This window comes from Streptococcus sp. SCPM-O-B-15277 (M60) (assembly GCF_058200335.1).
In genome coordinates, this window is record NZ_JBYQGR010000003.1 from 173014 (window position 1) to 229918 (window position 56905).

61 protein-coding genes and 3 pseudogenes (1 of these 64 cut by a window edge) are annotated in these 56905 nt (G+C 40.5%); 9 read left to right on the forward strand and 55 right to left on the reverse strand.

Going from position 1 to position 56905, the window contains the following annotated elements; translation table 11 throughout:
- From pcp to AC3E9F_RS06025, 16 genes and pseudogenes are all read right to left on the reverse strand, one after another.
- Positions 1-324, reverse strand: partial view of a pyroglutamyl-peptidase I gene (pcp, locus tag AC3E9F_RS05950; RefSeq protein WP_490672927.1) — the 5' portion only. The gene continues 321 nt to the left of window position 1, outside the view; 324 of the gene's 645 nt are visible here — the first part of the coding sequence; its start codon is at positions 322-324; its stop codon lies off the left edge, out of view.
- 13 nt (positions 325-337) lie between these two features.
- Positions 338-1261: a DUF979 domain-containing protein gene (locus tag AC3E9F_RS05955; protein ID WP_263393459.1), complete on the reverse strand. Its 924-nt coding sequence runs from the start codon at positions 1259-1261 to the stop codon at positions 338-340.
- Entirely contained in the window at positions 1258-1947 is a 690-nt protein-coding gene (locus AC3E9F_RS05960) for a DUF969 domain-containing protein (protein ID WP_263393458.1), read from the reverse strand. Before AC3E9F_RS05960 ends, AC3E9F_RS05955 begins: the two co-directional genes overlap by 4 nt.
- Positions 1948-1981: 34 nt before the next feature.
- Positions 1982-3949 carry a peptide ABC transporter substrate-binding protein gene (locus AC3E9F_RS05965; RefSeq protein ID WP_004253218.1) on the reverse strand — a complete coding sequence of 656 codons (1968 nt, stop codon included), beginning with the start codon at positions 3947-3949 and terminating at the stop codon, positions 1982-1984.
- 21 nt (positions 3950-3970) lie between these two features.
- Positions 3971-4993 carry a branched-chain amino acid aminotransferase gene (locus AC3E9F_RS05970; protein ID WP_263393457.1) on the reverse strand — a complete coding sequence of 341 codons (1023 nt, stop codon included), beginning with the start codon at positions 4991-4993 and terminating at the stop codon, positions 3971-3973.
- Between the two features lie 125 nt (positions 4994-5118).
- On the reverse strand, positions 5119-7596 hold the full coding sequence (gene parC, locus AC3E9F_RS05975) for a DNA topoisomerase IV subunit A (protein WP_263394527.1): 2478 nt from the start codon (positions 7594-7596) through the stop codon (positions 5119-5121).
- 216 nt (positions 7597-7812) lie between these two features.
- Positions 7813-8634, reverse strand: coding sequence for an aminoglycoside 6-adenylyltransferase (locus tag AC3E9F_RS05980; RefSeq protein ID WP_263393456.1), 822 nt, complete (start codon positions 8632-8634; stop codon positions 7813-7815).
- Between the two features lie 16 nt (positions 8635-8650).
- Positions 8651-8869 (reverse strand): annotated as a pseudogene (locus tag AC3E9F_RS05985) (GNAT family N-acetyltransferase); the annotation flags it as partial.
- Positions 8870-8935: 66 nt separating this feature from the next.
- A complete protein-coding gene (locus tag AC3E9F_RS05990) occupies positions 8936-9310 on the reverse strand; it encodes a GNAT family N-acetyltransferase (protein ID WP_263393455.1) in 375 nt (124 codons plus the stop codon).
- Between the two features lie 91 nt (positions 9311-9401).
- Positions 9402-9924: pseudogene (locus AC3E9F_RS05995) on the reverse strand (aminoglycoside 6-adenylyltransferase); the annotation flags it as partial.
- Positions 9914-10456, reverse strand: a complete 543-nt coding sequence (locus AC3E9F_RS06000) for a hypothetical protein (protein ID WP_263393454.1) — start codon at positions 10454-10456, stop codon at positions 9914-9916. The pseudogene AC3E9F_RS05995 and the gene AC3E9F_RS06000, both read right to left, overlap by 11 nt.
- A gap of 118 nt (positions 10457-10574) precedes the next feature.
- Positions 10575-10673: pseudogene (locus AC3E9F_RS06005) on the reverse strand (YkvA family protein); the annotation flags it as partial.
- A 273-nt stretch (positions 10674-10946) separates the two neighbouring features.
- Complete coding sequence (gene parE, locus AC3E9F_RS06010) at positions 10947-12890, reverse strand: DNA topoisomerase IV subunit B (protein WP_045615111.1); 1944 nt, start codon at positions 12888-12890, stop codon at positions 10947-10949.
- Positions 12891-13036: 146 nt separating this feature from the next.
- Entirely contained in the window at positions 13037-13879 is an 843-nt protein-coding gene (locus tag AC3E9F_RS06015; protein WP_263393452.1) for an amino acid ABC transporter substrate-binding protein, read from the reverse strand.
- 9 nt (positions 13880-13888) lie between these two features.
- Complete coding sequence (locus AC3E9F_RS06020; RefSeq protein ID WP_263393451.1) at positions 13889-14518, reverse strand: amino acid ABC transporter ATP-binding protein; 630 nt, start codon at positions 14516-14518, stop codon at positions 13889-13891.
- Positions 14519-14528: 10 nt separating this feature from the next.
- A complete protein-coding gene (locus AC3E9F_RS06025) occupies positions 14529-15170 on the reverse strand; it encodes an amino acid ABC transporter permease (RefSeq protein WP_263393450.1) in 642 nt (213 codons plus the stop codon).
- Positions 15171-15386: 216 nt separating this feature from the next.
- On the opposite strand from AC3E9F_RS06025, the gene plsY reads away from it, so the two are divergent.
- Positions 15387-16028 carry a glycerol-3-phosphate 1-O-acyltransferase PlsY gene (gene plsY / locus AC3E9F_RS06030; protein ID WP_263393449.1) on the forward strand — a complete coding sequence of 214 codons (642 nt, stop codon included), beginning with the start codon at positions 15387-15389 and terminating at the stop codon, positions 16026-16028.
- Positions 16029-16058: 30 nt separating this feature from the next.
- On the opposite strand, the gene AC3E9F_RS06035 is transcribed toward plsY, so the two are convergent.
- The 9 genes from AC3E9F_RS06035 to AC3E9F_RS06075 all read right to left on the reverse strand — a co-directional run bounded on the left by AC3E9F_RS06035 (position 16059) and on the right by AC3E9F_RS06075 (position 24153).
- Entirely contained in the window at positions 16059-17015 is a 957-nt protein-coding gene (locus tag AC3E9F_RS06035; RefSeq protein WP_263393448.1) for an ABC transporter permease, read from the reverse strand.
- 2 nt (positions 17016-17017) lie between these two features.
- Positions 17018-18076: an ABC transporter permease gene (locus AC3E9F_RS06040; RefSeq protein WP_214261756.1), complete on the reverse strand. Its 1059-nt coding sequence runs from the start codon at positions 18074-18076 to the stop codon at positions 17018-17020.
- Positions 18069-19604, reverse strand: a complete 1536-nt coding sequence (locus AC3E9F_RS06045; RefSeq protein WP_006148713.1) for an ABC transporter ATP-binding protein — start codon at positions 19602-19604, stop codon at positions 18069-18071. The genes AC3E9F_RS06040 and AC3E9F_RS06045 overlap by 8 nt, the downstream gene beginning before the upstream one ends.
- 140 nt (positions 19605-19744) lie before the next feature.
- On the reverse strand, positions 19745-20800 hold the full coding sequence (locus AC3E9F_RS06050) for a BMP family lipoprotein (RefSeq protein WP_214261754.1): 1056 nt from the start codon (positions 20798-20800) through the stop codon (positions 19745-19747).
- Between the two features lie 90 nt (positions 20801-20890).
- A complete protein-coding gene (locus AC3E9F_RS06055; RefSeq protein ID WP_263393446.1) occupies positions 20891-21280 on the reverse strand; it encodes a cytidine deaminase in 390 nt (129 codons plus the stop codon).
- A complete protein-coding gene (deoC, locus tag AC3E9F_RS06060; protein WP_263393445.1) occupies positions 21267-21929 on the reverse strand; it encodes a deoxyribose-phosphate aldolase in 663 nt (220 codons plus the stop codon). Before deoC ends, AC3E9F_RS06055 begins: the two co-directional genes overlap by 14 nt.
- 17 nt (positions 21930-21946) lie before the next feature.
- Positions 21947-23230, reverse strand: coding sequence for a pyrimidine-nucleoside phosphorylase (locus AC3E9F_RS06065; RefSeq protein ID WP_263393444.1), 1284 nt, complete (start codon positions 23228-23230; stop codon positions 21947-21949).
- Positions 23227-23817 (reverse strand): class I SAM-dependent methyltransferase, encoded by a 591-nt coding sequence (locus AC3E9F_RS06070; protein WP_263393443.1) that lies wholly within the window; start codon positions 23815-23817, stop codon positions 23227-23229. The genes AC3E9F_RS06065 and AC3E9F_RS06070 overlap by 4 nt, the downstream gene beginning before the upstream one ends.
- Positions 23818-23874: 57 nt before the next feature.
- On the reverse strand, positions 23875-24153 hold the full coding sequence (locus tag AC3E9F_RS06075; RefSeq protein ID WP_263393442.1) for a 1,4-dihydroxy-2-naphthoate prenyltransferase: 279 nt from the start codon (positions 24151-24153) through the stop codon (positions 23875-23877).
- A 123-nt stretch (positions 24154-24276) separates the two neighbouring features.
- Here AC3E9F_RS06075 and coaA point away from each other — a divergent pair, with 123 nt between their 5' ends.
- From coaA to AC3E9F_RS06090, 3 genes are all read left to right on the forward strand, one after another.
- Complete coding sequence (gene coaA / locus AC3E9F_RS06080; RefSeq protein WP_006148720.1) at positions 24277-25197, forward strand: type I pantothenate kinase; 921 nt, start codon at positions 24277-24279, stop codon at positions 25195-25197.
- A gap of 52 nt (positions 25198-25249) precedes the next feature.
- Positions 25250-25498, forward strand: a complete 249-nt coding sequence (gene rpsT / locus AC3E9F_RS06085; protein ID WP_029689628.1) for a 30S ribosomal protein S20 — start codon at positions 25250-25252, stop codon at positions 25496-25498.
- Between the two features lie 64 nt (positions 25499-25562).
- Entirely contained in the window at positions 25563-26081 is a 519-nt protein-coding gene (locus AC3E9F_RS06090) for a DNA topology modulation protein (RefSeq protein WP_263393440.1), read from the forward strand.
- A gap of 85 nt (positions 26082-26166) precedes the next feature.
- On the opposite strand, the gene deoD is transcribed toward AC3E9F_RS06090, so the two are convergent.
- The 8 genes from deoD to AC3E9F_RS06130 form a co-directional block, all read right to left on the reverse strand.
- Positions 26167-26877, reverse strand: coding sequence for a purine-nucleoside phosphorylase (gene deoD / locus AC3E9F_RS06095; protein WP_000022080.1), 711 nt, complete (start codon positions 26875-26877; stop codon positions 26167-26169).
- Between the two features lie 211 nt (positions 26878-27088).
- Complete coding sequence (locus tag AC3E9F_RS06100; RefSeq protein ID WP_263393439.1) at positions 27089-27799, reverse strand: glutamine amidotransferase-related protein; 711 nt, start codon at positions 27797-27799, stop codon at positions 27089-27091.
- Complete coding sequence (locus AC3E9F_RS06105; protein WP_263394526.1) at positions 27796-29031, reverse strand: chloride channel protein; 1236 nt, start codon at positions 29029-29031, stop codon at positions 27796-27798. Before AC3E9F_RS06105 ends, AC3E9F_RS06100 begins: the two co-directional genes overlap by 4 nt.
- 4 nt (positions 29032-29035) lie before the next feature.
- The gene (locus tag AC3E9F_RS06110) at positions 29036-29845 is read right to left on the reverse strand and encodes a purine-nucleoside phosphorylase (RefSeq protein ID WP_214261744.1); all 810 of its coding nucleotides are present in this window, start codon (positions 29843-29845) and stop codon (positions 29036-29038) included.
- The gene (locus AC3E9F_RS06115; protein ID WP_263393438.1) at positions 29845-30402 is read right to left on the reverse strand and encodes a DUF1697 domain-containing protein; all 558 of its coding nucleotides are present in this window, start codon (positions 30400-30402) and stop codon (positions 29845-29847) included. The genes AC3E9F_RS06110 and AC3E9F_RS06115 overlap by 1 nt, the downstream gene beginning before the upstream one ends.
- A gap of 1 nt (position 30403) precedes the next feature.
- Entirely contained in the window at positions 30404-31615 is a 1212-nt protein-coding gene (locus AC3E9F_RS06120) for a phosphopentomutase (protein ID WP_214261742.1), read from the reverse strand.
- Positions 31616-31634: 19 nt separating this feature from the next.
- The gene (rpiA, locus tag AC3E9F_RS06125) at positions 31635-32318 is read right to left on the reverse strand and encodes a ribose-5-phosphate isomerase RpiA (RefSeq protein ID WP_263393437.1); all 684 of its coding nucleotides are present in this window, start codon (positions 32316-32318) and stop codon (positions 31635-31637) included.
- A gap of 103 nt (positions 32319-32421) precedes the next feature.
- Positions 32422-33351: a peptidase U32 family protein gene (locus AC3E9F_RS06130; RefSeq protein WP_049495927.1), complete on the reverse strand. Its 930-nt coding sequence runs from the start codon at positions 33349-33351 to the stop codon at positions 32422-32424.
- Positions 33352-33681: 330 nt separating this feature from the next.
- Here AC3E9F_RS06130 and AC3E9F_RS06135 point away from each other — a divergent pair, with 330 nt between their 5' ends.
- Positions 33682-33957 carry a DUF3270 domain-containing protein gene (locus AC3E9F_RS06135; protein WP_263393436.1) on the forward strand — a complete coding sequence of 92 codons (276 nt, stop codon included), beginning with the start codon at positions 33682-33684 and terminating at the stop codon, positions 33955-33957.
- Positions 33958-33983: 26 nt separating this feature from the next.
- On the opposite strand, the gene AC3E9F_RS06140 is transcribed toward AC3E9F_RS06135, so the two are convergent.
- From AC3E9F_RS06140 to AC3E9F_RS06150, 3 genes are all read right to left on the reverse strand, one after another.
- Positions 33984-35318 (reverse strand): sensor histidine kinase, encoded by a 1335-nt coding sequence (locus AC3E9F_RS06140; protein WP_490672928.1) that lies wholly within the window; start codon positions 35316-35318, stop codon positions 33984-33986.
- A complete protein-coding gene (locus tag AC3E9F_RS06145; RefSeq protein WP_263393434.1) occupies positions 35311-35982 on the reverse strand; it encodes a response regulator transcription factor in 672 nt (223 codons plus the stop codon). Before AC3E9F_RS06145 ends, AC3E9F_RS06140 begins: the two co-directional genes overlap by 8 nt.
- 115 nt (positions 35983-36097) lie before the next feature.
- A complete protein-coding gene (locus tag AC3E9F_RS06150) occupies positions 36098-38644 on the reverse strand; it encodes a M1 family metallopeptidase (protein WP_490672929.1) in 2547 nt (848 codons plus the stop codon).
- Between the two features lie 234 nt (positions 38645-38878).
- Between AC3E9F_RS06150 and AC3E9F_RS06155 the strand changes: the two genes are divergently transcribed.
- Positions 38879-40651: an Ig-like domain-containing protein gene (locus AC3E9F_RS06155; protein WP_490672930.1), complete on the forward strand. Its 1773-nt coding sequence runs from the start codon at positions 38879-38881 to the stop codon at positions 40649-40651.
- A 192-nt stretch (positions 40652-40843) separates the two neighbouring features.
- Here the strand turns inward: AC3E9F_RS06155 and AC3E9F_RS06160 are convergent, their stop codons facing one another.
- The 15 genes from AC3E9F_RS06160 to AC3E9F_RS06230 form a co-directional block, all read right to left on the reverse strand.
- Entirely contained in the window at positions 40844-41284 is a 441-nt protein-coding gene (locus tag AC3E9F_RS06160; RefSeq protein WP_263393432.1) for an ASCH domain-containing protein, read from the reverse strand.
- Complete coding sequence (locus AC3E9F_RS06165) at positions 41226-42128, reverse strand: putative PEP-binding protein (RefSeq protein ID WP_263393431.1); 903 nt, start codon at positions 42126-42128, stop codon at positions 41226-41228. The genes AC3E9F_RS06160 and AC3E9F_RS06165 overlap by 59 nt, the downstream gene beginning before the upstream one ends.
- Positions 42106-42606: an NUDIX hydrolase gene (locus tag AC3E9F_RS06170; protein ID WP_263393430.1), complete on the reverse strand. Its 501-nt coding sequence runs from the start codon at positions 42604-42606 to the stop codon at positions 42106-42108. Before AC3E9F_RS06170 ends, AC3E9F_RS06165 begins: the two co-directional genes overlap by 23 nt.
- 145 nt (positions 42607-42751) lie before the next feature.
- Positions 42752-43357: a DUF6707 family protein gene (locus tag AC3E9F_RS06175; protein ID WP_490672931.1), complete on the reverse strand. Its 606-nt coding sequence runs from the start codon at positions 43355-43357 to the stop codon at positions 42752-42754.
- Positions 43358-43408: 51 nt separating this feature from the next.
- Positions 43409-43780 carry an Imm51 family immunity protein gene (locus AC3E9F_RS06180; RefSeq protein WP_053092422.1) on the reverse strand — a complete coding sequence of 124 codons (372 nt, stop codon included), beginning with the start codon at positions 43778-43780 and terminating at the stop codon, positions 43409-43411.
- 61 nt (positions 43781-43841) lie between these two features.
- Positions 43842-44180, reverse strand: a complete 339-nt coding sequence (locus AC3E9F_RS06185; protein ID WP_263393427.1) for a DUF7716 domain-containing protein — start codon at positions 44178-44180, stop codon at positions 43842-43844.
- 18 nt (positions 44181-44198) lie between these two features.
- Positions 44199-44618: an SMI1/KNR4 family protein gene (locus AC3E9F_RS06190; protein WP_263393426.1), complete on the reverse strand. Its 420-nt coding sequence runs from the start codon at positions 44616-44618 to the stop codon at positions 44199-44201.
- Between the two features lie 19 nt (positions 44619-44637).
- Entirely contained in the window at positions 44638-44973 is a 336-nt protein-coding gene (locus tag AC3E9F_RS06195; protein WP_263393425.1) for a hypothetical protein, read from the reverse strand.
- Between the two features lie 36 nt (positions 44974-45009).
- Positions 45010-45708: a 3-oxoacyl-ACP reductase gene (locus tag AC3E9F_RS06200; protein WP_263393424.1), complete on the reverse strand. Its 699-nt coding sequence runs from the start codon at positions 45706-45708 to the stop codon at positions 45010-45012.
- Positions 45701-45937 carry a DUF2829 domain-containing protein gene (locus tag AC3E9F_RS06205; protein ID WP_000141913.1) on the reverse strand — a complete coding sequence of 79 codons (237 nt, stop codon included), beginning with the start codon at positions 45935-45937 and terminating at the stop codon, positions 45701-45703. Before AC3E9F_RS06205 ends, AC3E9F_RS06200 begins: the two co-directional genes overlap by 8 nt.
- Before the next feature lie 98 nt (positions 45938-46035).
- On the reverse strand, positions 46036-46962 hold the full coding sequence (locus tag AC3E9F_RS06210; protein ID WP_263393423.1) for an aldo/keto reductase: 927 nt from the start codon (positions 46960-46962) through the stop codon (positions 46036-46038).
- A gap of 102 nt (positions 46963-47064) precedes the next feature.
- Positions 47065-49062, reverse strand: a complete 1998-nt coding sequence (metG, locus tag AC3E9F_RS06215; RefSeq protein WP_490672932.1) for a methionine--tRNA ligase — start codon at positions 49060-49062, stop codon at positions 47065-47067.
- 133 nt (positions 49063-49195) lie between these two features.
- The gene (locus tag AC3E9F_RS06220) at positions 49196-50455 is read right to left on the reverse strand and encodes an ABC transporter permease (RefSeq protein ID WP_490672933.1); all 1260 of its coding nucleotides are present in this window, start codon (positions 50453-50455) and stop codon (positions 49196-49198) included.
- A gap of 1 nt (position 50456) precedes the next feature.
- Positions 50457-51158, reverse strand: a complete 702-nt coding sequence (locus AC3E9F_RS06225) for an ABC transporter ATP-binding protein (protein ID WP_006151258.1) — start codon at positions 51156-51158, stop codon at positions 50457-50459.
- Entirely contained in the window at positions 51142-52329 is a 1188-nt protein-coding gene (locus AC3E9F_RS06230) for an efflux RND transporter periplasmic adaptor subunit (protein WP_490672934.1), read from the reverse strand. The genes AC3E9F_RS06225 and AC3E9F_RS06230 overlap by 17 nt, the downstream gene beginning before the upstream one ends.
- Before the next feature lie 238 nt (positions 52330-52567).
- On the opposite strand from AC3E9F_RS06230, the gene gor reads away from it, so the two are divergent.
- Together gor and AC3E9F_RS06240 are read left to right on the forward strand one after the other, a co-directional pair.
- The gene (gene gor / locus AC3E9F_RS06235; RefSeq protein WP_490672935.1) at positions 52568-53914 is read left to right on the forward strand and encodes a glutathione-disulfide reductase; all 1347 of its coding nucleotides are present in this window, start codon (positions 52568-52570) and stop codon (positions 53912-53914) included.
- Between the two features lie 140 nt (positions 53915-54054).
- A complete protein-coding gene (locus AC3E9F_RS06240) occupies positions 54055-54594 on the forward strand; it encodes a biotin transporter BioY (RefSeq protein ID WP_263393418.1) in 540 nt (179 codons plus the stop codon).
- Between the two features lie 51 nt (positions 54595-54645).
- Here AC3E9F_RS06240 and AC3E9F_RS06245 read toward each other — a convergent pair whose 3' ends face one another.
- Positions 54646-54861 (reverse strand): YdbC family protein, encoded by a 216-nt coding sequence (locus AC3E9F_RS06245; protein WP_006145796.1) that lies wholly within the window; start codon positions 54859-54861, stop codon positions 54646-54648.
- Positions 54862-54953: 92 nt separating this feature from the next.
- Between AC3E9F_RS06245 and AC3E9F_RS06250 the strand changes: the two genes are divergently transcribed.
- Complete coding sequence (locus tag AC3E9F_RS06250) at positions 54954-55274, forward strand: hypothetical protein (RefSeq protein ID WP_006153680.1); 321 nt, start codon at positions 54954-54956, stop codon at positions 55272-55274.
- Between the two features lie 29 nt (positions 55275-55303).
- Here AC3E9F_RS06250 and AC3E9F_RS06255 read toward each other — a convergent pair whose 3' ends face one another.
- From AC3E9F_RS06255 to rimM, 3 genes are read right to left on the reverse strand one after another with little or no spacing between them, the layout of a single operon-like run.
- The gene (locus AC3E9F_RS06255; protein WP_004253071.1) at positions 55304-55642 is read right to left on the reverse strand and encodes an ATP cone domain-containing protein; all 339 of its coding nucleotides are present in this window, start codon (positions 55640-55642) and stop codon (positions 55304-55306) included.
- A 12-nt stretch (positions 55643-55654) separates the two neighbouring features.
- Complete coding sequence (gene trmD / locus AC3E9F_RS06260) at positions 55655-56374, reverse strand: tRNA (guanosine(37)-N1)-methyltransferase TrmD (RefSeq protein WP_490672936.1); 720 nt, start codon at positions 56372-56374, stop codon at positions 55655-55657.
- On the reverse strand, positions 56364-56882 hold the full coding sequence (rimM, locus tag AC3E9F_RS06265; protein ID WP_006151226.1) for a ribosome maturation factor RimM: 519 nt from the start codon (positions 56880-56882) through the stop codon (positions 56364-56366). The genes trmD and rimM overlap by 11 nt, the downstream gene beginning before the upstream one ends.
- Positions 56883-56905: the final 23 nt, after the last annotated feature.

A 56905-nucleotide genomic window follows, 5' to 3' on the forward strand; every position in this document is an offset into this window, starting at 1 on the left:
AGCTTCTCCATCTAGGCGAATGGGAGTGTCAATCGGTTGATTTCCTTGGTTATCTGGAATTCTAGCATCATCTTGATTGATAGCAACTCTCTCAGGAGTTAAACTCGCTCTTCCTCCTGCTTGTCCGATACAAAGCACCACATCTGGCTGGTATCGATTTATTTCTGCTTCTAAAACCTCTGCTGATTTATAAAAGACTGTTGGAATCTCTACCCAGCGTATCTCAGCGCCATGAATTATAGAAGGTAGTGATTTAACTGCTTCTAGAGCTGGATTGACCTTTTCACCACCAAAAGGATCAAATCCTGTAACTAATATTTTCATTTTATTTCCTTTACTAAAATGCCAAAAAGTACATCAGAAATACATGTATGATAATCATGACAATAGCTACTCCTACTTGTGCTTTGATAACGCCATTTGGATCTTTCATATCCAAAAGGGCTACAGGTAGAGTATTGAAATTGGCAGCCATTGGGGTTAATAGAGTCCCACAACAACCTGCTGTCATAGCAAGAGCACCCGCCACGATTGGATCTGCTCCCAAGGAAAATACAAAGGGAACACCAATTCCAGCAGTAATGACAGTAAAGGCCGCAAAGGCATTTCCCATAATCATTGAAAATAGAACCATTCCCAACACATAAGCCACTACACCCATCAACCGACTCCCCGAAGGCACAAAACCACTTATCAGATGTGACATTAAATCTCCAACTCCAGCTACAGTAAAAATAGCCCCCAAAGCTCCTAAAAGTTGGGGAACAATCCCACTAGTTGAAACTTGCTGAACCATGCGATTGTTTTCTGATAATAAGCTTTTAGGAGAACTCTTAGTAATCAATAAAAGAGAAATGGTTGCAAAAAATGCTGCAAGGCTGATAGCAATCTTACTAAATTCTGGAATTACTTTTGCTAATACTAAAGCGATCAGTGCCATCAACATGACTGGAATAAAGATTTTATTCTTTAGTCGTTTAGCTTCAAAGTTTGCCTTGACTTCATCCAGAGAGGGTAAGGTTCCGATTCGGACCTGTTTAAAAAGAGTTAATAGCGCTAATAGCACTACGATGATTCCGATACAGATAGAAGGTAGATAGGAACCACCCATAAAACTGATGCCCAACAAAGCCCAAAACCCAGCTGTTCCATATCGAACTGGGTTTGTTTTATCTTTATAGCTACAATAGGCCGTGTGAAGAAATTGACAACCAATCACAATATAGGTTAACTCTAATAACTGTCTTGCTAGATTGGTCATTCTTCTTTTCCTTTACTAAGCTTATTTGCTAGCAATTTTCTATCAAATAAGTAATTGTAAAGCCCTACCACAAGTAAGGCAACTCCTGCAACAATAAGAGAAGCCGAAGCGATCCCTGCATAATTACTTTCGTAACCTAATTGGTCCAGAGTGCCCCCAACTAAGAGGACACCACCTGCACCAACGAAAGTGTTCTGAGCAAAGAAATTTGCAAAATTATCATTTGCTGCTGCACGCGCTTTTAGCGCTTCGCTCTCCTGCTCCGTTAATTTTCTACCTAATTGTGATTCTGCTGCTGCTTGTCCCATGGGTTGAACCAGAGGCCTTACAAACTGAGGCTGCCCTCCTAGACGAATGGCAAAGAACCCGTCGAGTTCCCGAAAAAAGAAATAAATTGTATAAAAACTTCCTACTGTCAGTCCTTTAATCTTTTGAATCAAGTCAATTGAACGTTGCTTGAGGCCAAAAGTTTCAGATAAACCAACCAAGGGCAAGGTTACCATAAAAATCGTAAGAACTCGTTGATTGCTAAATTCTTTTCCTAAAATTTCCAAGAACTCAACAAGAGAAACTCCAGAAACTAGAGCTGTAACTAAACTAGCTAAGACTACCGTTGCGATGGTATCTAATTTATAGATAAAACCAACCACAATGATAACTATCCCTATTAGTTTAATCCATTCCATATAGGCCCCTTTATTCCAAAAATACTAGTCTGTTTTATTTGACATGACTTTCTAGTTCTTTTTGATATTTACTGTTTGATTCCAATTTTTCTTTTTGCCATTTTTCAAGAGCTGCTTGATATTCTTTAGCAGATACAATTTCTTTTTGCAATTTCATTCCCTTGAAGATATATGGATCACCCTTAATACCTACTTGTGAGTATGGTTTAGAGAATGGAACGACGTTGCTGACAACTGGCGAACCACCTGATGAAGCGGTTGGCATCAAGAGAGAGCTATCAGTGAGCCATGCTTGCGCTTTAGCATATTTTTCATATCTCTTGTCCAAATCGTTTGTTTCAGAAACTGCGTCATCCAAGAGTTTCTTATATTCGTCCAGACCAAGTTGAGCTACTACTTCCTTGTCTTTACCTTTCGTGATACCAAGGTGTTTCATAGCAGAACCAGTCTTAGGATCCATGATATTAAGATAACTTGCCGGGTCTTGGTAGCTTGGAGCCCATCCAGTACTGTTCAAGTCATAGTCTTTTTGAGCTGGAACACGCGCTTGCGATGTAATGCTTTCCTTTTCGTTATCGGTCATCTGAAGGACATCAATCACGACATTTTCAGAACCAAGAGTTGACTCGATTGATTGTTTGAAGGAATTGCTTTGTTGAACGGCAATTGTATCTGTTTGCTCAACTGGAACATCCAAGTGAATTGGGAAAGTTACACCTTTTGCTTCCAATTCTTTCTTAGCTTTCTCAAACGAAGCTTTGGCTTTATCAGGATTGTAGATGGTATCTTTTCCGTCTACAAGCTCAACGCCTTTCCATTGGTCGCCGTAGTTAACCAATTCTGCTTGAGCGATGTCACCAAAGTTTTTACCGCCAGATTGTACAAAGTTATCTGGAACTAGGCTGTTACGAATAATCTTATCCGCACCATCTTCACCATTGAGCTGTGCAGCATAAGAATGACGGTTGAAGGCAAAGTTGATTGCTTGACGGAAGTCCTTGTTCAACATCGCTTCTTTTGTAGAAGTTTTCTGTTCTTCACTTGTTTTCGCAGTCTTATTGTAAGATTGACGGTTTACGTTAAAGGTAAAGTAGTAACTAGTTGAATCCTGTGGACTGTATGTGATTTTATCTCCGTATTGTTCCAATGTAGAAGCAAAGTTTGAGCTACTTGGGAAGATACGAGCTGTTGTATAAACACCTGAAGAGAAGCTACGGATTAATGATTCTTGGTCTGAACCATCATAGTAGGTCAATTTGACTTTCTCAATTTTAACCTTCTCTTTATCCCAATAATTTGGGTTCTTTTCGTATTCGATTAAAGATTTTGAAGTCAATGTCTTCAGGATATACGGACCGTTATAAAGAATACCAGATGGACTTACTGCTCCGTAGTTCTTGCCTGAAGCTTTGAGGAATTCCTCGTTTACCGGCAACATGGTTGCTGAAGTTACTTTCGAATTCCAGAAACTTTCAGGTGCATTAAGAGTATACTGGACTGTGTAGTCATCCAATGCCTTAACCCCAACTGTAGAGAAGTCATTAGTCTCACCAGTCATATATTCATTCAAGCCCTTAATGGAGTTTTGAATAAGAGTGACACCGTCTGATTTACCATCTGCTACGTGTTTTAGTCCAGTAACAAAGTCATGCGCTGTCACTTCAGCGTATTCTTCACCTTCTGACGTGTACCATTTAACTCCTTTACGAAGTTTATAAGTATAGGTCAAACCGTCTTGTGAGACAGTCCAATCCTCTGCTAGTGAAGGAACCAAATTTCCATATTCATCGTTTTCCAACAAACCATCAACGACGTTACCAATAATATCCGTTGTTGAAGTACGAGTTGCAATACTGTAGTCCAAAGATGATGGGTCTACTCCATAGACATAAGAGAAGGTTGTAGGTGCATCTGCTTCTTTATCAGCTTTACCACAAGCCACAAGAAGAACTGCTGTACTCAGGACAACTCCTGCTGTTAACATCCACTTTTTCGTTTTCATAAAGATCTCCTTTAATAATGTTTAATCTACTTTTACAATCCAACCTTCTGGTGCTTCAATGTCACCAAATTGGATACCTGTCAATTCATCGTACAATTTACGAGTCACTGGACCAACCTCTGTCTCACTGTAGAAAACATGGAAGTCGTCACCGTGTTGGATTCCTCCAATTGGCGAAATTACCGCAGCAGTCCCACAGGCCCCTGCTTCTACAAATCGATCCAAGTCATCAATCGGCACGTCTCCTTCAATTGGTGTCATGCCCAAACGATGCTCTGCCAAGTACAGTAATGAATACTTGGTAATCGATGGCAAAATTGATGGACTCAATGGCGTTACAAACTCATTATCAGCTGTAATTCCAAAGAAGTTCGCAGAACCTACTTCTTCAATCTTAGTGTGGGTTGATGGGTCTAGATAAATAACATCTGAGAAATGACGGGATTTAGCCATTTTCCCTGGCAAAAGACTAGCGGCATAGTTCCCACCGACCTTAGCAGCTCCTGTTCCATTTGGTGCAGCACGATCATACTCATCTTGAATCAAGAAGTTTGTTGGAACCAATCCACCCTTAAAGTAATTTCCAACTGGCATAGCAAAGATGGTAAAAATATACTCCTCGGCTGGTTTTACCCCGATGATGTCTCCGACACCAATCAAGAGCGGACGAAGATAAAGAGTTCCACCAGTTCCGTAAGGTGGTACGTATTCTTCATTAGCACGAACAACTGCTTTACAAGCCTCTACAAACATTTCTGTTGGCACTTGGGGCATCAAGAGACGATCACAGGTACGTTGCAGACGTTTAGCATTTTCATCTGGACGGAAGAGTTGAATACTGCCATCCTTTGTACGATAGGCTTTCAATCCTTCAAATGCTTGCTGTCCATAGTGAAGGCTTGGAGATGATTCTGAAATATGCAAGATTGCATCTTCTGTTAATTCTCCTTGAGTCCATTGTCCATTTTTAAAATAAGCGATATAACGATAAGGTAGTTTCATATAGGAAAAACCGAGATTTTCCCAATCAATCGTAACGGTCATGACAATCTCCTTTATTCTAATCAAAACTATGTGTTCTATTCTACACTATTCTCCTAAAAATTCAAGTATTATTTGTAATTTTCTGAAAATTTTGCTTATAAAAAATCAGTCACTAGGACTGATTTTTAATTTTCTTTATCTTCTTTAAAGACTTCTTTGAGGTAGGCATCAAAAACTTCTTCATCAGAAATAGTATCTGAGATAAAGCTTCCATTACTTGTACGCTCTGATAGATTCAAATCTTGTAGGATTGCTTCGTAAATCGTTCCATTATTTGATTGAATGACAAGCGTTTGTTCGCCATCTTCTACTTCTGTACTAAAGAGATCTCCGATAAATCCTTGTTCTGAGACAGCACCGGCCAAGAAGACGCGATGTGGTTTACTCTTCAATTCTCTCAGAACTTGAAGACCACGCTTAGCGCGACTAGTTGCTGGAATTTCCTCTGTTGATACACGTTTCAAGCTTCCACGTTGCGTTAACAGATAGAAAGATGAAGTATTGCAGATAAAGGCAGCTTGAAGCTCATCATCTGCTTTCAGATTCATAGCTTTAACACCTGCAGCCTTGGCTCCAACAACTGGAACCTCTTCGATATTAAAGCGAAGGGCATATCCATTTTTACTAATCAACAAAACATCATCCAATTTAATCGGAGCTACTGCTACAATCTGGTCACTATCGTCTTTCAACTTAGCATATTTGACCGATTTAGAACGATAGGTTCTCCATGGAGAAAATTCTTTGCGTTCGACACGTTTGATTTGACCAAGGCGAGTCGCTGCAAAGTAGGTTGTCGCATCATCAAACTGATCCACGACATCTACATATAGAACTTCTTCATTGGTTTCAAAGTTTGTAATAGACTGGCTCAGATGCTCTCCGATATCCTTCCAACGAATGTCTGCTAATTCATGGACAGGGCGGTAAATGACATTCCCAAGCGTTGTAAAGATTAAGAGATGCTGAGTAGTTTTGACAGATTGAACGAATAGCAAGCGGTCGTCATCCCGTTTACCAATTTCTTCTAAGGTCGAAGCTGCGAAAGAACGAGGGCTAGTACGCTTGATGTAACCTGCCTTAGTCACGCTGACGTAAGTATCTTCTTCAGCAATCAAACTAGCTGTATCAATCTCGATGACTTTTGCCGTATCTTCTAGAGTACTCAAACGTGGTGTCGCAAACTTCTTCTTGACCTCACGGAGTTCTTTCTTCATGAGATTGTACATAGTCCGTTCGTCACCAATGATAGCCGCCAGCATAGCAATTTTTTCGCGAAGTTCTGCTTCTTCTTCCTGCAAGACAACTACGTCTGTATTGGTCAAACGGTATAGTTGCAAGGTAACAATAGCTTCAGCCTGCTCTTCAGTAAAATCATAACTGACCTTGAGGTTCTCTTTGGCATCAGCCTTGTTCTCAGAAGCACGGATAAGAGCAATGACTTCATCTAAAATAGAGATGACACGAATCAAACCTTCCACGATATGGAGACGTTTTTCAGCCTTTTCCTTGTCAAAGCGAGAACGCGCCAAGATTACCTCACGACGGTGGGCGATATAACTAGACAAGATTGGTACAATTCCAACTTGACGAGGTGTGAAATTGTCAATCGCCACCATGTTGAAGTTGTAGTTGATTTGTAGGTCAGTATACTTGAAAAGGTAGTTGAGAACAAGCTCAGTGTTCGCATCTTTCTTGAGTTCGATAGCAATACGAAGACCATCACGGTCAGACTCATCACGAACCTCAGCGATACCTGCCACCTTGTTATTGACACGGACTTCATCAATTTTCTTGACTAAGTTAGCCTTATTAATCTCATAGGGAATCTCAGTAATAACGATTTGTTCCTTACCACCTTTAAGCTTCTCAATTTCTGTCTTAGAACGAACAACCACGCGCCCTTTACCAGTTTCATAGGCTTTCTTGATTTCGGCACGACCTTGGATGATAGCTCCTGTAGGGAAATCTGGCCCAGGCAAGAATTCCATCAACTTATCGACCTTGGCAGTCGGGTGATCAATCATATAGACTGTAGCATCAATGACCTCAGCCAAATTATGCGGTGGAATATCTGTGGCATAACCAGCTGAAATACCAGTTGAACCATTGACTAAAAGGTTTGGAAAAGCCGCTGGCAAGACAGTTGGCTCTTTTTCGGTATCGTCAAAGTTCCAAGCAAAAGGAACTGTCTTTTTGTCGATATCTTGAAGAAGGTAGCCTGCAATCTCAGACAAACGGGCCTCGGTATAACGCATAGCCGCAGGCGGATCCCCGTCCATAGAACCGTTGTTACCATGCATTTCAACTAGAATCTCACGGTTTTTCCAGTCCTGAGACATACGGACCATGGCATCATAGATAGAACTGTCCCCGTGTGGGTGGAAATTCCCCATGATGTTACCGACAGATTTAGCCGACTTACGGTAGCTCTTATCAAAAGTATTGCCATCCTTATTCATCGAATAAAGAATACGGCGTTGAACCGGCTTCAATCCATCACGAATGTCTGGCAAAGCCCGGTCTTGAATGATGTATTTGGAGTAGCGACCAAAGCGCTCTCCCATGATGTCCTCAAGGGACATGTTTTGAATGTTACTCATATAGGATACAAAGCCCGTAAAATGCAAAGTGAGAATAGCAAATTCTTGTAGGGAGCGATGCTCACAAGAGAATTTATCTTTTTCACACAGCATTTAGGGCGTGTTCAACTCCTTTCAAAGAATGTAGAGTAGTTTTTTATAGACAAAGGTGTTCAGTTACTTTATATAACTAAACCATCCTTTCTGTAGTTTAAAGTTATGAATTATGTTCTTTATTTACTTAGTGCTTTGAAGTTTTTCCTCAGCATACCCGATCATCTTCTCAGCTACTTTCCTATCGTAGTCAAAGCCCATCTTTTGGGCAAGTCTTTGAGCTTCTTGGTGGAAAAGTTGCATCGTAGCCAATAAAGATTGAATGATTTTGTCTAAACTCGAGAAATCAAGCAGATTTGAAAAATCCTTTTCTTTCTCATCAGGTAAATAGTTAAAGAGATACTTGTAGTTTTTACCGATGTCGACTGCTTCTCTATCACTTGCCACCTGCCAAGCTAAGATTTTCAAGAGTTCTTGCTGGCAAATACCGTAGAGATGATCCGTCGCATAGATGACTTGCTTACGACAAATTCCTTTGACCACGTAGGCTGACACCCACCAAAATTCATTACAAGATTTTTCAAAATCCGTCTCAGTAGCTGGGGTTATCCAGTAACGCTCTGGACTTGGAGAATAGGTCTCAAACAAGCCCTTAGTGTCCTCTAGCACCGTGAAATCCGCTTCGCTTTCTACCCACTCTTGAATGTGGTCTTCGGGGCAGAGGGTCAAATCAAGCCGATTGCCATCTTCGAAAAGCATAAGATAAAGACGTCGATGTCCAAGAGTAACCTCTTGCTCAATGACGCGTTTACCGAACTGGTCCAGCCAAGATAAATCTGAAATTAGTTCTTCAAAGTTCTCAACAAGATAAACAACATCATAGTCTTGGAACTCGTCCTTGGGAGCCTTTGGGTTTGTCCGCGAGCCGGACATGGCAACTGCATCGACCTGTAGCACTTTTGCAGTTTGCAAAATCACATCAAACATCTCAGTTTCAGTTTTCATGGGAATACCTGCCTTTTTAGTGGAGACTCTTGATTCTGTAGAGGACATGTCTATAAAGCGGACTGTCTGCTGGAACTTTTTCATTATCAAATTCTTTGACAAATTTCATGCTCAGTTTTTGCATGACTTTTTGCAAAAGTTGATTGAGTAAGGATGTAAAAGAGTAAACTTATGACAAGCTAGATTGCTGAAAAACAAAGTCTAGACAGGCTTGGGCAGCCTCCATCGCATAACCATCTTGGCTAGTTCAAGCGAATCTGTCAGACCTAGTTTGTTGTCAAGCGTCATTGGCTGTCTCCTTTCATTCAGATTTTCTAAATCCTGTACCAACAGGCTTAAAACTTATTGACCGATAAAATCCATCTGCTTCAGATATTAATTCAATCCGTGTCAAAGGATATTTTTTGTGGATCTCCTCAATCAGCTGCTGTCCCAGTCCTTTTCTGCGGTGGGATTTATCAATAATTATTTCAGCTAAAAAGGTCGTCATCACTTCATCCGTCAGATAACGGACAAAGCCAAGGATTTTCTGGTCCTCTTCAAGCACCAAGTAATGAGACAGATTTGTCGAAAATAGAGATGTCACTTTTTCCTCTGTAAAAGAAAGCCATTTTTCACTTTGATAAAGGTTATAAATAGCTTGACAATCTTTTCTGCTTGCAGGTCTGATAATCATCTTCTATTCCTCCAAATCTGTCAGACTTAATTAACACTCCCCACTGCTTCCGTTACCTTCATAGCAGGTTTGCGTTTTTTGTAGCGGCTGCGGATGGTTTTGAGGTGGTCCGTCGTATAGATGACTTGCTTACGACAAATTCCTTTGACCACGTAGGCTGACACCCACCAAAATTCATTACAAGATTTTTCAAAATCCGTCTCACTAGCTGGATGTATCCAGAAACGCTGAGGACTAGGAGAATAAGACTCAAACGAACCCTTCTCATCCACTAAAACTGTGAATCCTGCCTCACTATCCACCCACTCGTTGATGTGATCTTTAGGACAGAGGGTTAGATCAATGCGATTGCCATCTTCGAAAAGCATAAGATAAAGACGGCGATGTCCTAGAGTAACCTCTTGCTCGATGATACGTTTGCCGAACTGATCCAGCCAAGAAAGGTCACTCGTTAGATTGTCTATGTCATCTACGACATAGACAAGATCATAGTCTTGAAATTCATCTGTTTGAACCTTTTGGTTTGTTCGTGAACCAGATAGCGCTACAGCATCAACCTGTAACTTTTTAGCTGTTTCTAAAATTAGTTCAAGTATTTCCTGGTCAGTTCTCATGTGGTTCTTCCTCAGTGGTCTCTAGGTTCTGAATAACAGCATCTTCATTTCTTTGCTGAAGAAGCTTCTGAACTCTTTTTCTTTCAAGCTCTCCGACTATAAATTGAATGATAGAACTAATTCCAAAAAAAGGTAGCAGCAACATAATTCCCATTTCTTCCGTCAGCATTAAAAATAGGAAATTAATAACTGAAAATATTTCTAAAAGCCAGGCATTTAGCCTAAGAAGTTTTGAGTAACTACTAGGATAATGTTTGAGATGTTTATTGCTCTTATAAATAGCTGTGAATCCAAAAGCTAAGCTAGCTGGTGTGAAAATAAAAATGTCAAAAGTATAGAATAGCAAACCTGCATAAGGATTGGATCTAAAAGGATTATCAAATAAAAAGACACAGGCGGTTACTATAGCTAATAGTAAGAATTCAAGAAAGCGAATTTTCTCAGGTTTTCCTTGTTTAGCTGTTATAAACATAACTGCACCTATAGCTAAAACTATCGCAAGAAAAGGAGTATGATACAATAAACTTATCATGATGTATACCTCTTTTAGAGAGCTAAAATTAAGAAATATAGACGATTTTTCAGATCAATCCTTGAGACTGACGCCATTTATCATAGGTTTCAATGTCTATTTTGACCATATTCATACAAAGTCCTACAACAGCCATATCATCCAAGTAGCCTGCTAACGGAATAAAATCTGGAATAATGTCAAATGGGGAAAGGAAATAAATAAGTGCGCTTAAAACGGCTAAAATAGTTCCATAAGGAACCGTTGTGTATTTCCCTTGAACATAATTTTTCACTAAGGAAATCATGACTGGGATCATTGTAAATTTCTTACCAACAAATGGCATATCGTTAATTTTTTGCTCCAAACGGTACAAAAAATCATCTAATTCATCTTTATCGTTTAATAGGGCCTCAGATTGCGCATAGCCACTTTCAAGAGCTTCTTTAACTTGCTCTTCACTTAGATTTTCAGACATATCTTGTCCTCCATTTGTATTTATATCCTAATTTTAAAACACAGTCGCTTCTTCCAGTGTAAACTTGACATTGTCTTCGATCCACTTACGGCGTGGTTCAACCTTGTCACCCATGAGGACATTGACGCGACGTTCTGCGCGGGCTAGGTCTTCAATCGTAACACGGATGAGGGTACGAGTTTCTGGGTTCATGGTTGTTTCCCATAGTTGGTCCGCATTCATCTCACCAAGTCCCTTGTAGCGTTGGAGGGTAGCACCTTTACCAAACTGCTTACGTAGTTCTTCTAGCTCACCATCTGTCCAAGCGTAGGCCACTTCTTCTTTCTTGCCTTTCCCTTTTGACATCTTGTAAAGAGGAGGAAGGGCAATATAAACATGACCTGCCTCAACTAGTGGACGCATATAGCGGTAAAAGAAGGTCAAGAGAAGTGTTTGAATGTGGGCACCGTCGGTATCCGCATCGGTCATGATAATAATCTTGTCATAGTTGGCATCTTCAAGAGAGAAGTCTGCCCCCACACCAGCACCAATGGTATAAATCATGGTGTTGATTTCTTCGTTTTTGAGGATATCTGCCATCTTGGCCTTGGCTGTATTGATAACCTTACCACGAAGAGGCAAGATAGCTTGGAACTTGCGGTCACGACCTTGCTTAGCAGAACCACCGGCAGAATCCCCCTCGACTAGGTAAAGTTCATTCTTAGCTGGATTTTTAGACTGGGCTGGCGTTAATTTACCTGAAAGCAAGCCCTTGTCTTTCTTGTTTTTCTTGCCATTTCGGCTCTCATCACGCGCTTTTCGTGCTGCTTCACGAGCATCACGGGCCTTGATAGCTTTACGAATCAGATTTGAAGCTAATTCTCCATTTTCCATGAGGAAGAAGGTCAACTTATCAGCCACAATTCCATCTACAACAGGACGAGCAAGGGGACTACCTAGTTTGTCCTTAGTCTGTCCTTCAAATTGCAAATGTTCTTCAGGAACTAGGATAGAAAGAACAGCCGATAACCCTTCACGGTAATCGGATCCTTCAAGATTTTTATCTTTTTCTTTGAGAAGCCCTGTCTTACGGGCATAGTCATTCATAACCTTGGTAATGGCTGACTTGAGTCCTGTCTCATGCGTTCCACCGTCTTTGGTACGGACATTATTAACAAAGGACAAGATGTTATCTGAAAATCCATCATTATACTGGAGGGCTACTTCTACTTGGAAACCATTGTCTTCGCCTTCAAAGTATAGGACAGGCGTCAAGGTTTCCTTATCTTCGTTGAGGTAGGAAACAAAGTCCTGCACCCCGTTCTCATAATGGAACTCGATCGCTTCGTCTGTTCGCTTGTCTGTTAATGACAAGGTTACATTTTTTAAGAGAAAGGCTGACTCATTGAGACGCTCTGAAATGGTATTGTATTTAAAGTCAGTCGTAGAAAAGATACTAGCATCCGGCATAAAGGTCACTTTGGTACCTGTCTTAGATTTTGGTGCTGTCCCAACCTTTTCAAGAGTTGTTACGGGCTTCCCACCATTTTCAAAGCGTTGTTTATAAACAGCACCATCACGCGTAATTTCTACTTCAAGCCAGCTAGAGAGGGCATTGACAACAGAAGAACCAACTCCGTGAAGACCACCAGAAGTCTTATAACCACCCTGACCGAATTTTCCTCCAGCATGAAGGATGGTAAAAATCACCTCTACTGTTGGAATCCCCATAGCGTGCATTCCCGTTGGCATCCCACGTCCGTGGTCTTGAACCGTTAAACTCCCATCCTTATTAATGGTTACATCAATCCGATCACCAAATCCAGACAAGGCTTCGTCAACCGCATTATCCACGATTTCCCAGACTAGATGATGGAGACCAGCACCATCGGTCGATCCGATATACATCCCTGGACGTTTACGGACCGCATCCAACCCTTCTAGTACCTGAATGGCGTCATCATTATAATTGTTAATATTGATTTCCTTTTTTGACACAAGGAACCTCCTATTTGTTCATCTTTTCTATTTTACAGGTTTTCTAGGGATTTTGCAAAGTTTTTCTAGCTAAAAAGCCTATTCCCAAGTACTTTTTAGCAAAATCATCACCTGTCTCTACCAAAAAAGAAACTAAGATATACATCTTAGTTTTCTTTTCCTTTAATTTGGCTTGTAGCCACATCTTCACCAAACCATTTCTGGCTGATTTCTTGGAATTTTCCTTCTTGATAGAGCTCGACAAAAGCTTTATTCAAATTTGCTAACAAGGTCTTATCAGCTGGTCTTACTCCAACTGCAAAGGATTCACTCTCAAAACCAGCTGGGAAAATCTCATACTGGTCTAAAATTCCTTCAGTTTTAAGATAATAGTTGGCATAAACACGGTCAATTAGAAGGGCATCAATCCGATCGTTTTGCAAGTCAATCAAGGCTTCATTAAAACTTTGATATTGGTTGGCTTTTTGATCTTTTACGATATTTTTCAAAAGGTCAGGTTGCGCTTCAAAGTCCAGATAACCCGAAGAACCTGCCTGAGCCCCCAAAACCTTACCTTTCATATCAGACACTGAATGGATATTTTGAGTTTTCTTAGAAACTAAAACCTGCTGATTTTCCATGTAAGGAATAGTAAAGGCTACTTTCTCACGACGTTCATCCGTCGCAGAATAGCCGTTCCAAATTGCATCAATGGTCCCATTTTGAAGCTCTGTTTCCTTCATATCCCAATCAATGGGTTGAAACTGGACCTTAAAGCCAAGTTTCTCAGAAACAGCTTGGGCTAAATCAATATCAAATCCAACATATTGCCCATTCTTTTCTTCAAATCCCATAGGAACAAAAGTATTGTCAAATCCGATAGTAATTGTTCCCTGTTGTTGGTATTTTTCCCAATTATCTACTTTAGGATTGCTAGCCTTTTGCGTGCATCCTACGAGAAAAAAAGCAAGAAAGAATACCAAAACAAGGCTGATTTTCTTTCGATTCATAGACACCTCCTACTTAGGCTCTACTTTGAGAATCTGGTCAGCGATATTCTCTGCAAACTGGAGATCGTGGGTTACGACAATTTGAGTCATGCCTAATTCTCGATTTTGTAAAATCAGTTTTTCAACTTCGAGACGCAACTCTGGATCAAGGGCAGAAGTTGGTTCATCATACCCAATCACTTCTGGATCTATCATCATTGCACGTGCTAAAGCAACACGTTGCTTTTGACCACCAGATAAAGAGTATGGATAAGCATCAGCGTGTGCTTCAAGACCTAGACGAGTTAGTAATTCTACCGCCTTCTTCTTAGCATCTGCTTCAGACATCCCCATAGTTTTGATTGGCGACAAAATCAAGTTCTCCATAACGGAAAGGTGCGGAAACAGCTGAAAATCTTGAAAAACAAAACCTAACAAGTGACGATTTTCAAGTTCATCCAAAGGTAGGGATTCTCCATTATAAAAAATCTCACCTGAATCAATGGTTTCAAGTCCAGCTAACATTCTAAGCAAGGTAGTTTTCCCACCACCAGAAGGTCCAACGATGGCTAAAATCTGCTTTTCAGGAAATGTAAAACTGAAATTGGATAAAATTTCTTTTTTTCCAAATTTTTTGCTAATATTTCTTAACTCTAACATGGATAACCTCCTATCTATAGTAGCTGAATTTTTTCTCAAGTTTCTTAGCTAAAATCGTAACGATACCAATCATAAGAAGATAGATAGCGCCTGCTAGAAACATTGGAATCAAACTAGCATCACGATTGGCTGCAGTACGACTAGCTAGGATTAAATCTGAAATACCGAGTGCATATACTAAAGAAGTATCCTTAACCAAACTCATAACTTCGTTAAATACACTTGGCAAAACAATCTTGGTCACTTGTGGCAAGATAATATAGCGGACGGTATCGATAGGTTTGAATTTTAAAACTTTCGCTGCCTCATATTGCCCTTGAGGAATGGTTGCAATTCCTCCACGAAAAATTTCAGCAAAGTAGGCTGCATAATTAAGCGTGAAGGCAATAATTGCTGCAGGCACACGATCTAGTCGAATTCCGATACTTGGCAGAACATAGTAGATAAAGATTAACTGCAAGAGCAAGGGTGTTCCACGCATCACCCAGATATAGATGTCAATCATGTAATGGAGGGGTTTCCAATGGACCTGTAGGCAAAAGGCAACCAAAATGCCTAGAGGGATTGAAAAAAGTAAGACCAGTGCAAAAACTTGTAGAGTCATTGTTGCACCGCTCAATAAACTTGGTAATATCTCAAATAAGTAAGACATATTCCACCTCCTAAAAATAATTGTTTCTATTATAGCATAAATAAACACAATATCAAGTTTTTCAGAAACTTTCATGAATTTTTAAAACTTTAGCCTTGGTTTTTGAATAAAAATCGTACTCATAATAAACTTATCAACTTTGATAAAGTATCAGATGTCACAAGTGGTGAAAAGATTCAGTTTCGTTTCTCTCCTATTTCATGGTATAATAGAAACATGATGACAATAGTATTATTAATTTTAGCTTATTTATTAGGATCAATTCCTTCAGGCTTGTGGATTGGACAAATATTCTTTAACATCAATCTAAGAGAACATGGATCTGGTAATACTGGAACGACCAATACCTTCCGAATCCTAGGCAAGAAAGCTGGAATGGCAACCTTTGTAATTGATTTCTTTAAGGGTACTTTAGCCACTCTGCTCCCATTCATCTTCCATGTGCAGGGAGTTTCACCTATCGTCTTTGGACTCTTAGCAGTCATTGGACATACCTTCCCTATCTTTGCCAAATTCAAGGGTGGCAAGGCTGTTGCAACCAGTGCTGGAGTTATTTTTGGATTTGCTCCTCTCTTTTGCCTTTACCTTGCAGTCATTTTCTTTGGAATCCTTTATCTGGGAAGTATGATCTCTCTCTCTAGTATCTCTGCTGCTATTGCTGCAATTATTGGAGTCCTTCTATTTCCTCTTTTTGGATTTATCTTGAGTAGTTATGACTTACTCTTCACTTTGATTATTATCGCTCTTGCCAGTCTAGTGATTGTTCGACACAAGGACAATATCAAACGGATCCAAAATAAAACAGAAAATCTCATTCCTTGGGGACTTAACCTAACGCACCAAGAACCAAAAAAATAAAACGTCAGTTTCAACTGACGTTTTTTTATGTTATTTAGACTTGATATAGTTGATACCATCTGCCTTCGGCGCAACAGCTTTACCAAAGAAGGCTGCTAGGACGACAATGGTCAAGAGATATGGTGCAATTTGCAAGTAAACGGCTGGAACTCCTTGCAAGAAAGGAAGTTGAGAACCGATAACTGCTAAACTTTGTGATAGTCCAAAGAAGAGACTTGAAAGCATAGCACCAACAGGATTCCATTTACCGAAGATCATAGCAGCAAGTGCGATAAATCCAGGTCCGACGATAGTTGTAACTGAGAAGTTAACAGAAATTGATTGAGCGTAAATAGCTCCACCGATTCCTCCAAGGAAACCTGAAATCACAACTCCAAGATATCTCATCTTGTAGACATTGATACCCAAAGTATCTGCTGCTTGTGGGTGTTCACCAACTGAACGAAGGCGAAGTCCAAAGCGAGTCTTAAAGAGGATAAACCAAGCTAGGAATGAGAAAGCAATTGCTAGGTAACCTAGTAGACTAGTTGACTTGAAGAAGATATCTCCGATAACAGGGATATTAGCTAAAACCGGGAAGTCAAAACGACCAAAAGTTTGCGTTAAGTTATCCGTTTGTCCCTTATTATAAAGCACCTTCACCAAGAAAACTGCCAAGGCTGGCGCCATCAAGTTAAGTACGGTACCACTGACAACATGGTCAGCACGGAAATGAATTGTAGCTACTGCGTGAATGAGCGAGAAGAGCGCTCCGACTAATCCACCAACTAGAAGCGCAAACCAAGGAGTTAATGCTCCCAAATCTTGAGCAAATTCAAGGTTAAAAACAACTCCAGAAAAGGCACCCATGACCATGATTCCTTCAAGACCAACGTTAACAACTCCTCCACGTTCAGAGAAAACTCCTCCGATACTTGTGAAAATAAGTGGTGCTGAGTAAATCAACATGGACGAAACCATAAGGGTTAACATTGTTGTAATCGACATCCTTATTTACCTCCTTTAAGTTGTTTTCTTGGTTTGACAAAGCGTTCGATGATGTAGTGAACGCTGACAAAGAAGATAATTGAGGCTGTAACGATACTTACAAGCTCAGATGGTACTTGTGCAGCATTCATACCCGGTGCTCCAACTTGTAGGACACTGAATAAGAAGGCCGCAAATAGAATTCCAACTGGGGAGTTTGACGCAAGTAGACTTACTGCCATACCGTTAAATCCGACCGCCAATGATGAACCTTGAACGTAGACGTTTTGGAAGGTACCAAGTCCTTCTACTGCTCCACCAAGTCCTGCGAGGGCACCCGAAATAATCATTGATAGAATAATGGTACGTTTAGCTGAAATACCTGCATATTCAGAAGCATTTGGATTTAGACCAACTGCACGGATCTCAAAACCGAGAGTTGTCTTTTTAAGCATGAACCAGATAACCGCAACGGCTATGATAGCAAAGAAAATCCCAATGTTCATACGAGAATTTCCTGTTAGCTCAGCAAGCCAAGGTGTTTGATAAGTTGCATTTGCACTAACACGAATAGACGAATCCGTACTTTGCATAATTTCTTTAGGGAAGCTGTGGATAAAGGCATTTCCCACATAAAGAACAATGTAGTTCATCATAATGGTTACGATAACCTCAGATGTCCCAAGGTAGGCTCTTAAGATACCAGGAATTGCTCCAACGATTCCTCCCGCAACTAAGGCAATAACAATTGTCGCAAGAATCATCAAAGGACGTGGCAAATCTGGGAAAGAAAGAGCGAACCAACCACTCATAACCCAACCTGCGAGGGCTTGTCCTGGAAGACCAACGTTAAAGAAACCAGCACGGCTTGCTACTGCAAATCCTAGAGCAATCAAGACCAAAGGTCCCATGGCACGGAAGATTTCACCGATTCCACGAACACTACCAAAAGCTGTGTAGAATAGTTCTTCATATCCCCAGATAGCATCGTAACCAAAAATCCACATGACGATGGCTCCGAGTAGAATTCCTAAAATAACAGAAATCAAAGGAACCGAAATTTGTTGTAATTTTTTAGACATCACTCTTCTCCTTTTCCAATTCACCACCAGCCATCAAGACACCAAGCTCTTGCTTGTTGGTTGTTTCTGGTGTTACAATCCCTTGAATCTTACCATCGTGGATAACAGCAATTCTATCAGAGACATTTAGAATCTCATCTAGTTCAAAGCTGACTACAAGGACAGCTTTCCCATTATCACGTTCTTGAATCAAGCGTTTGTGAATGTACTCAATAGCACCGACATCCAGACCACGAGTAGGTTGGCTGACGATTAGGAGATCAGGATTTCGATCGACTTCTCGAGCGATAATTGCTTTTTGTTGATTTCCTCCAGAAAGAGCTGATGCTGGAACAATCTCACTAGCAGCACGCACATCGAATTCTTGCATTAACTGTTTAGCGTACCCGATGATATTGGTGTAATTTAAGATTCCCTTCTTGCTAAGAGGTTCCTTATAGTAGGTTTGAAGAGCGATATTTTCAGAAATCATCATTTCTAAAACTAAACCATCACGGTGGCGGTCTTCTGGAACGTGTCCTACACTCATTTCTGTAATTTGACGAGGGTGTAAACCTACGATAGACTGGCCTTTCAACTCCACGCTACCAGACTCAATCTTACGAAGACCAGTGATAGCTTGGATTAATTCAGATTGACCATTTCCATCAATCCCGGCAATTCCGACAATCTCACCAGCTCGAACATCGAGTGAGAGATTTTTAACAGCAGGGACACCACGGTTTTCGTTTACTACTAGGTCTTTAATAGACAGAATAACTTCTTTAGGTTGAGCTTCCTGTTTCTCAGTTTTAAAGGAAACAGAACGTCCTACCATCATCTCAGCTAAGTCAGCATTAGTTGCACCAGCAATCTCTACTGTTTCAATAGATTTACCACGACGGATAACTGTAACACGGTCAGATACAGCACGAATCTCATCCAACTTATGGGTAATCAAGATAATTGATTTACCTTCTTTAACCAAGTTCTTCATAATAGCCATCAATTCATCAATTTCTGATGGCGTCAAAACAGCAGTAGGTTCGTCAAAGATAAGAATATCTGCTCCACGATAAAGTGTCTTCAAGATTTCAACACGTTGTTGAGCCCCAACAGAGATGTCAGCAACTTTGGCAGAAGGATTCACAGCAAGGCCATAACGTTCAGACAACTCATTGATTTCTCGAGTTGCACGAGCAATATCTAGCACACCATTTTTGGTCAATTCACTCCCCAAAATGATATTTTCAGCAACGGTGAAAGCTTCTACCAACATAAAGTGTTGGTGGACCATCCCAATCCCTAAGCTAGCTGCTTTTGATGGCGAATCTAGTTTTACAACTTGACCGTTGACCACAATTTCACCACTAGTTGGTTCTAAAAGCCCCGCTAGCATGTTCATAAGAGTGGACTTACCAGCTCCATTTTCTCCTAAAAGTGCATGAATTTCACCTTTACGAAGTTCAAGGTTAATCTTGTCGTTAGCGACAAATTCACCAAAAACTTTGGTAATTTCACGCATTTCAATGACATTTTCGTGTGCCATGTGCTCTTCCTTTCAGAGTTTTATTTTGTTTCAATAAAACCTGCTAAAGAAACTTAGCAAGCTCTATTGAGACAAAACGATTTGCCTCAATTCTTAAAGAAGCGGCCCAAGACCGCTTCCTAAGAAATGACTTCCATCAATTATTTTTCAGGAACTTTGATGCTACCATCAAGGATTTTAGCTTTTGCATCTTCAACAGCTTTTTTACCTTCTTCAGAAAGGTTTGTCATTGCCAAATCAACACCTTTATCCTTCAATGAGTAAACGATAACTTGACCACCAGGGAATTCACCTTTTTCAGCTTTGTTAGCAAGGTCTTTTACAGCTGTACCAACTTGTTTCAAAGTAGAAGCAAGTACGAAGTTAGCTTCTTTACCATCTTTAGAAGTGTATTTACCTTCATCAACTTGGTCACGGTCTACACCGATAACCCAAACTTTTTCGTCTTCATTTTTGCTTTCGTTCAAAGATTTAGCTTCAGAGAAGACACCTGCTCCAGTACCACCAGCTGCTTGGTAGATAACGTCTGCACCTGCAGCGTATTGAGCTGCAGCAATTGTTTTACCTTTAGCAGCATCACCAAATGAACCAGCGTAGTCTACTTGAACTTTGATAGATGGGTCAACTGACTCAACACCAGCTTTGAAACCAGCTGCGAAGCGAGAAATAACTTCAGATTCCATACCACCTACAAAACCAACTTGTTTTGTTTTAGTAGTTTTAGCTGCAGCGACACCTGCAAGGTATGCTGCTTCGTTATCAGCAAAAGTAGCACTTACAACATTTTTTTGATCTTTGATCACATCGTCAATCAAAACATAGTTTATATCTGTATGTTCTTTGGCAGCATCAGCAACTGCATTTTTAAGTGCAAAACCAATACCATAGATCAAGTTGTAGTTTCCAGCTGCTTGTTGCAAGTTGTTTGCGTAGTCAGCTTCACTTGTTGATTGGAAGTAAGTATAACCTTTATCTTTTTCAAGGTTGTGTTCTTTACCCCAAGCTTGAAGACCTTCCCAAGCTGATTGGTTGAATGATTTGTCATCAACACCACCAGTATCTGTAACGATAGCTGCTTTAGTCTTCACATCAGAAGAAGATGAAGCTGCGTTACGAGAAGAGCGATTACCACATGCAGCAAGTCCAAATGCTGCTACTGCAACTAGACCAAGGCCTAGCCATTGTTTCTTGTTCATTACTGAACCTCCTAAATAAGATGAGCAACTAAGTTGCAAGTATGGATAGATAGGTCACAAGGACCCTTGTCACTCAGGGAGTGACACAGACTAATGCAAGTCTGTAAAAGAATATGGAAGTAATTCCCCGACCGTCATCTCGACCGTCGTTTTATCTTTGGCGACTAGAGTCACCTTTAGATCTGGTTTAAAAAATTCGGCCATGACTTGGCGACAAGCACCACAAGGCGAAATCGGTTTTTCTGTTTGACCATAGACTATCAATTCTGAGAAGTCTCGTTGTCCTTCAGAAACCGCCTTAAAGATAGCTGTTCTTTCGCCACAGTTGGTCAAAGAGAAGCTAGCGTTTTCGACATTGACTCCAGTATAAACACTTCCATCCTTGGCAACCAATACGGCACCAATTGGGAAATGTGAGTAGGGCACATAGGCTTTTTTACTAGTTTCAATTGCTAAATCAATCAACTCAGTAGTCACCATCAGCTAATTCTCCTTTAAGGATTGCTACACCAGACGATGTTCCGATACGAGTAGCTCCTGCCTCAACAAAAGCAACAGCATCTGCATAAGAACGAGCTCCACCAGCAGCTTTGACACCCATATCCGGTCCAACTGTCTGGCGCATTAATTGAACATCTGGAAGTGTTGCACCACCTGTTGAGAAACCTGTAGAGGTCTTGACAAAGTCTGCTCCTGCTTTCTGGGCTAGTTGACAAGCGAGAATTTTTTCCTCATCTGTCAACAAACAAGCCTCAATAATCACCTTAACGAGTTTGTCTCCGCTTGCTTCAACAACTGCTCGAATATCTGACTCAACTAATCCAGCGTTTCCTGACTTTAGTGCACCAACGTTAATAACCATATCGATTTCGTCAGCACCATTTTGGATAGCTTCTTTGGTTTCATAAGCCTTAACAGCTGAAGTTGTAGCTCCAAGAGGGAAACCTACAACGGTACAAACTTTAACATCTGTATCCTTTAGACCTGCTTTTGCATGAGAAACCCAGCATGGATTGACACAAACACTTGCAAAATCGTACTCTCTTGCTTCAGATAGCAAACGATTGATTTGTTGTTCGGTTGCATCTTGCTTTAAAAGCGTATGATCAATGTATTTATTTAATTTCATTTCGGTTTTTCCTTAAATCAGGAGATAATTTCAATGATTTCACGTGTTTTTATCGCTTCATCACTTATTTTAATTTTAACATATTTTTGGAAATCTGTAACTAGTTCCGGAGAAATTTTGCCATTTGCATATACTTTTGCGACAATTTCACCTTTTTTGACTGATTCTCCAACTTTCTTCTCAAAAACAATTCCTGTTTCATAATCAAGAGCATCTGTTTTGACTGCACGACCAGCACCTAATCTCATGGCAAAAAGACCAAACTCCATGGCTGGAAGTTCTGCGATAATACCATCCTCTTGAGCAGGAATATCAAATACATGGTCAACTTTTACTGGACGATAGAGGTCTTCTAGGTTTCCACCCTGAGCTAGAACCATCTCTTCAAATTTCTTGAGTGCCTGACCATTTTCAAGATGTTGCCTTACTTCCTCGACTGTTTTTTCAACATTTGCCAGAGAAAGCATAATCTGAGCTAACTCACAGATAAAGTGACTAATATCCTCGCGTCCTTTACCCTGAAGAATTTCTAGTGCTTCTAGAATTTCCAAGCGGTTCCCAATGGCACGTCCCAAAGGTTGACTCATATCCGTAATGACTGCTACAGTCTTACGACCAACAGCTTTTCCGAGATTCACCATGGTTTGAGCCAGTTCACGCGCCTCGTCGACTGTTTTCATAAAGGCACCTTCACCGACAGTAACATCCAGCAAAATAGCATCCGCGCCAGCTGCAATCTTTTTACTCATGACAGAACTAGCAATCAAGGGGATGGTATCAACTGTTGCTGTAACATCTCGTAGTGCATAAAGCAGTTTATCCGCTTTGACTAATTGATCAGATTGGCCAATGACTGAAACGCCAATATCTTGAACTTGTTTGATGAAGTCTTCCTGACTGCGTTCGACTTGAAATCCTTTGATAGATTCTAATTTATCGATAGTGCCTCCAGTATGACCCAAACCTCGACCACTCATCTTGGCAACTGGAACATCAAAACTGGCAACCAAGGGAGCTAAAATCAAAGTGACCTTATCTCCTACTCCACCAGTTGAGTGTTTATCGACCTTGATACCTTCAATGGCAGATAAATCAAATTCCTGACCTGTTTTAACCATATACATAGTCAAATCAGAAATCTCCTGTGTAGTCATACCTTTAAAATAAACAGCCATAGCAAAGGCAGACATCTGGTAGTCAGGAACCGTCCCTGCCACATAGCCTTCAATCAACCATTGGATTTCACTTGAGCTGAGTTCTTGGCCGTCTCTTTTTTTCTGGATTAGGTCTACTGCTCTCATTCTTTCACACTTCTAAGGATATAATATCCCTTATCTTTCTTTACAACCTCGCAATTACCAAAAACTTCTTCCATCTTGTTTTTGGCGCTGGGAGCTCCCTGTTTCTTTTGGATGACAATGGTCAAATCTCCACCATCCGTAAGATAATCAATACTTTTCTCGATGATTTCATGAACGACTTGCTTGCCAGCACGAATAGGTGGATTCGAAATGACATGATTAAATTGTCCCTCTACCTGCTCATAAATATTGGACTGGAAGATTGTCGCTTGAACATTGTTTTTTACTGCATTTTGCTGGGCTAAATCCAGGGCACGATTATTGATATCCACCATGGTCGCTTGGGCACCATAAGCTTTAACCAAAGACAAGCCTATTGGACCGTAGCCACAACCAACATCAAGGATTTTTTCATCTTTTTCAACATCGACACATCTTAACAATAATTGACTTCCGAAATCAATCATTTTTTTGCTAAAGACACCTGCATCTGTCAAAAAGGTCATCTTTTGTCCAAGTAGCTCCACTCTTAATTCATGAACATCATGGGCAGCATCTGGATTTTCTGCATAATACATTTTACTCATAGTTTCATTTTACCATAAAATTTAGATATTTTAAATCGTTTACACGGTCTATACCAACTAAGGACCTAAGAAGAGATAACCTAGGAACATACTAATAAAAAATGAAAATAGACAAGCTAGACCAATCAATATCAGCCACCATTTTCTTGTTAAAATGGCGAGAATCAAATAAATAAAACCAACAATTGGTAGCAAGAATAACAAGACAAAGGCAGACCAACTATAGGTTTGACTTCCTAAACTCACAGTAAACTCAATTAAAGTCGGAGATAACCACAGAATCACAACCAGTAAGCTAGTCAGTTTTAGGATTTTATCACTCACTACTAGTCTCATAACATCACCTCTTTTGATCTTTATTCTACCTCTATTCTAACAAAGAAAGCGCTTTTTCTCAAATGATTCAGATGTCTTTCTTTGTAAATTATGGTATACTGAGGTATCAAACGAGGAAAATTTATGACCAACGAATTTATACATTATGAAAAAATCAGTCGAGGAACTTGGCAATCTTTACATCGTAAGACAACACCTCCTTTAACCGAGGAGGAATTGGATTCGATCAAGAGTTTTAATGACCAGATTAGTCTCCAAGATGTAACAGATATTTACCTGCCGCTAGCTCATCTGATTCAAATCTACAAACGCTCCAAAGAAGACCTAGCCTTTTCAAAAGGGATTTTTCTCCAAAGAGAGAGTAAAAATCAGCCTTTTATTATCGGAATTTCAGGTAGTGTCGCTGTTGGCAAATCAACTACTAGCCGACTCTTACAAATTTTGCTTTCCCGTATTTTTCCAGAAGCAAGTGTTGAATTAGTGACAACTGATGGCTTTCTGTATCCTAACAGTATCTTAAACGAGCGAAATATCCTAAATCGAAAAGGTTTCCCTGAGAGTTATGATATGGAAAGCTTGCTCGATTTCCTTGATCAACTTAAAAACGGTCAGGATGTAGATATCCCCGTTTATTCTCACGAAATTTACGATATCGTACCTGATAAAACACAAAGAGTCCAAGCAGCGGATTTTGTCATCGTAGAAGGTATCAACGTCTTTCAAACACCACATAACAGCCGTCTTTATATTACAGACTTCTTCGATTTTTCAATCTATGTAGATGCTGCAGTCGAGGATATCGAGAGCTGGTATTTGGACCGTTTCTTGAAACTTCTTAGCTTTGCACAAGATGATCCAAACAACTATTACTATCGTTTCACCCAGCAACCAATTAGTGAAGTAAAAGATTTTGCCCATCAAGTTTGGACAAGTATTAATTTGACCAATCTACAAAACTACATCGAACCGACCAGAAATCGAGCTGAAGTCATTCTTCATAAATCTAAAAATCATGAAATTGATGAAATTTATTTAAAAAAGTGATTTCCCCTTGTCAAAATAACAGTTTTCAGATATAATGGTATAGTTAGTAAATATGGAGGTAAGAACATTGGCAAACATTAAATCAGCTATCAAACGCGCTGAATTGAACGTTAAACAAAACGAAAAGAACTCAGCTCAAAAATCAGCTATGCGTACTGCTATCAAAGCTTTTGAAGCAAACCCATCTGAAGAACTTTACCGTGCTGCTAGCTCAGCCATCGATAAAGCAGAAACTAAAGGTTTGATCCACAAAAACAAAGCTAGCCGTGATAAAGCACGTCTTGCTGCTAAACTTGGTTAATTAATAACTGAAAACAAAATGAGCTCTTCGGAGCTTTTTTTGTACCAAATTTTTGGAGGTTATCATGAAAATTACGATTATAGGATATTCTGGAGCAGGTAAGTCAACTCTAGCAGAAAAATTGTCTCGCTACTACTCCATTCCCAAACTTCATATGGACACTCTTCAATTTCAGCCAGGCTGGGTAGACAGTGACCGCGATTGGATGTTAAAAGAGATGAGAGATTTTCTCACCGAACATTCCGATTGGGTGATTGATGGTAATTATTCTTGGTGTTATTACGAGGAAAGAATGAAAGAAGCAGATCAAATCATCTTTCTAAATTTCTCACGTTGGAATTGTCTGCTTCGAGCCTTTAAGCGTTATCTTAAATACAGAGGAAAAGTCAGAGAAAGTATTGCTGCAGGGTGTCCTGAACGTTTTGACTGGGAGTTTATCCGTTGGATTCTCTGGGATGGACGAACAAAAAATGCTAAGGAAAGATACCAACACTTAAGCAATACTTACCCAGAAAAGTTGCGTATTCTTCATTCTCAAGCAGAGATTGATTGTTTCTTGCAATCTCTTAAAAATAGAGAATAGAGTAACGTTTCATTAAGGTCAGCATGGGCTGAATGACTAAAAAAGGAAGATTTTCATCCAGAAAGTCTTCCTTTTGTGTTTCTTTTTATTCTGCAATTAAAGTCTCTAGACCAACCTTCATCATATCAGTGAAGGTATTCTGGCGTTCTTCAGCGGTTGTATCCTCATCTGGATTAACCAAACTGTCTGAAATCGTCATGATAGCCAGCGCATCAACATGGTGTTGAGCCGCAAGATAGTAAAGAGCTGCTGCTTCCATTTCGACAGCTTTCACGCCCCATTTACCAAGTTCGATATTCTTTTCAAAGTAGTTTGAATAAAAGACATCCGATGACAATACATTTCCTACGTGCGTAGTCATGCCAAGCTCTTTGGCGATATGATAAGCCTTATCTAGCAAGTCAAAGCTAGCGATTTGCGGGAAATCGTATTGAGGCCAGTCGTTGCGGATGATGTTTGAGTTGGTGGCAGCAGCTTGTGCCAATACCAATTCACGGACATGTACGTCCTCATTTAAAGAACCAGCAGTTCCGACACGAATCAATTTCTTCACACCGTAATCTACAATCAACTCACGCGCATAGATGGAGATAGATGGCATCCCCATTCCAGTACCCATGACAGATACACGATGACCTTTGTAAGTTCCTGTGTAACCAAACATGTTACGGACTTCGTTAAAGCAAACAGCATCTTCAAGGAAATTCTCAGCGATAAATTTCGCACGAAGAGGATCCCCAGGAAGAAGAATTTTATCAGCAATTTCACCCTGCTTAGCAGCAATATGGATAGACATGTTTAAGATATAAAGGGCGACAGAGAACAAAGGAAAAATAGGAAACTGACGAAGCATCACAGATGCTAGACAGTTTATCTTTTTTCCACAGTTCTCCGCCCATATTCAGTTCAGCGAATACAGTTAACCCTTCCTTTCTGTGTATATTTTTTATTTAGAAAAGCTTTCCGCTCGTGTTCAAATTAGAACACATGCTCTTCCTCTCTTATTTTTAATTTGTTAATGAATCCAAAAATGCGTATAATTTTGCATTCATTTCTTGATAATCGTAAGCACGGATGGCTTCAGGTTTTTCGACAAATGGCAATTTTTGACTTTGGGCTTCCAAAGCGGCTTCACCATCTGCAGCAATTAAGAGATTGACTGCTTCTGGATCAAATTCCAAGTGAGCTTGGAAGGCATAGTGTTTAGGACTGAAGCGTATAATCTGCCGTGGACAACCTTGACTGGTCGCAAGGACAACAGCATCCTCTGTCAATCCCGGCATATCTCCATGCCAGTGTCCTGAATCAAAGCTCTCACCAAATAAGGCGACATTCGGATCTGCTAATCCTTCAAGGGTTAGGTCCACCGGATAAACACCAATCTCTCGTTCTGGACTATGTTCATACTCTGCGCCATAAGCTACAGACAGGAGCTGCGCACCAAGACAGACACCAACGATGTAGCGATCCGCCTTCATAGCTTTTTGAATTAGTTCAATCTCAGCTTGCGGATCATAGTAAGGGAAGGTTGCGCGATCCTCATCTGGCGATTGTGGTCCTCCCATGACAATCAAAAAATCGATTTCATCCACTGTCTCAGGTAGAGCTTCCCGCTCGTAGACCTTGGTCATTTTCACCTGATGACCACGCTCCTGCGCCCACTTTAGATAGGCACCAGGTACTTCAAAAGTTTCGTGCAAAACAAAATGCACTCTCATCGTTTATTCTCCCATCTATTTTGAATCACATAAGACACACCAGTAGATAGTGCCAGCGGTAGAATCAAGGCCCAGCTCTGTCCTGTAAAACCAAGACTTAGGGCAATGGCAGTCATGGGAGCTTGTAATGTTGTCCCTAAAAAGACTGTCGCTCCAAGCAACATTCCTAGAGCAGGATCTAGTAGAACGCCAACTGCAGAAAGAATCATGGTCACCAAATAACCAGATCCAATTCCTAAGGCAAATGATGGCGTCAAGGTTCCCCCATAGGCACCATTACTCAAGAGGATATAGACCAGGAGCCCTTTCACGACCAAGATCAAGGCTAGATTAGAAAATGGTTGACCTGATAGAACGGCTTGAGCTAGAACCTGTCCATTCCCCATAAAAATCGGGTAAAAGATCACAATACCAGCTAGCACCATAAATGCTAAAGGCAGAGCCCATAGAATGGTCCAATCCTTCCGCCGTTTGCGACTAGCCTGTTTGGCTAGAAAACGAAAGGCAAGTGCCAATGGAGTAACCAATAGAGCCACTAAGACAGCCTGCAAGAAACCACTTGCTGACCAATGAACTTGCGACAGGTGGTAAATAGCACCATGACCAACGATTGGTTGGGCCACCCAAGCCGCTAGATAAGTACTGGACAAGACCAGTAAGACATTTTTCCAGCGATAGGACAACCCTAAGGTCTCAAAGACAAACAAGCTACTAGCAAAGGGAATCTGATAGACCGCAGCTAACCCCGCTCCAGCTCCACAAGCAATCAAAACTCTTTGCTCTTTGATCGTCAAGGACAAAACTTTTCCCAAACGACCAGCTATAAGTGCCCCAACCTCACGTGGAGCTCCTTCTTTTCCGACCGAAGCGCCAGCTCCGACAATCGCAACCTGCATACTTGCATGAAGGATATGGGCTAGGGGTGCTGGTTCTCTATCTCCAACCTGATCAATTTGCTTACGAATAGACAGGATCTTATAACGTTTCTGCAAAACATACCAGAATCCTGCTGCCAAAAGCCCTGTCACAGATAAGACAAGAAATCTACGAAGACCTCCGGCTTCCCGAAATTGCTGGAGCAGATCAGATCGTTCTTGGCCGAAAGCCAACTTTTGTACGCCATCTAGTAGAAAATGACAGGCGATTCCGACCAGACCTGTTCCTATTCCTAAAGCGACGGTCGCTAAAAGCAGACGCCAGCCATAGGGCAGACTTTGGAGTCGTGCTTTCATCATCTTACAATTCAGCAAGAATCGCTTTAAGCAAGCCTTTGAAGTCACCTTTAACACGTTCGGTCACTTCTACAACTTCCTCGTGGTTGAGTTCTTCTTGGAAACCAGCAGCATGGTTAGTAATACATGAAATTCCAAGAACCTTCAAGCCAGAGTGAGCCGCAACGATAACTTCTGGAACAGTTGACATTCCGACAGCATCAGCGCCAAGTGTCTTATAGGCACGAATTTCTGCAGGTGTTTCATAAGTTGGACCAGTAACACCGATATAGACACCTTCATCAAGTTTGATTCCAAGTTTTTGAGCCACTTCATGTGCAGTTACACGGTATTCTGGAGTGTAAGCCTTCGACATATCTGGGAAGCGAGGGCCAAACTCATCCAAGTTTTCACCGATCAATGGGTTTTGACCTGTCATGTTGATGTGATCAGTGATTGCCATCAAGGTACCAGGACCGAAGCCGATACCACCGGCAGCGTTGGTTACAAGAACTCCTTCACATCCCAACACTTTCATGACACGAACTGGAAAAGTCACCACTTCCAATGGGTTTCCTTCATAGAAGTGGAAACGTCCTTGAAGGGCCAAGACTTTACGTCCAGCAAGATCACCATAAACCAATTTACCAGCGTGTCCGACTACTGTTGATTGACCCCAGTTTGGAATGTCAGAGTAGTCTACTACGACTGCATTTTCGATTTCTTCAGCCAATTCTCCAAGACCTGAACCAAGGATCAAACCGAACTCAGGAGCTTCGATTCCTTTGTCCTTCAAAAATGCTGCTGTTTCATTGATTTTATTTAAAAATGTCATTAGGTATCTCCTTTTTTATGTTTTAAAAATTGACCAATTTTGTCAAAGGTATTAGCGTTACGAATGGTAATATTGCCATAGAAAGGCATCTTAAGCAAGTGCTTGTGATAGGCTGTTTTAGAGTAGCTAGCTTCTGACAATTTACCCCAGAAGATCCCTAATTTTCCAAAATGAAGCTCTTCATCGACCAGTTCCAAACTGTTCACTTTCTCGATAACTTGATCCACATCCAAGCCCTCAGTGTATAAGAGCACATCCTTTCGAGCCATCTCATGGTCCCACCAATCAGGAAGATTTCTAAGCTCTTCTTCATAGTCTTCGTTAGAAAATAAGGAAAAACTTTGGATAAATGGATAGTGCCTTTCAAAGAATCCCTTTAAATCCTCAACTAACTGAATTCTAGGAATATTGGTGTCAAAGAAGATATTGCCACTATTGATGTAGGTTTCAACATTTTCTAATCTCAGTTCCGTCAATTCTTGACGCAGTTGAGTCATGACTACCTTATTCTTTCCACCGACATTAATGCCTCTAACAAGTAAAGCGTAGCGAATCATCTTAAACTAATTTATCCAAGAAGCTTTCACCTATCATGGCTTTTTCAACACCAAAGTTGTCCGCAATTGTTGCTGAGATGTCAGCGAAGTGCCCAACTGGAAGTAATCCATTACCTTTAAATGATGGACTGTAAGCTAAAAGTGGAATATATTCACGAGTATGGTCGGTACCAGCATAGGTTGGGTCGTTACCATGGTCAGCCGTAATCAAAAGAAGATCATCTTCACGCATGGCTGCAATGATTTCTGGCAAGCGCTCATCAAACTCATGCAAGCAATCACGGTAACCATGAGGATTACGACGGTGTCCATAAAGAGCGTCGAAGTCAACCAAGTTGGTGAATGAGAAACCATGTTTGAAATCTTCTGATTTCATCGCTTTGATCAAGTTGTCAATACCGTGGCTGTTTGATTTGTTGTGGCCCATATCATGGTTGATCCCTGCACCGTTGAAGATATCGTTAATCTTACCAACCGCGTATGTATCAATACCAGCCTCGTTCAATTTGTCCAAAACAGTTGGTGCAAATGGTGAAACTGCCAAGTCACGACGATTAGCCGTACGAGTGAAGTTTCCTGGCTCACCAACGTAAGGACGAGCAATGATCCGTCCAAGAAGAGCTGGACGCTCCAATGTAATCGAACGAGCGTATTCACAGATACGGTAGAGTTCATCCAAAGGAATGATGTCTTCGTGAGCTGCGATTTGAAGAACTGGATCAGCTGATGTATAGATGATCAACTCGCCTGTTTCCATTTGGCGTGGTCCAAAGTCTTCGATAACTGCTGTACCAGAATAAGGTTTGTTAGCTTCGCGAATGACCTTACGACCTGAGAATTCTTCGATTTTTGTCAAGATTTCCTCTGGGAATCCATTCCAGAAAGTATCGAACGGTTCAGTGATATTAAGTCCCATGATTTCCCAGTGGCCAGTCATGGTATCTTTACCTAGAGAGACTTCTTCTAACTTAGTTGCGTAACCAGTTGGATTGCTCTCAGCTGGAACTGTCTTCAATGGTGTTTCACGAGGAATATTTCCAAGACCAAGTTTTGCCATATTTGGGACATTCAGACCTACTGATTTTGAAATGTGTCCAAGAGTGTCTGAGGAACCATCAGGAACCCCAGCATTGACAAAGTTATTAGCATCTGGTGCTGCACCGATTCCTACAGAATCTAGTACCACCAAGTGAATACGATTAAATTTTGGCATAGTGTGTCTCCTTTTTTGATTATTTTGCTTTTGTTGAAGTTAAAATCTGAACGCCATTTTGTCCAGCAACGATGACCTTGTCCACCATTTGGTTAAACAAGCCGTGCTCGACAACACCAACGACATGGTCCAATTCTTGCCCAAGAGCAATTGGGTCTTCAATCACTTCCAGGGCCAAATCGATGATAAAGTTTTGCATGTCTGTCACAAAACGTTGGCCATCCTTTTCACGGAAGCTCGGTTTATAGCCAGCTCGTTCAAATCGACGGAAGACCTGTTCGGCACCATATTGAACTACCTCTACAGGCAATTTAAAAGCACCCAGTTTCTCAACTAGTTTGCTCTCATCAACAACCCAGATATATTCTTTAGATGGAGTTGCGACAACCTTTTCCATGAGAAGGGCCCCCCCACCACCTTTGATTCCGTTAAACTGACTGTCTACTTCATCTGCACCATCGACTGTCAGGTCTACAAATTCCACTTGATCAATAGACTTAAGAGGAATCTGGAGGCCTTCTGCCTGTTTGCTAGTTACACTAGAAGTTGTTACAGCTGTAATCTGTAAGCCTTCATCCTTTATACGACGACCTATTTCTTCGACGAAATAGTAGGCAGTGGAGCCAGTCCCAAGTCCGACAACCATACCATCTTTGACGAACTCGGCAGCCTTAATCCCTGCCATTTTTTTCAGATCTTCCACTTATATACCTCCAAATAGAGCTACTTCTATTATATCATGAATACGCTTCAAATTCATCCAAATATTAGAAAAACCCGAACATTTTATTTCGGGTTTTTGATGTTTATTTAACCATATCAGGGTCGTAGTCGTAAAATCCAGTATCAAGGAAACGATTTTTAGGGTGGAGCTTACGAACTTCTTCATCGAGCAAAAAGGCTTGGTCATGTGTAAAGTTACCTTCTTGAATCAAATTGCGCGCTTGGATAAAGAGTTTTGCAATTTCCACAAAGTTTTGTCCTGGAGTGTAGAGACCTTCCAGTTTCCAATGAGTAAACCCATGCTCTACTAATTCGGTCAACTTGGTCATCAAATCAAGGTCATTGTTAGCAAAGATGTGGGTTCCATGATTGTCCTCAAAAATAGAGTAATGACTCTCTGGGTCACTTGGCTCAGCTAGGAACAAATCACGTTGACGAGATTTTTCATCATCGATTTGAGTGAAATTATAGTAGTTTTGCAAGAGCGGACGCTTAGAATGGTGGATCACACTAGCTCCATATACCAAAACTTCTGCTGGAATTTCTAAAATTTCAGGCATTTTAAAGAGCTCAGCAGATGGGATTTCACGCGCCAAAACAGCCTCTGATGCACCTGCTTTTTGTCCCCAAAAGTTAATCTGACGACTGCTGGTTACCATGGTTGACGCGTCGTAGATTGTTTTAAATGAATAGCCATCACGGTTAACCACATAAAAAACACCTGCGTCCCCAACTGTGATATAGTCCGTTTTGATTTCTTCTAAAAAGTCCAAGAATGGCTTGATACGGTCCATCATATCTTGGTGCATGAGAGCGTTAACTGCAACGATTAATTCCTTGCCTGCATCATGGACAATTTTTGCGATTTCACGCAATTCTTCATGACTAAAGGTCGTTGGCAAACGAAGTCCAAAATCTTTCTCACCGACATAAATGCGGTCGACACCAGCTTCAAGTAGCTGTTTTACTTGTTCAATACTTTCAGCAGTTGCTGTAATGATAATCTTTTCCATAGAGAAAATTATACCACATTTCCAAAAAATCAGCTATATAGAAAAGTGAGACTGATTACAATTTAAAAAAATTCTGTCCTTACTTCAAAATTGAATTTATTTGCATTTGTGTATGATTTTTATTCGTTTCAACCATCAAATTTCCTCTCATTGAAATAAGAGAAAAATAATAAAGTTTAAACGGTTTACTCATCCTATCATTTTCCCATCAGCATGTCAAGAAAACCGAAATTGGCCTTGATAACAGATTTTATGCAATTTGTAACAATCCTGTAATAATTCTCTCTTTAAAAAATGATAAAATAGTAATGTATTGTTAAGGAGAGAAATATGCCCGCAAGAAAACTACACCCGTATGAGTTCGAACAAGAAAGTATAAAAACTGCCCAGTTTCAAGATTATGTTCCAGAGAATACTTCTGTTGCTAGTGTAAAGGAAGTCCTATTTTTTGTAAACATTGCTTGCTTCTGCGTCTTTTTGGCTATCTTTAGTTTTATGTTCTTATCGCTAAAATTGAACACTGTTTTATCATTTGCTTTGGCTATCGGCCTCAGTCTTTTCGCTTTACAATTGCAGCGCACTTTTATCAAGAAAAAATTCAAATAAAAACCTTCGATTCATCGAAGGTTTTTTTATTTATTCTTTCGTCTTGACGGTGTTGAGATAGCTATCTTGACTTCAAAAATTGTTCCGTTAGGTTTGTTATCTTTAACACTAATAGAGCCTTTGAGGGCATCGACGATTTGCTTCGCTAAAGACAAGCCTAAACCGAAACCACCCTTTTGACGTGTCCGGGCCTTATCAACACGATAAAAGCGATCAAAGATTTTCTTTTTATCGGCTGCAGAAATACCGATACCATTATCCGCTACCGTTAGATAGAGGCTGCGTTCAGTCGTTGAAATCTCAAAATAAATATCGCCTTCTTCTTCTGTATACTTGACCGCATTGTCAAACAGAATGGTCATCAATTGCTTGAGAAGGAGTTTATCTGTGATAATGGTGCGATGAACACGATTTTGAAAACGAAAAATACGATTATTCTCGGAGGCAATCATTTCATAGTTGGTAAAGGTCGTATTAAAGAAGTCAGGTTCTACTTCCCCAAACTCTGGCTTGATTCCATCATCTCTACGCGCTAGATTAAGGAGGTTAGTCGTTAGAAACTTCATATTTCGAACTTCTTCCAAACTAGAAGCGATGCTCTCACTTGACTCCAGAATGGTAGCCTCTGGTTTTCTAAAAAGAGTTTCCAGACGGTTCTGAAGAACTGCTAAAGGCGTCCGTAATTCATGACTGGCATTTTCCACAAAGCTCTTCTGCTTTTGCATACTTTCAAGCAAGGGTTTCACACTGACACGAGCAAGATAAAGACTGGCCAAGATAGATAGAATCCAAAAACTTGCCATCACCACCACGATTAACTGTTCGTGGTTTTGACTAATCTGCTCGAGTTGGCTCGTGTTAATCAGGATAGCAGCATACTTGATATTGGTCGATACCGAATCAATATTCATTTCTGTCAAGACAACACGATAAACCTCATCCTGACCATAACTATTCACAACATGAAGTTGGCGAATATGGTTTAAGTCCTTTTTATTGAAAGTAATTCTGTCTAATCCTAAAAAGCGATTTCCAGTCACTAATTGATTCAAATTTGAATCCAGCAAAATCACTTCAGTATTGGAACTCACATTTGGTTTTTTATCAGAAGCTGGAGCTACATTCCCACCATCTAAATCCTTTACGTCTTCAGTCGCACGATTTACCGCTAATTGAATAATGTCCTGGGGATTTTTGCTCAGTGATAAGAGTTTTTCATCCACTGACGTATAGAGACTGGAGTGCATAACCTGCAGGATAATCAAGGTCATGGCAGAGAAAATCAGCGTGAATACTCCAAAATTACGGATAAAGTAGCTGAAATCTTCTGCATACCAATTCTTTTTTAGTTTATTAAACATGTTTTAAAATATACCCAACACTACGCAAGGTTTGAAGGTTCTCAGCAAAGACTGAACCTTTCAATTTCTTACGAACTTTTGATACATAGACTTCTACAACGGAAATAGTTGTGTCACTATCAAATCCCCATAATCGATCAAAGATTTGAGTTTTAGGTAAGATGACATTTTGGTTTTGGAGGAAATAAACCAAGAGTTCAAATTCTTTACCAAGCAACTCCACAACAGCATCATGTACCTTAACTTCATTGGTAGACAGATTGACTGTCAAATCACCGTACGTTAAGGTATTTTCGTTAAATTTCCCAGAACGTTTGAGAAGGGCCTGAATACGCATCTTGAGTTCTTCAAGGTAGAAAGGTTTGGTTAGATAATCATCTGCTCCCAGCTCAAACCCATGTCCTTTATCATCAAGACTTTCCTTGGCTGTCATGATGAGAACAGGAGTCGAAACACCTTTTTCACGTAGTTCTTTTAAGACTTGAAAACCATTTTTTTCTGGTAACATCAAGTCCAATAGAATCAGGTCATAGACGCCACTTTCAGCCTCGTAGAGACCTTCTTCGCCATCAAATACCTGCATAACATCTGCAAAATCATCCAAAAAATCAAAGACTGAATTTGACAGGCCTAGGTCATCTTCCACTAATAGAATTTTAATCATCAAAAATTCCTCCTTATTATATCCATTATAGCAAAAATATCTTAAAAAAAACTCAACTTTCCTTGTTTTTCTAAGAGAAAGTTGAGTTTTTATATTCTATTTAGTCAAGAAGTTTTTAAGCCTTGCCATATTGTGCAACAACTGCTTCAACTGCTGCTTTCTCACGTTTAATCAATTCAACGCGTGCTGCGATATCTTTGATACCCATGCTGATATTACGGCTAAGAGCTAGGTCAGAAAGTTGTGGTTCAAAGAAGGCTTTATACTCTGCCAAACGTTGTTCTGTTTTAAAGATGTGTGATGGGAAAATGACAAAGCTATCAAAGCTCATATCTCCACCAAGGGCTGCCTTGATCCAATCCCAGTTTTCACGCGCCCAAACCCAAACAGTTTCTTGGGTAGCTTGATGTCCAAGGAATTGGAGGTACCATGCTGAAAGGTCCTGTGGTTTCACAACAAATTTGTCCTTCCAAGTTGCAAGAAGGGTTTGAATGTTTTCTGCATCTGTAGAATATGCAAGCGCAGCTGCTAATTGACGTTTGAAGACTGCATCTGTGGCATGAGTGTATAGGTCGAGGTAAAGAGCTACCAATTCTTTTGTCTCATGATGTTTCATTTCATTGATGAGAACTTGAGCACGAATAGCTGCTGGAAGTCCTGCAAGATTTTCTTTATGAGCTGCAAAGATTTGACTAGCAACTTGACTAGCTTCTTCATCATTTGAACGAATCATCATAGAAATGGTTAATTGACGAACCAATTCATCTTCATCAGATTCACCCTCTTTTGCTTCAAAACCAAGTCGTTCATAGTTGTGACGAGCCAATTTAGCAATGAGGTTATTAAAGTCTTTCTCAACTTCTGTTCCTTCATCAATAAAGCGCTCAAGGGCACTAATAACTTGAGAAACTGCAGCAACAACCAGGTAAGATTCTTCCTTGGCAAGTTTATCAAGGACTGGAAGTAAGTCTGCATATGAAATGTGTCCTGCCTCAGCAAGCAAGCGACGTTCTTGGACGATTTGAAGTTTGCTTGTATTATCAAGTTCAACTAATTCTGAAAGGATAGCATCCAGTAATTCACCTTGATAGTCCGTAATATAGTGAGCAGTGTTTTCAGTGTTAAGACGAAGAGCTGTTTTGTTTTCAGCAAGAAGCGCAGCATAACCTGGAATTTCGATGCTTTCAGTTTCGAGAGTATCTGGTAGTCCTTTCCAGTTACTGTTAAGTGGCACTACCCAAAGACGGTTCTTATCTTCGTGTTCACCGATGAAGAATTGTTTTTGTGAGATTTTCAAAACATCATTTTCAACTGTAGCAGTCAAAACTGGATAACCAGGTTGCTCCAACCAAGAATCCATAAAGGCTGCTACATCACGGCCTGATGCTTGACCAAGGGCATTCCAAAGGTCACGACCAATAGTGTTTCCGTATTGGTGTTTTTCAAAGTAAGCACGCAAACCTTTAGCAAAATCAGCATCTCCTAGCCAACGACGAAGCATGTGCATAAGACGGCTTCCTTTGGCATAAACGATAGCAGAGTCAAAGAGAGTATTAATTTCATCTGGATGTTTAACTTCAACGTGAACAGACTGAACACCATCAGTCGCATCACGTTTAAGTGCGGCTGGCACTCCACTTGTTTGGAAGTCTTCAAAGATATTCCAACTTGGTTCGATGGCATCCACACAGACGTATTCCATCATATTGGCGAAGCTTTCGTTGAGCCAGAGGTCATCCCACCATTTCATAGTTACTAGGTTACCAAACCATTGGTGAGCAAGCTCGTGGGCAATGACAAGGGCTACTTGTTGACGGCTGGCAAAGGTAGAGTTCTCATCTACAACCAAGTAGACTTCACGGTAGGTTACGAGACCCCAGTTTTCCATAGCACCTGCTGAGAAGTCAGGAAGGGCGATATGAAGAGATTGAGGAATTGGATACTTAACTCCATAGTAATCTTCGTAGAACTCGATTGAGCGAACAGCGATATCTAATGAAAACTCAAGGTTTGAAAGTGGGTGTGCCTTGGTTGAGTAAACACCAACGAGAGTACCATTTTTAGTTGTAGCAGTTACCCCTTGCAAATCACCAGCTACGAAAGCTAGCAAGTATGAGGACATTCGAGGTGTAGTTTCAAACTTCCAGATGCCAGTTTCCTTGCGGTTTTCAACGTCAATTTCGGGCATGTTTGACAAGGCAAGTTCGCCTTCTGCTTGGTCAAAGCGAAGTGCTAGGTCAAAGGTTGCTTTAGCTTCTGGCTCATCCACACATGGGAAGGCTTCACGGGCAAAGTGGCTCTCAAACTGAGTCGACAAAACTTCCTTCTTAACTCCATCAACTGTGTAGTATGATGGATAGATTCCTGTCATGTTGTCTGTGATTTTACCTGAAAAAGCAATAACCAAATCAACTGAACCTGCTTCTGCAAGTTCGATATGAAGGGCTTCGTTTTCGTTATCAACTGTAAATGGACGAGCTTGTCCTGCTACTTCAACTGAAGAAACTTCCAAGTCCTTTTGGTGAAGAGAAATACGGTCACTTTTAGCTTGACCAGTAATGGTTACTTTTCCTGAAAACGTCTTGGTCTCACGACTCAAGTCTAAAAACAAATCATAATGTTCAGGAACAAATTTTTCAATATAATGTTCTACTGCTTGCATCATATTCTCCTATTCTAAATTTCTGAGCGAATGCTCTAGTTCAAACATACCTATTTTATCATATTTTTAAATAGAAAGAAGGATTGAAATGATTTTTACAATATTTTCATCTCACATAACTCTATAGATATTTTATAAAAATTGTTAAGTCGTATTATTTGACCGCTTAATATGTTAGTGCTAAAATTGTCTTGTTTGGTATATCAACTATAAAAACTATAAAAAGGAGGATCAATGAAAAAGCTATTTTTTGCTGTTTTTTCTGCATTTGCGGCTCTTGCACTTCTAATTTCTATCGGTGCATATAGAACGCAAGCAAAAGAATTAACCAGCCAAGTGAAAATTTCTCAAGTGACAACTGAAGGCGAAAAGATTTCATATCACTGGGAAATTGACGGTGGCGTAGAAGTCGGTGATACATTCACAATTTCTATGCCAGAGGACGTTAAGTTTGCTTCTTCCGCTTTTAGCTCAATGAAAAACGCTAGTGGCGAAGAAATTGCAACAGGAAAAGTATCAGATGACGGTAAGACTCTGACTATTACCTTTGTAAAAGGAGGAAATAAAGGGGCTGAAGGAAACGTATCATTCTGGTATAAATGGGATGGAGATAACACCACTGGTCAAGACCAAGAACGCTCCATTAAAATCGGTTCAGAATCTGCAATTGTCAGACGTTCTGGACAAGGTCCAGTACCAGTCCTACTTCCGATTAAGAAGTATAATTCTGGTGGTACAGATAACACTAACTTGCAACATGCTCAAAAAATTTGGGGACCTACAGGAATTCCAGACTGGAGAGATACCCTAGAAGTAACTGATAAGACTACTGATGGTTTCTTGTTCTGGCACATCTCAGTAAACAATGCTGTTGACAAGAAAGAAGCTGCTTCAAGCATCGTCTTTACTGACCAAATGCCTAACCTTCCTGCACTTGACTATAGCCGTATTAAATCTGCTAAAGGTCAAGATGTGTCTCAATACTTCAAAGGTGGAACATACCTTCCAGCATCATTTGACTTGAAAGTCAATGGTAAAACTCTAGTTGTTAACGGAGTATCAATGTCTGGTCTTGCATTAGAACCATACATCGAGTGGACAGAACATGGATTTAAACTTGATTTGACTAAGGTTAGCGACCAATTTAAAGTTGCATCTACAGACGAAATTACCCTATCATACCAAACACTTCTACAACATGCTGATCAAATTAAGAGCGTAACAAATGTTGCTTCTCTTACAAGTGATCAACACAAAACAGCTGTAACCAAAGAAAACACTTGGGTTAACAAAGCTGCTTCAGCAGATGCACAAGTCTACAATAGTGACGTAACAACTTCAACAACGACTACATCTACTACTACAACTACTGAGTCTACGACTTCATCCACTACAACTACGACTCCTGAGTCTACAACTTCATCTACTACAACTACGACTCCTGAGTCTACAACTTCATCTACTACAACTACGACTCCTGAGTCTACAACTTCATCCACTACAACTACGACTGAAGAGCCTAAGACTACAACTTCAACTACTACAACTACGACTCCTGAGTCTACAACTTCATCCACTACAACTACGACTGAAGAGCCTAAGACTTCATCTACTACAACTACGACTCCTGAGTCTACAACTTCATCCACTACAACTACGACTGAAGAGCCTAAGACTACAACTTCAACTACTACAACTCCTGAAGAGCCAACTAGTCAAAATAGTAGTGAAGAATCAAGTTCTACAACTACAACTACTGAAAGTTCAACTTCAGAGACAACAGCTCCAACTGCAGATACAACAGCTTCAACTTCGGAAACAACAACTCCTGAAGCTAATAGTTCAACAACCACTACAACTACTGGAGAACCTACAACAGTTTCAACAACTGGGGACAAACCAGGACTTCCGAACACTGGTGAACGTAATAGCCTAATTGTTTCTGTTGCTGGTGTTGCAATGCTTATCGTAGCTGTAGGAACAGTTTTACATTATCGTAAAAAATAATCAACCAATGTAGAAGTGACTGAATAGGGATTCAAAAGATACACATCTTTGAAAGACTTTATCCAGTAACTTTACTTACTAGATTCAAAAAAAGCGGACAATCATGTCCGCTTTTTGTTTAGCTATTTTATCATTTAAAGTCAGAAAAAAGCTTTGGACGGCGATTTCTAAAACTTTCTTCCTACTAGTAGTCTACAGAGGATAGACCTTACGAAATTCTTCTAAAACAACCTTGCTGTCAGGGGTAAAAGTCACCCCCGCTTCCTCCAGCCACTCCGTGAAAAACTCCTCATGAACCTGCCGCCAATAGGCCAGAGATTTGTCCCCTTCCCCTTCCTTATAGGCATGGTCTGCTGACACTTGCTGAAAAGGCTCAACAGAAACCTTGGTAATTTCAACAATGCAGACAGCCTGATCTTGACTATCTAAAATGACATCAAAGGTTCCTTCCTGTGGAAGGGGTTCGTCCTCTACTGCGTAAAGGTCGTAAGCTGAAGCGGTTGCCGTTTTTTCACCTTTTAGAACCAAGTCAGCCAAGAGATCTGCCTCCACTCCAAAAGCCCAGGCGTCTATCTCATCTCCAATCGAGGGGTTGATTTGCTTGTAGGTATTCCACATTTCTTGAGGTGTCATTTTTTCTCCTTTGTAATTCTTTACTTTCTTCTTTTATATGTTTAAGATGGTCTCGATGGTCAATTTCTATATCAAAAATCTCTGGAATAGAGCTGTAATGGAGAATACATTCGATACCCATCTGATTCATTTTTTGTATGAAAGAAGTATTCAGATAGCCTGCTACAGCAAAATCAATCTTTTTAGCCTTTGCTTTTTCCTTCATTTGTCGGAGTAAGTCTAACATAATCGGACTTTCCATATCATGCCATTGACTGTTTCTCACAGTCGCAAAAATAAAAGAAGTTAAATCATTCATTCCAACTACAATCTTTGAAATGCCCGTTTCCAGTATTCTATCCAAGTCAAAATAAGCTGACGGTAATTCAATCATCGTGCCGACTTTCCCGGTAAAACCATACTGACGCAATACTGTAATAGCTTGTTTTAATTGGTCGGCATCATTGACAAAAGGAAAAATAACAGACAGATTGGAATTGTTTTGAAAAACTTCTGTAACAACATTTGTCTCAGCCTGAAATTCATCTGGACACGCCAACAAGCGCCTGATACCTCTGTATCCAAATAAGGGGTGGCGTTCGTCAAAATACTCTTTAGTCCCGTCTAGAATATTTGCTTCTGTATTCGTTAATTCAGAAAAACGATACCATACCTCTTCATCTGAGTACAAGGAGCAAATAGTGTCTAGATAATCTCTTACAAATTGCTGACAACTTGGTAACAGTATGTTTTGATTAAGCTCTCTTAGCAAGTATTCCCCACGAATCAAGCCGACGTGGTGCAATAAATGGGGATAAACTTTTTCAATAATTTTTTCTCCACTAAGAGCTAGTTGATTTCTCATCTTTTACCTTCCAATTTTTATAGCTTGTCATGTCTAAATCTGGAAATCCTCGTAACTCTGCCTTCACCTTTAATACTAAGGGAGAGACATTGTCTGCAGTAATTTCTTCCAAATTCAACCAAAGTGCATTTGCTGAATCATTACTTCCATCAAGAACTTCATGAGGAAGGGATTTATGAGGACCTTCAAAATCAAGTTCTATATCATAAAAGGCCATGATATGATGTACTGCGAAGTCTTGCCCTTCTTCTTGAACCAGCACGTCATAAATCCTAGGATTTAAATAACGGCTAAGCGTATAGCCTGTCTCTTCCAGAACTTCTCTCTGGAGAGTTTCTGTCAACCCCTCACCGATTTCCTGACTACCACCCGGTAGATCAAATCGATGCTGATAAGGTCCTCTCGTTTTCTCAATACAGAGCAGTTTTCCCTCTTGAAGACAGATTCCGTATACACCAAAGTGTTTTTTGATTTCCATATTCCACTCTTTCTAATACTCAATGAAAATCAAAGAGCAAACTAGGAAGCTAGCCGCAGGCTGTACTTGAGTACGGTAAGGCGAAGCTGACATGGTTTGAATTTGATTTTCGAAGAGTATAAAAATCCAAGATTGCTAGCTCACCTTATCCCTTAAAAGGAAAGAGGCTATAGATTTCATGCTCCTTGATATACTTCTTTAGTATCTCCATATTCTCTTCGATTTTTGTCTGGATATCTGTCTCTTCACAAGTTGACTCAGTAATAAATAGGTGAATCTTCAATAAATCTGTCAGGTACAGCAGACGACGTTCCATTTCTGATTCAGGGCTTGGAGCCTGCTCGATTTTTGCAAGCTTTTGCTCCAGGCTATCACCATTCAAAAATCTCTGATGAACTCTCTTTCTTATTTTTTGAGTGGATTCCTCCCCTTGTTCTAATGGAGATAAAAGGAGTTTTTTATAGACGATTACCTGATTTTCTACCTCTCTTTCCAGATAAGCCAATAAAACCAGAGAGCTATCAACAAAGGTCCAGGTGTTATAATTCCCTTCAAATGGAACTTGTATGACACGATCTAATAATTCCTTTGCCATTTCCTCTTGACCATCCAGATAAAGTAAATAGGCCAGACGATTCAGTGATTCGAGATAGCTAACTTGGGTCTTCTTATTCTTTTTTAATATTTTATCTAAATAGGGATGTAGGTCTGGATGATTTTCCACTAGCTCAACTACTTCTGATAGCTTCATCTGAAATCCTTTCTATTCTTTTTTAAAAAAATTTAAAGAGATTTTAGTCAACTAATCCAACTCTGCTCGACTGAACAAGTCTTTCATAGCTTCAATATCATCGCAAAATTCTTTAAATTCTAAAGCGAATTTAGCCAAGGCGTCCACCTTGGAAGAATAGGCGCAAAACATACTTCCTTCAGGATCAAAGTCGATAGTATCGCTTAATTCAGGCATTTTTTCCTCCAAAAATACCAAAGCCAAGGATGCCCAATCGTAGCCATTTCCTTCAAATCCCTCCTCTTCTCGAGTGTCAAACACTTCCTGTCTGTATTCTCCATCAGGGTAATAAATGAGCGACCCTCGAACATTTTGAGGATCCTCATCATATACAAGTAGGCTAAAAGGGGCAATTTTTTCATTTATGTTTTCGTAATCTATCATTTCTTAACTCCTTGTTGTATTTGTTAATTATCAATGAAACTGCATAAATCTAGTATGCTTACTAGCTTTCAAAGTTCATAAAGATATCGTGCTCATTATAATAATTTAAAGCATCAACCAAGTCTTGGTGACTTGCATTTGGTTTTTCTTCAAGTGCTACGGAAAGAACGTCAATAAACTGCTCTCCATAGTAGACTAGCTGGAGATCTTGCTCCGCTACATCCGTCGGATAGACATCACGGTCTTCCACGACATCCGGATAATCTGACACCCAATAGAGCCTATCTAATGCCAGTTCTCCATACTCCTTGCCATAGAGGCAAAAATCATCTGAAGGAGACTCGTCCACGCGCACCTGCTCGATGATCTGCTCTAGTGAAAGTTCTTGGTGTTTCCGCATCTCTTCTCCTTTTTAGTCTCACTCTTCAACAAAGGAATTCAAAAAATCCTCAAAAGATGGCCATTGACCATACAACTCCGCTTTTTCTTCTAAAACATAAAAGTAAACCTTGCCATAGTCCCCTGGCTTTAGAGAAAGAGCATAGTTGCCAGATCCAGGATCATAGGCAAAATGGAGAAGGTCTGTTGCCTTAAATCCCTCAGGTACCACCTCATCGTCAAACCATTTTAGAGATTTCCTCATCTCTTCAAGTGAATCAAAGGAATTGAAAGGAAAGAGATGACGATCATCGTGGACACCCCTTACCTGAGGCTGGCCACCGTTGTACTTGAGATAAAAATCCTTCATAGCTTCCGGCAATTTCTTTCCAAGAAACTCTTCAAATTGCAAAAGGTCTTCTTTTGAAATCGGTGAATCTGCATCTAGCACTCTAAACATGATTTCTCCCTCCCTTTCTTTACAATCCTTCCTCTAAAATCTTGTCAATAAAGTCATAGACGTTTGTAGCAACTTTTTGCATTTCTAAGGAACCTAAAGCCCCCAAGTCATTTTCATAAATGCAATCATCAGCATTTTTCTTGATAAAGTAGGCCAAATCTCCTTCCTGTCCAATCATAAAGTAATCTGGCTCTTCTTCCTCAATCTGATAAGTCTCATTACGCTCCTGTAGATCCTCCTTAGCATACAAACAGATACCTGAATCACCAATTTCATAAGGATCAATCTCTTTCCACTCCGTTAAAAACTGATAGTAGAGATTGGGCAAGACAAATCCAAACTCATCTCTTTTCATAGTTCACCTCCACATATTCACTGAGTATCAACTATATTACTTCAAAGACCAACCACCATCAATAGTCAAGATTTGTCCCTGCATGGCGATTGCCTTTCCGCTTGCTAAAAAGAGGCTAACTTCTGCTATTTCCTCTGGCTCAATCCAGCGTTTGATGGGTGTTTCACTGGCTACCCAGTCAGCTAGTCCACCTGGCTCAAAGTCAGCTGCTGTCATACAAGTCTTAACAGCACCCGGTGCGATACCAAAGACTTGAATCCCAGCTTCAGCATAGTCTAGAGCTAACTGCTTGGTAAATCCTGCTAAGGCATGTTTAGAAGAGGTATAGGCGTGACCACCTCCACCTGCTAGACTTGAAGCAATGGAACACATATTGATGATAATCCCATGTTTATGTTCCAGCATGTTTATCAAATAATAGCGGGTCAACTCTACTGGTGTCACATAGTTGATTTCAAAAATCTCTTGGATTTCCTGGGCGGATTGTTCCAGTAAAGGTTTATAGCCATCCAAAACCCCAGCTGTATTACACAGAACATCCACCTGAGGACACCAATCAAAAATGGGTTCCAAGTCAAGCGTTAAATCACGTTGTAAAAAGTGAAAGTCACCCTGTAAATCAGGATTTTCACCCTGATCCACTCCAAAAACCTGATAACCTTTTTCTAAAAAAAGTCGCGCTTGAGCCAGACCAATCCCTGAGCTAACACCTGTCACCAAAACTCGTCTAGTCATGAACTTCCACCCAATCCGTCGCTAAGACATCACAAGGAGTTGGGCTCCACATAGAAAAACCTTCCCCTTCACCAGATACGTTGATGAGGAAATAAGGCGTCACTTCTAGAGCCACTCCATTTTGTTCAATGGTATCAAAGAGCTGGACATAGTTCTCTGCTCCGCCCCAACCAGTTCGTACATATTTTTTCTTGGCCTTTAAGCCTGGTAAAATCTCTTCAAATGTCATATTTTTCTCCTTTGTTATCTATAAATCTTAATTTCATTATAACAAAAAACCGTTTTTCAACGGCTTTTTGACTGTGATTTCTGAAATGTAATTTCCCCTTACGGCAAATCATTCCCTGCTGCTAGGTAAATCTCATACCATTCTTTTCGAGTTAGGTTAACATTACTTGCTTGGCTAGCTTCTATCAAATGTTTAGGGTTAGTTGTTCCCACTATTGCCTGCATCTTAGCTGGATAGCGTAACACCCAAGCAATGGCAATAGCTGATGGGCTTACACCGTATTTTAAGGCTAGTCGATTTAGAACCTCATTTAGATCTTGAAATTGCTCTTTGCCAACAAAATTACCCTTAAAATAGCCAAACTGCAAGACTGACCAAGCCTGAATGACCATGTCGTTTAACTTGCAGTATTCAAAGACGCTACCATCACGGACAGTTGCCTTGTCACCTTCCATATTGACATGGAAACCAGCGTCAAAACCAGGTGTGAAAGCTGCGCTTAGCTGTAATTGATTGATCGTTAGAGGCTGTTTGACTTCTCTCTTCAGTAATTCCATCATCATAGGATTTTGGTTAGACACACCAAAGTCTCGAACCTTACCCGATTTGTGAAGAATTTCAAAGGCCTCTGCCACTTGGTCAGCTTCCATCAAGGCATCTGGACGATGGAGAAGCAAGCTATCTAGGTAATCAACCTGCAATCGTTGTAGAATCCCATCAACTGACTCTAAAATATAATCTTTTGAAAAATCAAAATAGGTAAATTCTTCTATGCGAATGCCACATTTGGACTGAATCCACATCTTTTCTCTCAAGTCAGGACGATTGTTTAACACGTGACCTAGTAATTCTTCGCAACGACCTCCACCATAGATATCTGCCAAGTCAAAGGCGTTGATTCCGACAGATAGGGCTGTCTCAACCAACTCCTCCACTTCTTTGACTGACTTGTCACTAATTCGCATCATGCCGAGGACGATTTCGGATAGTTCTCTTTTCTCATGTCCAAATGAAATGTATTTCATGGCTTCTTCCTCCGTTTTTCTTCATTATAATGCAGAATGCCTCTTTTATCAACTATCGTCATACAAAAGAAAAGAACCAGCTCAAGCTGGTCCTTTTAAAACTTAGCCAATCACACTTCCGTTTGGTACAGCTGGATCAACTGTGAGAAGGGTTAATTTGCCTTCATGTTCAGCTGAGAGGATCATCCCTTGGCTGACATATTTTTTCATCATCTTACGTGGTTTGAGGTTGGCAACGATTTGTACTTTCTTACCGACCAATTCTTGTTCGTTTGGATAGAATTTCGCAATACCAGAAAGGATTTGACGGTCTTCACCATCTCCAGCATCTAGGCGGAATTGAAGCAATTTGTCAGAACCTTCCACTTTAGAAACTTCTTTGACTTCAGCAACACGAATTTCAACCTTATCGAAGTCTTCAAACTTGATTTCATCCTTGTTTAGCTTGAGTTCAACTTCATCTGGATTCCATTCTTTTTCGACTGCTGGCTTGTTACCTTCCATTTGTTCCTTGATATAGGCGATTTCTTCTTCCATATCGAGACGTGGGAAGATTGGTGTTCCTTTAGCAACTACAGTGACATTTGCAGGGAAATCAGCTAAACTCAAGTTTTCAAGGCTAGAAACTTCTGCTAGACCAAGTTGAGTCAAAACTGCACGACTAGTTTCCATCATAAATGGCTCAATTAAGTGAGCTACGACACGAAGGCTAGCTGCTAAGTGACTCATAACACTTGCCAATTGGTCACGGTGTGCTTCATCCTTGGCTAAGACCCAAGGTGCTGTCTCATCGATGTATTTATTAGTACGTGAGATAAGAGTCCAGACTGCTTCAAGCGCACGTGGATAGTCAACTGCTTCCATGTAGGTATGGTAGTCAGCGATTGATTGTTCCGCTACTTGAGCAAGAGCATTGTCAAACTCTGTCACACCCTCAACATAGGCAGGAATTTGCCCATCAAAGTACTTGTTGATCATGGAAACTGTACGGTTGAGGAGGTTACCAAGATCATTGGCCAATTCATAGTTGATACGGCCTACATAATCTTCTGGAGTGAAGGTTCCGTCTGAACCGACTGGAAGGCTACGCATGAGGTAGTAACGAAGTGGATCTAGTCCATAACGTTCTACTAACATTTCAGGGTAAACAACATTCCCTTTAGACTTAGACATCTTGCCGTCTTTCATGACAAACCAACCATGGGCAATCAAGCGATCAGGCAATTTCATATCCAACATCATGAGAAGGATTGGCCAGTAGATTGAGTGGAAACGAAGGATGTCTTTTCCGACCATATGGAAGACTGTTCCATTCCAGAATTTATCATAGTTGGCATGATCCTCTTGACCATAACCAAGAGCAGTCGCATAGTTAAGAAGAGCATCAATCCAAACGTAGACAACGTGTTTTGGATTTGATGGGACTGGCACCCCCCATGTAAAGGTTGTACGTGATACGGCTAAATCTTCCAAACCTGGCTCGATAAAGTTTTTCAACATTTCATTGAGACGACCATCAGGAGTGATGAAGTCAGGATGTGATTTGAAAAATTCGACCAAACGATCTTGGTATTTGCTGAGACGAAGGAAGTAAGACTCTTCTGAAACCCATTCCACTTCGTGACCTGATGGAGCGATACCGCCCGTTACATTTCCAGCTTCATCACGAAAAACTTCCGCAAGCTGACTTTCTGTAAAGAATTCCTCATCTGAGACTGAATACCAACCAGAGTATTCACCCAAGTAGATATCATCTTGAGCAAGCAAACGTTCAAAGACTTGAGCTACTACTTTTTCATGGTAGTCATCTGTGGTACGGATGAATTTATCGTATGAGATATCCAATAATTTCCAGAGTTCTTTAACTCCAACTGCCATACCATCAACATAGGCTTGCGGTGTGATACCAGCTTCTTCCGCTTTTTGCTGAATCTTTTGGCCATGCTCATCAAGACCAGTCAGATAAAAGACATCGTAGCCCATGAGGCGTTTGTAACGAGCTAGGACATCACAAGCGATAGTTGTGTAGGCAGAACCGATATGAAGTTTACCAGATGGATAGTAAATCGGTGTTGTAATATAAAAATTCTTTTCAGACATAATATTTCCTTTCCAGGCTAATGAAACCTGTTTTTCTAACACTTCATTATACCACATTTTTAGTGATTTTCGATAGAGAAATCCATACAAAAACAAGACAGACATATGTCTATCTCGTTTTTTATCTTTTAAATTATTCATAACGAAGTGCTTCGATAGGATCCAGCTTAGAGGCTTTATTGGCTGGTAGAACACCGAATATCATACCGATACCTGCTGAGACCGCTAAACTAAAGAGAGCGATTGGGATGGATACTCCAACTTCGATTCCTGCAATCATGTTTTGAAGAAGAACACCTGCAAGCATAGTCACCCCTGCAGCAAGCAGTAGACCAATGAATCCACCTAATAAGGTTAAAATCATGGATTCAATCAAAAATTGAACTAGGATATTACCACGTGTTGCTCCTAGTGCTTTCCGTAAACCAATCTCACGGGTACGCTCTGTCACCGAAACAAGCATAATGTTCATAACACCAGTACCACCAACAAAGAGGGAAATCCCTGCAATAGCACTAATAATCGTTGTTATGAAGCCAAAGAGTTGTTGAACTTCTTGGAAGGCAGCAGACGCATCTGCAACTTGATATTCCCCTTGTTGAAGACCTGCAATCTCTGTCATTCTTCTTGCTAACTCTGGTCCTAAAGTCTGGGTTAAGCTAGTATCATTGACACGGAAGACAATATTTGAAATCTCATCTGTGTTAAAATTAGCTGCTAAGGAAATATTGGTCGTAATTGGTAGTCCTCCGACTCCAAATGTTTTCGCAGCCTTAGCTTCTTTACTTGCATAAACACCAATAACACGGTAACTGATTTCATTTACTTCAACAATTTGGTTGAGGGCTTCTTTTGCAGAACCAAAAAGGCTATTGGCAAGCTCTTCATCTAAAATGATCACACTTGCAAAATCTTTATAATCTTGTTGTCTAAGTCCACGACCTGCAATAATTTCATTTTCAACCGCATCCATATAGGTGACATTCCCACCAGTCATGTTTGCATGTTCGACCTTTTTATCCTTATAGGTCAAGGTAACATTCATTGAGTTGGTCACATAATAGCTATCCACTCCCTTGAGCTTAGCAGCTTCCTTGACCCAAGCTTCTTGAGGTTTTGGTGGTTCAACAAAATCTTCTTCTTGACCACCAGACAAGGTCAATGCAGATTGTCTTTGTGTAAAGGAACCGTCCTTACTCTTTGTAGGTGAGAAAAAGACATGGATATCTTTCTGGGACTTGGTCATGTTTTTATTGACCTGACGAGACATGGAATCACCTAAGGCCATAATCACGACAACCGAGGATACACCGATAATAATCCCAATCATGGTCAAGAAGGACCGCATCTTGTGGGCCATAATGGATGAAAAGGCAAATTTCAGATTCTGCATCTTAGTTTTCCCCCTTTTCTACTAGGCCACTATCAGACGAAATGACACCATCACGGATGACGATTTGACGTTTCGCATAGGCAGCAATTTCAGGCTCATGCGTAACCATGATGATAGTTTTTCCTTCTTTGTTCAATTCAACTAAGAGTTGCATGATTTGATTTCCTGTTTTGGTATCAAGTGCCCCAGTCGGTTCGTCCGCTAGAATGATAGAAGGATTGTTGACTAGAGCACGCGCAATGGCAACCCTTTGCTTCTGACCACCTGACAACTCCGAAGGTAAGTGATGGCTACGTTCTGTCAACTCAACTTTTTCCAGATATTCTGCTGCTAGTTTACGACGTTTAGAAGCCGCAACTCCTGCATAAATCAATGGAAGTTCTACATTTTGTAGAGCATTCATCTTGGACAAGAGAAAGAATTGTTGAAAGACGAATCCGATTTCTTGATTTCGAACCTTGGCTAATTGTTTTTCACCCAAACCAGCTACTTCTTTTCCGTCTAGAAAATACTGACCACTTGTAGGGGTATCTAACATACCGATGGTATTCATGAGGGTGGACTTACCAGAACCTGATGGTCCCATGATAGCTACGAATTCTCCCTCGTGAACTTCTAGATTAATGTTTTTAAGTACTTGAAGTTCTTGGTCGCCATTCCGATAGCTACGGCAGATATTTTTGAGGCTAATTAGTTGCTTCATCAGTCTTCACCTCTTTTCCTTCTTGCAAGGAAGCTGTCGGATTACTGATGACTTTTGCTCCATCTGTCAGACCAGATGTAATTTCTTGGTTTTCTGCATCTGCATTGCCCAATCCAACTTCAACTTTTTTGGCCTTTTGATTTTCGTCAAGGATCCAAACATAGTTTTTATCTTCTTCCATGACGATACTGGTAATCGGAACAAGTAATGCCTTACTAGTACTTTTCACTTCGACACTAACTGTAAAGCCTTGTTTCAAGTCACCGAGTTCACTTGTTACATCGACGGTATATGGATATTTAGAACCTGAGTTTGATCCCGCAACACTTGCGCTTGCTTCACTGTTATTTTTTGGATAATTGGAAATATAGCTAATCTTACCATTCCATGTCTTATCTGGATAAACCTTAGATGTGAAGGTGACTTCTTGGCCAACAGAAAGGTTTGCAAGATTGTACTCAGAAAGCTCTCCCTTGACCTGCAAGTTATCGTTACTTACGATATGAACCAAAACTTGACTATTTCCTGTTGGAGATTTTGAAACATTACGATTCACTTCAACAACTGTTCCCTCTACAGTACTCAATACAGTAGCAGAATTCAACTGGGCTTGAGCTTTTTCGAGTTGCGCTTCTGCATCTGCACGCACATCACGTGCATCGCTGATTTGAGAATCAATAGCAGCTGTGGCAGAACCGGATGACTGAGCTGGTGCTTGTCCAGTTGCTCCTTCTAGACCTGCTTGAGGAAGACTTGGTGTTGCTGCGGCGGTATTACGAGCATCGTTTAATTCATTGATATGACGGTCAGCTTTAGCTACAGCACGGCTTGCAGCATCATAGGCAGCCTGGGCTTCTGTACTACTATACTTGACTAGTGCCTGCCCCTCGCTAACCTTATCTCCTACAGAAACCAAAACCTCATCCAAGTCACCCTTACTTGCATCATAATAAACATATTGTTCATTCTGAGCCGTCACAGTACCTGATAAGAGAACCGATGAAGCCACTGAACCATCTTTTGCAAGAACAATCTTTGCAGATTCCTCTTTGGTTGCTGCTTGATTTGGTTGTCTTAATAGAAGAACGGCAGCCGCTCCCACTACAAGAACTGAGGCAACACCGATAGCTGTAAATAAAGGCCATTTCTTGGCTTTTGACTTTCTTTTCATATCCATACTCCTTTTTAATTGCATATATTAAGATTATAGCACATGTCCTGAAATTGGACAATTTATTTCCAATTATCCAAAATTAGCTGCTTTATCTTTTGTTGTTGTATTAGTTATATAATACACCTTCTTTTATATTTTTGCAAGCACTTACATAAAATCTTTATACGTAGCAGATTTTTGCATTGACCTCCAAAAAAAGATAGAATATGACTAGAAAACAACAAAGGAGCTTTCTATGAGAGAATATGATATTATCGCCATCGGAGGAGGTAGCGGGGGTATTGCTACCATGAATCGTGCTGGTGAACACGGAGCCAAAGCCGCAGTTATTGAGGAAAAGAAATTAGGAGGAACTTGTGTCAATATTGGCTGCGTTCCTAAGAAAATCATGTGGTATGGAGCGCAAATTGCAGAGAGTATCCACAAATATGGACCTGACTATGGATTCACAAATACTGGGAACGAATTTGATTATGCAACTCTTCGTAAGAATCGTGAAGCCTATATTGATCGTGCTCGTTCTTCTTATGATGGAAGCTTCAAGCGCAACGGAGTTGATTTGATTGAAGGACGTGCCGAGTTTGTCGATGCTCATACTGTCAGCGTTAATGGCGAATTGATCCACGCTAAGCATATTGTGATTGCGACTGGAGCTCATCCTCATATTCCTGCTATTCCTGGTGCTGAACTAGGTGGTAGCTCAGATGATGTCTTCGCCTGGGAAGAGTTGCCTGAATCGGTAGCTATTCTAGGTGCTGGTTACATTGCTGTCGAATTGGCTGGTGTCCTCCATACACTTGGTGTTCAGACAGATTTATTTGTCCGTCGTGAACGTCCGCTACGTGGATTTGATAGCTATATCGTTGAGAGTCTAGTTCAAGAAATGGAAAATACAGGACTAAACCTCCACACACATAAGGTTCCTTCTAAACTTGAAAAAATAGATCAAGGCATTACCATTCATTTTGAAGATGGTAGCACTCATACTGCCAGTCAAGTTATCTGGGCAACTGGTCGTCGTCCAAACGTTGAAGAACTTCAACTTGAAAAAGCTGGTGTTACCCTCAATGAACGTGGCTTTATCCAGGTTGATGAATACCAGAACACAGTCGTTGAAGGTATCTACGCTCTTGGAGATGTCACCGGTGAAAAAGAGTTGACTCCCGTCGCTATCAAGGCTGGTCGTACACTCTCTGAAAGACTTTTCAACGGTAAAACCAATGCCAAAATGGACTACACTACTATTCCGACTGTAGTCTTTTCACACCCAGCAATCGGAACAGTCGGTCTGACTGAGGAAGAAGCAATAAAAGAGTACGGTCAAGAAAATGTCAAAGTCTATACTTCAAAATTTGCATCTATGTATTCTGCCGTTACTAGTCACCGTCAAGAAGCTCGCTTCAAGCTCGTTACAGCTGGTGCAGACGAAAAGGTAGTTGGACTTCATGGTATCGGCTATGGCGTCGATGAAATGATCCAAGGTTTCGCAGTTGCTATCAAGATGGGAGCTACAAAAGCAGACTTTGATGCTACTGTCGCTATCCACCCAACTGGCTCAGAAGAATTTGTGACCATGCGTTAAAAGAAAAGAGAGACCCCTTGGTCTCTTTTTTTATCTCAATCGGCCGTTACAATTTTGTAACCTTTTATTTTAAAATAGGTTGACAATTTTGTCTCATTCAGTATAATAGTTACTATAATTTATAGAAGAGGTTAACTATTTTGAAAAAAGCACACATTTACGCTATCCCAGCTATCGGGGCTGCACTGATTGCTGTATTGGCCCAAATCAGTATGCCGATTGGTCCAGTTCCTTTCACTCTGCAAAACTTTGCTATCGGACTCATCGCTACTGTTTTTAGACCTAGAGAAGCTGTTCTCTCTGTCGGAATTTATCTCTTACTTGGGGCTATTGGCCTACCAGTCTTTGCTAACGGTGGAGCTGGATTTCACGTTTTAGTTGGACCAAGCGCTGGTTATCTTTGGTTCGATCTTGTCTATGCAGGGCTTGCTTCCTATCTCATTCACACCAATAGTGGTATCCTCCGTATTTTCTTTGCAAATCTCTTGGGAGATTCACTTGTTTTTGTCGGTGGTATTCTCAGTCTCCACTTTTTAGCTGGAATGACTTTTGATAAAGCACTGGCTGTCGGTGTTATTCCTTTTATCATACCTGATCTTGCCAAAATTGTAGCCATTAGCTTCATCAGCCGACCACTACTCCAACGTCTTCGTACACAAGCTTATTTTTCAAGCAAATAAAAGAGGCCGGGATTTTCCCTAGCCTCTTTTTAATTCATCTTAGATGAATGTTTATTGATTCTTAAAAGCATCCACCATGACTTGAAACTCTTCGTTTGATAGGGTAATTCCCTTCCCCATCTTGGTATGGTCGGGACTCCAGCTTCGAATGTCAAACTTTGCTGGTGCACCATTAAAGCTGACACGATTGATTTCTTTGGTCCATCCTTTTTCGTTTTCAGATAGAGTAAGTAAGTGTTCTTCGATTTCAAATGTAAATTCTGCCATGTTCTTCTCCTTTTTGTTCTCAATTGATTATTCGAAAAATCTTGTAGATTTCATAAAATTTTTATATAATGATGTAAAGAAGGGAGGCCGGAATGAAAGATTTATTAAAACAGGCTTTGCAAAAAGTCCATGATTTTGTCAATGGACATGAAGATTCCATTCCTGAAAAAAGCGATTCCCTAATTGCTAGACTTGAAGAAGCCCTAGCCCAAAAAAAGGCTGTACATATCATCTTTGCGGAAACGAGTTTTACAGGCGATATTATCAAGTATGATACTGACCGCCAACAAATTATTGTTAAAAATTTCGCCAAAAACGTCAGCCGTATTATTCGAGTGTCGGATATTCGAAGGGTAACTTTCGTTCCCTCTACTATCCAAACGGCCCAAAAAAGAAGATTTAAGAAAGAGTGAGATGCTTTTATCATCTCACTCTTTTTCTATTAACGAATTTGTTCAAAATGAAGGTGAACAGCGATGTGGTCGCCGTAACCACTTCTCTCCAAATCACGTTGCAAACGGTAAGAGATATAGTGTTCAGCAATAGTGATATATCCTGCACCTAGTAAGCGGTGCTCAACCATTGATTGGATCATACTGATAGTTGCACGTTCTACTTTTGCTTCTTCCAAATCCAAAACAACCTTTTTAGTAACTTGAGCTAGATTTTGGCGCAAATCGTCCGTCAATACATAGACTGTTTGAGCTGCCTTGAGGATAGCTTGGTAGATTTTATCTGGATCAAAATCAGCGACTTGTCCATCACGTTTAATTACTTGCATAGTTTTCTCCTTTTAATTGTTATTTTCTTTAATTTCTGCTAACATTTTCTCTTCTTCTGCTGGCAATTCATACTCTTCCAGCAAATCAGGTCTACGTTGGTAGGTTTTCTTAAGGCTCTCATAGAGTCGCCATTGACGTATGTTTTCATGGTGTCCACTCATAAGCACATCAGGAACTAACATACCACGAAAATCGTAAGGTCTTGTGTACTGAGGATATTCCAAGAGTCCTGATGAAAAGCTATCATCCTGGTGACTTGCTTCCTTCCCGATAACTTCTGGAATCAAGCGAACCGTCGCATCAATCATGGTCATCGCTGCTAGTTCTCCACCAGTCAAGACATAATCTCCAAGAGATATCTCATCTGTTACCAAGGTCTTAATCCGTTCATCATAACCCTCGTAGTGCCCACAAATAAAGATAAGCTCTTCTTCTCGCGCTAAATCTTCCGCATAAGCTTGGTCAAACTGTTTTCCAGCTGGGTCTAAGAGAATCACGCGCGGGTTCTTTTTTTCAATGGCATCAAAGGCATCAAAGATGGGTTGCGCTCTTAGCAACATCCCTTGACCACCACCGTAGGGTTCATCGTCAACATGACGGGCCTTTTCAGCGTAGTCACGAAAATTATGGTAGTGGATATCTAAGAGTCCTTTTTCACGAGCCTTTCCAACGATGGAATGTTCTAAGGGTGTGAACATTTCTGGAAAGAGGGTTAATATATCAATCTTCATCGTCTAACCCTTCTAAGAGTTCTACATCCACACGATTATTTGGAATATCCACATTCAGCACTACTGGTGGGATATAAGGTAAGAGTAGGTCACGTTTACCCTTTCGTTTAACTACCCAGACATCATTTGCACCTGGTTGAAGGATTTCCTTGATGGTTCCAATCAAGTTATCTCCTTCATAGACTTCTAGACCGATAATTTCGTGGTAGTAAAACTCGCCGTCATCTAGGTCATTGAGATTCTCCTCTGCAACCTTTAGACTATAACCCTTGTATTTTTCGATATCATTGATATGGTACATATCTTTAAACTTGATAATATCGAAATTCTTATGCTTCCGGTGGCTCGCGATGACCACTGTTCGAACAAATTGATCTTTATCATCAAATAAGGCAAGTTCTGCCCCTTTTTTAAAGCGTTCTTCAGTAAAATCTGTCACTGACAAGACTCGCATCTCACCTTGCAAACCCTGAGTGTTGACAATTTTCCCAACGTTAAAGTAGTTCATCTGATCTCCTGTAATTTCCTTAT

Coding starts and splice junctions, on each gene's coding strand:
- AC3E9F_RS05955 (WP_263393459.1), bottom strand. CDS start 1,261: ATGACCAATCTAGCAAGACAGTTATTAGAGTTAACCTATATTGTGATT.
- AC3E9F_RS05960 (WP_263393458.1), bottom strand. CDS start 1,947: ATGGAATGGATTAAACTAATAGGGATAGTTATCATTGTGGTTGGTTTT.
- AC3E9F_RS05965 (WP_004253218.1), bottom strand. CDS start 3,949: ATGAAAACGAAAAAGTGGATGTTAACAGCAGGAGTTGTCCTGAGTACA.
- AC3E9F_RS05970 (WP_263393457.1), bottom strand. CDS start 4,993: ATGACCGTTACGATTGATTGGGAAAATCTCGGTTTTTCCTATATGAAA.
- parC (WP_263394527.1), bottom strand. CDS start 7,596: ATGAGTAACATTCAAAACATGTCCCTTGAGGACATCATGGGAGAGCGC.
- AC3E9F_RS05980 (WP_263393456.1), bottom strand. CDS start 8,634: ATGAAAACTGAAACTGAGATGTTTGATGTGATTTTGCAAACTGCAAAA.
- AC3E9F_RS05990 (WP_263393455.1), bottom strand. CDS start 9,310: ATGATTATCAGACCTGCAAGCAGAAAAGATTGTCAAGCTATTTATAAC.
- AC3E9F_RS06000 (WP_263393454.1), bottom strand. CDS start 10,456: ATGATAAGTTTATTGTATCATACTCCTTTTCTTGCGATAGTTTTAGCT.
- AC3E9F_RS06015 (WP_263393452.1), bottom strand. CDS start 13,879: ATGAATCGAAAGAAAATCAGCCTTGTTTTGGTATTCTTTCTTGCTTTT.
- AC3E9F_RS06020 (WP_263393451.1), bottom strand. CDS start 14,518: ATGTTAGAGTTAAGAAATATTAGCAAAAAATTTGGAAAAAAAGAAATT.
- AC3E9F_RS06025 (WP_263393450.1), bottom strand. CDS start 15,170: ATGTCTTACTTATTTGAGATATTACCAAGTTTATTGAGCGGTGCAACA.
- plsY (WP_263393449.1), top strand. CDS start 15,387: ATGATGACAATAGTATTATTAATTTTAGCTTATTTATTAGGATCAATT.
- AC3E9F_RS06035 (WP_263393448.1), bottom strand. CDS start 17,015: ATGTCGATTACAACAATGTTAACCCTTATGGTTTCGTCCATGTTGATT.
- AC3E9F_RS06040 (WP_214261756.1), bottom strand. CDS start 18,076: ATGTCTAAAAAATTACAACAAATTTCGGTTCCTTTGATTTCTGTTATT.
- AC3E9F_RS06045 (WP_006148713.1), bottom strand. CDS start 19,604: ATGGCACACGAAAATGTCATTGAAATGCGTGAAATTACCAAAGTTTTT.
- AC3E9F_RS06050 (WP_214261754.1), bottom strand. CDS start 20,800: ATGAACAAGAAACAATGGCTAGGCCTTGGTCTAGTTGCAGTAGCAGCA.
- AC3E9F_RS06055 (WP_263393446.1), bottom strand. CDS start 21,280: ATGGTGACTACTGAGTTGATTGATTTAGCAATTGAAACTAGTAAAAAA.
- deoC (WP_263393445.1), bottom strand. CDS start 21,929: ATGAAATTAAATAAATACATTGATCATACGCTTTTAAAGCAAGATGCA.
- AC3E9F_RS06065 (WP_263393444.1), bottom strand. CDS start 23,230: ATGAGAGCAGTAGACCTAATCCAGAAAAAAAGAGACGGCCAAGAACTC.
- AC3E9F_RS06070 (WP_263393443.1), bottom strand. CDS start 23,817: ATGAGTAAAATGTATTATGCAGAAAATCCAGATGCTGCCCATGATGTT.
- AC3E9F_RS06075 (WP_263393442.1), bottom strand. CDS start 24,153: ATGAGACTAGTAGTGAGTGATAAAATCCTAAAACTGACTAGCTTACTG.
- coaA (WP_006148720.1), top strand. CDS start 24,277: ATGACCAACGAATTTATACATTATGAAAAAATCAGTCGAGGAACTTGG.
- rpsT (WP_029689628.1), top strand. CDS start 25,250: ATGGAGGTAAGAACATTGGCAAACATTAAATCAGCTATCAAACGCGCT.
- AC3E9F_RS06090 (WP_263393440.1), top strand. CDS start 25,563: ATGAAAATTACGATTATAGGATATTCTGGAGCAGGTAAGTCAACTCTA.
- deoD (WP_000022080.1), bottom strand. CDS start 26,877: ATGTCTATCCATATTGCTGCTAAGCAGGGTGAAATTGCTGATAAAATT.
- AC3E9F_RS06100 (WP_263393439.1), bottom strand. CDS start 27,799: ATGAGAGTGCATTTTGTTTTGCACGAAACTTTTGAAGTACCTGGTGCC.
- AC3E9F_RS06105 (WP_263394526.1), bottom strand. CDS start 29,031: ATGAAAGCACGACTCCAAAGTCTGCCCTATGGCTGGCGTCTGCTTTTA.
- AC3E9F_RS06110 (WP_214261744.1), bottom strand. CDS start 29,845: ATGACATTTTTAAATAAAATCAATGAAACAGCAGCATTTTTGAAGGAC.
- AC3E9F_RS06115 (WP_263393438.1), bottom strand. CDS start 30,402: ATGATTCGCTACGCTTTACTTGTTAGAGGCATTAATGTCGGTGGAAAG.
- AC3E9F_RS06120 (WP_214261742.1), bottom strand. CDS start 31,615: ATGCCAAAATTTAATCGTATTCACTTGGTGGTACTAGATTCTGTAGGA.
- AC3E9F_RS06130 (WP_049495927.1), bottom strand. CDS start 33,351: ATGGAAAAGATTATCATTACAGCAACTGCTGAAAGTATTGAACAAGTA.
- AC3E9F_RS06135 (WP_263393436.1), top strand. CDS start 33,682: ATGCCCGCAAGAAAACTACACCCGTATGAGTTCGAACAAGAAAGTATA.
- AC3E9F_RS06140 (WP_490672928.1), bottom strand. CDS start 35,318: ATGTTTAATAAACTAAAAAAGAATTGGTATGCAGAAGATTTCAGCTAC.
- AC3E9F_RS06145 (WP_263393434.1), bottom strand. CDS start 35,982: ATGATTAAAATTCTATTAGTGGAAGATGACCTAGGCCTGTCAAATTCA.
- AC3E9F_RS06150 (WP_490672929.1), bottom strand. CDS start 38,644: ATGCAAGCAGTAGAACATTATATTGAAAAATTTGTTCCTGAACATTAT.
- AC3E9F_RS06155 (WP_490672930.1), top strand. CDS start 38,879: ATGAAAAAGCTATTTTTTGCTGTTTTTTCTGCATTTGCGGCTCTTGCA.
- AC3E9F_RS06160 (WP_263393432.1), bottom strand. CDS start 41,284: ATGACACCTCAAGAAATGTGGAATACCTACAAGCAAATCAACCCCTCG.
- AC3E9F_RS06165 (WP_263393431.1), bottom strand. CDS start 42,128: ATGAGAAATCAACTAGCTCTTAGTGGAGAAAAAATTATTGAAAAAGTT.
- AC3E9F_RS06170 (WP_263393430.1), bottom strand. CDS start 42,606: ATGGAAATCAAAAAACACTTTGGTGTATACGGAATCTGTCTTCAAGAG.
- AC3E9F_RS06175 (WP_490672931.1), bottom strand. CDS start 43,357: ATGAAGCTATCAGAAGTAGTTGAGCTAGTGGAAAATCATCCAGACCTA.
- AC3E9F_RS06180 (WP_053092422.1), bottom strand. CDS start 43,780: ATGATAGATTACGAAAACATAAATGAAAAAATTGCCCCTTTTAGCCTA.
- AC3E9F_RS06185 (WP_263393427.1), bottom strand. CDS start 44,180: ATGCGGAAACACCAAGAACTTTCACTAGAGCAGATCATCGAGCAGGTG.
- AC3E9F_RS06190 (WP_263393426.1), bottom strand. CDS start 44,618: ATGTTTAGAGTGCTAGATGCAGATTCACCGATTTCAAAAGAAGACCTT.
- AC3E9F_RS06195 (WP_263393425.1), bottom strand. CDS start 44,973: ATGAAAAGAGATGAGTTTGGATTTGTCTTGCCCAATCTCTACTATCAG.
- AC3E9F_RS06200 (WP_263393424.1), bottom strand. CDS start 45,708: ATGACTAGACGAGTTTTGGTGACAGGTGTTAGCTCAGGGATTGGTCTG.
- AC3E9F_RS06205 (WP_000141913.1), bottom strand. CDS start 45,937: ATGACATTTGAAGAGATTTTACCAGGCTTAAAGGCCAAGAAAAAATAT.
- AC3E9F_RS06210 (WP_263393423.1), bottom strand. CDS start 46,962: ATGAAATACATTTCATTTGGACATGAGAAAAGAGAACTATCCGAAATC.
- metG (WP_490672932.1), bottom strand. CDS start 49,062: ATGTCTGAAAAGAATTTTTATATTACAACACCGATTTACTATCCATCT.
- AC3E9F_RS06220 (WP_490672933.1), bottom strand. CDS start 50,455: ATGCAGAATCTGAAATTTGCCTTTTCATCCATTATGGCCCACAAGATG.
- AC3E9F_RS06225 (WP_006151258.1), bottom strand. CDS start 51,158: ATGAAGCAACTAATTAGCCTCAAAAATATCTGCCGTAGCTATCGGAAT.
- AC3E9F_RS06230 (WP_490672934.1), bottom strand. CDS start 52,329: ATGAAAAGAAAGTCAAAAGCCAAGAAATGGCCTTTATTTACAGCTATC.
- gor (WP_490672935.1), top strand. CDS start 52,568: ATGAGAGAATATGATATTATCGCCATCGGAGGAGGTAGCGGGGGTATT.
- AC3E9F_RS06245 (WP_006145796.1), bottom strand. CDS start 54,861: ATGGCAGAATTTACATTTGAAATCGAAGAACACTTACTTACTCTATCT.
- AC3E9F_RS06250 (WP_006153680.1), top strand. CDS start 54,954: ATGAAAGATTTATTAAAACAGGCTTTGCAAAAAGTCCATGATTTTGTC.
- AC3E9F_RS06255 (WP_004253071.1), bottom strand. CDS start 55,642: ATGCAAGTAATTAAACGTGATGGACAAGTCGCTGATTTTGATCCAGAT.
- trmD (WP_490672936.1), bottom strand. CDS start 56,374: ATGAAGATTGATATATTAACCCTCTTTCCAGAAATGTTCACACCCTTA.
- rimM (WP_006151226.1), bottom strand. CDS start 56,882: ATGAACTACTTTAACGTTGGGAAAATTGTCAACACTCAGGGTTTGCAA.